Origin of the sequence: Pseudoalteromonas sp. Ps84H-4, assembly GCF_024124645.1 — a bacterium.
In the GTDB taxonomy this organism is placed as follows: domain Bacteria; phylum Pseudomonadota; class Gammaproteobacteria; order Enterobacterales; family Alteromonadaceae; genus Pseudoalteromonas; species Pseudoalteromonas lipolytica_C.
In genome coordinates this window covers 1-41,601 of sequence record NZ_JAMXSK010000030.1, presented here as the reverse complement: position 1 = coordinate 41,601, position 41,601 = coordinate 1, and the positions used below count along the sequence as shown (strand labels likewise).

The 41,601-nt window shown below is 41.7% G+C and carries 42 protein-coding genes and 2 tRNA genes; 17 read left to right on the top strand and 27 right to left on the bottom strand.

Features of this window, described 5'->3' with window-relative positions; genetic code table 11:
* Window positions 1–46 precede the first annotated feature (46 nt).
* The 12 genes from NH454_RS19835 to NH454_RS19780 all read right to left on the bottom strand — a co-directional run bounded on the left by NH454_RS19835 (window position 47) and on the right by NH454_RS19780 (window position 11,466).
* Window positions 47–122 (bottom strand) — tRNA-Lys (locus tag NH454_RS19835).
* 168 nt (window positions 123–290) lie between these two features.
* Window positions 291–1,049 (bottom strand): tol-pal system protein YbgF, encoded by a 759-nt coding sequence (gene ybgF, locus NH454_RS19830; RefSeq protein WP_135925058.1) that lies wholly within the window; start codon window positions 1,047–1,049, stop codon window positions 291–293.
* Between the two features lie 12 nt (window positions 1,050–1,061).
* Entirely contained in the window at window positions 1,062–1,604 is a 543-nt protein-coding gene (gene pal, locus NH454_RS19825; RefSeq protein ID WP_135925061.1) for a peptidoglycan-associated lipoprotein Pal, read from the bottom strand.
* Between the two features lie 34 nt (window positions 1,605–1,638).
* Window positions 1,639–2,997, bottom strand: coding sequence for a Tol-Pal system beta propeller repeat protein TolB (gene tolB, locus NH454_RS19820; RefSeq protein ID WP_135925063.1), 1,359 nt, complete (start codon window positions 2,995–2,997; stop codon window positions 1,639–1,641).
* A 9-nt stretch (window positions 2,998–3,006) separates the two neighbouring features.
* A complete protein-coding gene (tolA, locus tag NH454_RS19815) occupies window positions 3,007–3,945 on the bottom strand; it encodes a cell envelope integrity protein TolA (protein ID WP_135925066.1) in 939 nt (312 codons plus the stop codon).
* Window position 3,946: 1 nt separating this feature from the next.
* Window positions 3,947–4,372 (bottom strand): protein TolR, encoded by a 426-nt coding sequence (gene tolR, locus NH454_RS19810; protein WP_135925068.1) that lies wholly within the window; start codon window positions 4,370–4,372, stop codon window positions 3,947–3,949.
* Entirely contained in the window at window positions 4,359–5,063 is a 705-nt protein-coding gene (tolQ, locus tag NH454_RS19805; RefSeq protein ID WP_135925071.1) for a protein TolQ, read from the bottom strand. The genes tolR and tolQ overlap by 14 nt, the downstream gene beginning before the upstream one ends.
* Before the next feature lie 904 nt (window positions 5,064–5,967).
* Complete coding sequence (ruvB, locus tag NH454_RS19800) at window positions 5,968–6,972, bottom strand: Holliday junction branch migration DNA helicase RuvB (RefSeq protein ID WP_135925074.1); 1,005 nt, start codon at window positions 6,970–6,972, stop codon at window positions 5,968–5,970.
* A gap of 7 nt (window positions 6,973–6,979) precedes the next feature.
* Window positions 6,980–7,600 (bottom strand): Holliday junction branch migration protein RuvA, encoded by a 621-nt coding sequence (ruvA, locus tag NH454_RS19795; protein ID WP_135925076.1) that lies wholly within the window; start codon window positions 7,598–7,600, stop codon window positions 6,980–6,982.
* 1 nt (window position 7,601) lies between these two features.
* On the bottom strand, window positions 7,602–8,126 hold the full coding sequence (gene ruvC / locus NH454_RS19790; RefSeq protein WP_054561285.1) for a crossover junction endodeoxyribonuclease RuvC: 525 nt from the start codon (window positions 8,124–8,126) through the stop codon (window positions 7,602–7,604).
* 129 nt (window positions 8,127–8,255) lie between these two features.
* A complete protein-coding gene (locus tag NH454_RS19785) occupies window positions 8,256–10,757 on the bottom strand; it encodes an FtsX-like permease family protein (protein WP_253040053.1) in 2,502 nt (833 codons plus the stop codon).
* Window positions 10,747–11,466, bottom strand: coding sequence for an ABC transporter ATP-binding protein (locus tag NH454_RS19780; protein WP_135925082.1), 720 nt, complete (start codon window positions 11,464–11,466; stop codon window positions 10,747–10,749). The genes NH454_RS19785 and NH454_RS19780 overlap by 11 nt, the downstream gene beginning before the upstream one ends.
* On the opposite strand from NH454_RS19780, the gene NH454_RS19775 reads away from it, so the two are divergent.
* Together NH454_RS19775 and NH454_RS19770 are read left to right on the top strand one after the other, a co-directional pair.
* Window positions 11,467–12,084, top strand: a complete 618-nt coding sequence (locus tag NH454_RS19775; protein WP_253040052.1) for an arylesterase — start codon at window positions 11,467–11,469, stop codon at window positions 12,082–12,084.
* A 104-nt stretch (window positions 12,085–12,188) separates the two neighbouring features.
* Window positions 12,189–12,265, top strand: a tRNA-Pro gene (locus tag NH454_RS19770).
* A 27-nt stretch (window positions 12,266–12,292) separates the two neighbouring features.
* On the opposite strand, the gene NH454_RS19765 is transcribed toward NH454_RS19770, so the two are convergent.
* The 8 genes from NH454_RS19765 to lrp form a co-directional block, all read right to left on the bottom strand.
* Window positions 12,293–13,615 carry an AarF/ABC1/UbiB kinase family protein gene (locus tag NH454_RS19765; protein WP_253040050.1) on the bottom strand — a complete coding sequence of 441 codons (1,323 nt, stop codon included), beginning with the start codon at window positions 13,613–13,615 and terminating at the stop codon, window positions 12,293–12,295.
* Between the two features lie 170 nt (window positions 13,616–13,785).
* Entirely contained in the window at window positions 13,786–15,330 is a 1,545-nt protein-coding gene (locus tag NH454_RS19760) for an arylsulfatase (RefSeq protein ID WP_135925089.1), read from the bottom strand.
* A gap of 173 nt (window positions 15,331–15,503) precedes the next feature.
* Complete coding sequence (gene serS, locus NH454_RS19755) at window positions 15,504–16,808, bottom strand: serine--tRNA ligase (RefSeq protein ID WP_135925091.1); 1,305 nt, start codon at window positions 16,806–16,808, stop codon at window positions 15,504–15,506.
* Window positions 16,809–16,817: 9 nt separating this feature from the next.
* On the bottom strand, window positions 16,818–17,204 hold the full coding sequence (gene crcB, locus NH454_RS19750; RefSeq protein ID WP_253040048.1) for a fluoride efflux transporter CrcB: 387 nt from the start codon (window positions 17,202–17,204) through the stop codon (window positions 16,818–16,820).
* On the bottom strand, window positions 17,197–18,534 hold the full coding sequence (locus tag NH454_RS19745) for a replication-associated recombination protein A (RefSeq protein ID WP_253040046.1): 1,338 nt from the start codon (window positions 18,532–18,534) through the stop codon (window positions 17,197–17,199). The genes crcB and NH454_RS19745 overlap by 8 nt, the downstream gene beginning before the upstream one ends.
* A gap of 3 nt (window positions 18,535–18,537) precedes the next feature.
* A complete protein-coding gene (gene lolA / locus NH454_RS19740; protein WP_253040044.1) occupies window positions 18,538–19,164 on the bottom strand; it encodes an outer membrane lipoprotein chaperone LolA in 627 nt (208 codons plus the stop codon).
* Window positions 19,164–21,653 carry a DNA translocase FtsK 4TM domain-containing protein gene (locus NH454_RS19735; protein ID WP_253040042.1) on the bottom strand — a complete coding sequence of 830 codons (2,490 nt, stop codon included), beginning with the start codon at window positions 21,651–21,653 and terminating at the stop codon, window positions 19,164–19,166. The genes lolA and NH454_RS19735 overlap by 1 nt, the downstream gene beginning before the upstream one ends.
* Window positions 21,654–21,794: 141 nt before the next feature.
* Window positions 21,795–22,274 (bottom strand): leucine-responsive transcriptional regulator Lrp, encoded by a 480-nt coding sequence (lrp, locus tag NH454_RS19730; protein WP_063704651.1) that lies wholly within the window; start codon window positions 22,272–22,274, stop codon window positions 21,795–21,797.
* A 142-nt stretch (window positions 22,275–22,416) separates the two neighbouring features.
* Between lrp and ald the strand changes: the two genes are divergently transcribed.
* A complete protein-coding gene (gene ald, locus NH454_RS19725; RefSeq protein WP_135925100.1) occupies window positions 22,417–23,538 on the top strand; it encodes an alanine dehydrogenase in 1,122 nt (373 codons plus the stop codon).
* 94 nt (window positions 23,539–23,632) lie between these two features.
* On the opposite strand, the gene rluB is transcribed toward ald, so the two are convergent.
* The 4 genes from rluB to NH454_RS19705 form a co-directional block, all read right to left on the bottom strand.
* On the bottom strand, window positions 23,633–24,505 hold the full coding sequence (rluB, locus tag NH454_RS19720; RefSeq protein ID WP_253040040.1) for a 23S rRNA pseudouridine(2605) synthase RluB: 873 nt from the start codon (window positions 24,503–24,505) through the stop codon (window positions 23,633–23,635).
* Complete coding sequence (scpB, locus tag NH454_RS19715) at window positions 24,502–25,092, bottom strand: SMC-Scp complex subunit ScpB (RefSeq protein ID WP_135925105.1); 591 nt, start codon at window positions 25,090–25,092, stop codon at window positions 24,502–24,504. Before scpB ends, rluB begins: the two co-directional genes overlap by 4 nt.
* Window positions 25,093–25,222: 130 nt before the next feature.
* Complete coding sequence (locus NH454_RS19710; protein ID WP_135925107.1) at window positions 25,223–25,744, bottom strand: EF-hand domain-containing protein; 522 nt, start codon at window positions 25,742–25,744, stop codon at window positions 25,223–25,225.
* 206 nt (window positions 25,745–25,950) lie between these two features.
* Window positions 25,951–26,385, bottom strand: a complete 435-nt coding sequence (locus tag NH454_RS19705; RefSeq protein WP_135925109.1) for an exonuclease III — start codon at window positions 26,383–26,385, stop codon at window positions 25,951–25,953.
* Between the two features lie 246 nt (window positions 26,386–26,631).
* Here NH454_RS19705 and xthA point away from each other — a divergent pair, with 246 nt between their 5' ends.
* From xthA to NH454_RS19690, 3 genes are read left to right on the top strand one after another with little or no spacing between them, the layout of a single operon-like run.
* Window positions 26,632–27,441 (top strand): exodeoxyribonuclease III, encoded by an 810-nt coding sequence (gene xthA, locus NH454_RS19700; RefSeq protein ID WP_054552965.1) that lies wholly within the window; start codon window positions 26,632–26,634, stop codon window positions 27,439–27,441.
* Complete coding sequence (locus NH454_RS19695; protein WP_135925113.1) at window positions 27,438–28,088, top strand: energy-coupling factor ABC transporter permease; 651 nt, start codon at window positions 27,438–27,440, stop codon at window positions 28,086–28,088. The genes xthA and NH454_RS19695 overlap by 4 nt, the downstream gene beginning before the upstream one ends.
* On the top strand, window positions 28,085–28,882 hold the full coding sequence (locus NH454_RS19690; RefSeq protein ID WP_253040038.1) for a putative RNA methyltransferase: 798 nt from the start codon (window positions 28,085–28,087) through the stop codon (window positions 28,880–28,882). Before NH454_RS19695 ends, NH454_RS19690 begins: the two co-directional genes overlap by 4 nt.
* Here NH454_RS19690 and yfbV read toward each other — a convergent pair.
* Complete coding sequence (gene yfbV, locus NH454_RS19685; RefSeq protein ID WP_138557370.1) at window positions 28,879–29,325, bottom strand: terminus macrodomain insulation protein YfbV; 447 nt, start codon at window positions 29,323–29,325, stop codon at window positions 28,879–28,881. The genes NH454_RS19690 and yfbV overlap by 4 nt on opposite strands.
* Before the next feature lie 289 nt (window positions 29,326–29,614).
* Between yfbV and NH454_RS19680 the strand changes: the two genes are divergently transcribed.
* From NH454_RS19680 to NH454_RS19650, 7 genes are all read left to right on the top strand, one after another.
* Window positions 29,615–30,829: an acetate kinase gene (locus NH454_RS19680; protein ID WP_253040037.1), complete on the top strand. Its 1,215-nt coding sequence runs from the start codon at window positions 29,615–29,617 to the stop codon at window positions 30,827–30,829.
* Between the two features lie 4 nt (window positions 30,830–30,833).
* Window positions 30,834–32,990 carry a phosphate acetyltransferase gene (gene pta / locus NH454_RS19675; RefSeq protein WP_105180785.1) on the top strand — a complete coding sequence of 719 codons (2,157 nt, stop codon included), beginning with the start codon at window positions 30,834–30,836 and terminating at the stop codon, window positions 32,988–32,990.
* 209 nt (window positions 32,991–33,199) lie between these two features.
* The gene (locus NH454_RS19670; protein WP_253040036.1) at window positions 33,200–33,592 is read left to right on the top strand and encodes an ACT domain-containing protein; all 393 of its coding nucleotides are present in this window, start codon (window positions 33,200–33,202) and stop codon (window positions 33,590–33,592) included.
* A gap of 57 nt (window positions 33,593–33,649) precedes the next feature.
* Window positions 33,650–34,093: a PTS glucose transporter subunit IIA gene (locus tag NH454_RS19665; protein ID WP_235382508.1), complete on the top strand. Its 444-nt coding sequence runs from the start codon at window positions 33,650–33,652 to the stop codon at window positions 34,091–34,093.
* A gap of 5 nt (window positions 34,094–34,098) precedes the next feature.
* Window positions 34,099–34,443: an ArsC family reductase gene (locus NH454_RS19660; protein ID WP_199526709.1), complete on the top strand. Its 345-nt coding sequence runs from the start codon at window positions 34,099–34,101 to the stop codon at window positions 34,441–34,443.
* The gene (gene dapE, locus NH454_RS19655; RefSeq protein WP_199526710.1) at window positions 34,443–35,573 is read left to right on the top strand and encodes a succinyl-diaminopimelate desuccinylase; all 1,131 of its coding nucleotides are present in this window, start codon (window positions 34,443–34,445) and stop codon (window positions 35,571–35,573) included. The genes NH454_RS19660 and dapE overlap by 1 nt, the downstream gene beginning before the upstream one ends.
* Entirely contained in the window at window positions 35,570–36,271 is a 702-nt protein-coding gene (locus NH454_RS19650; protein ID WP_253040035.1) for a M15 family metallopeptidase, read from the top strand. The genes dapE and NH454_RS19650 overlap by 4 nt, the downstream gene beginning before the upstream one ends.
* Here the strand turns inward: NH454_RS19650 and NH454_RS19645 are convergent.
* Window positions 36,252–37,121, bottom strand: a complete 870-nt coding sequence (locus tag NH454_RS19645; protein ID WP_253040034.1) for a DMT family transporter — start codon at window positions 37,119–37,121, stop codon at window positions 36,252–36,254. The genes NH454_RS19650 and NH454_RS19645 overlap by 20 nt on opposite strands.
* A 137-nt stretch (window positions 37,122–37,258) precedes the next feature.
* Here NH454_RS19645 and NH454_RS19640 point away from each other — a divergent pair, with 137 nt between their 5' ends.
* From NH454_RS19640 to NH454_RS19625, 4 genes are read left to right on the top strand one after another with little or no spacing between them, the layout of a single operon-like run.
* Complete coding sequence (locus tag NH454_RS19640; protein WP_253040033.1) at window positions 37,259–38,623, top strand: adenine DNA methylase; 1,365 nt, start codon at window positions 37,259–37,261, stop codon at window positions 38,621–38,623.
* An 8-nt stretch (window positions 38,624–38,631) separates the two neighbouring features.
* A complete protein-coding gene (locus NH454_RS19635; RefSeq protein ID WP_054552954.1) occupies window positions 38,632–39,057 on the top strand; it encodes a YcfL family protein in 426 nt (141 codons plus the stop codon).
* 10 nt (window positions 39,058–39,067) lie between these two features.
* A complete protein-coding gene (gene lpoB / locus NH454_RS19630; protein ID WP_054552953.1) occupies window positions 39,068–39,679 on the top strand; it encodes a penicillin-binding protein activator LpoB in 612 nt (203 codons plus the stop codon).
* Between the two features lie 12 nt (window positions 39,680–39,691).
* Window positions 39,692–40,159 carry a glycine zipper 2TM domain-containing protein gene (locus NH454_RS19625; protein ID WP_063704626.1) on the top strand — a complete coding sequence of 156 codons (468 nt, stop codon included), beginning with the start codon at window positions 39,692–39,694 and terminating at the stop codon, window positions 40,157–40,159.
* A gap of 25 nt (window positions 40,160–40,184) precedes the next feature.
* Here NH454_RS19625 and NH454_RS19620 read toward each other — a convergent pair whose 3' ends face one another.
* The gene (locus NH454_RS19620) at window positions 40,185–41,402 is read right to left on the bottom strand and encodes a pyridoxal phosphate-dependent aminotransferase (protein WP_063704625.1); all 1,218 of its coding nucleotides are present in this window, start codon (window positions 41,400–41,402) and stop codon (window positions 40,185–40,187) included.
* Between the last annotated feature and the right edge of the window lie 199 nt (window positions 41,403–41,601).

Below are 41,601 nucleotides of genomic sequence, written 5' to 3'. Positions count from 1 at the left end.
AAGCTATACGTAAATCCGTCGATTAAAGATTACCATTCTAATAGAATGGTGGGTCATGATGGACTTGAACCATCGACCAATGGATTAAAAGTCCACTGCTCTACCAACTGAGCTAATGACCCGCTCTTTTTTCCGCAATTCGGCTGTTGTTACCAATCGCCTGCTGCGGGCGCTTATAATACTTATTTAAATGCTGAGTGCAACAGAAAATATCTCTTTTTTTAAGTTTTTATGTCTAGATGCCTAATTTTAGACCGCTTAAGTCAAAAAGCAGTCTAATCAGGTCAAATCTACATTTGCGACAGACGTTCTGTGGCTAATTTTGCAGCAGTCGTACTTGGGTACTGATTAATTAAATCATTAAAGGTTTTAAGTGCTTGCTCGCTTAAACCTTGATCAGCTAATAAGTTTCCTAACTTTAGCATCGCATCTGGGCGCTTGTTAGAATTAGGATACTCATTGACTACTTTTTTAAAGTGTTCAGTCGCACCCGCTTGATCATTTTGTATTGTTAACAACTGACCTAACCAATAATGTGCATTAGATGCATATACTGAATTAGGATAAGTCGTTAAGAATGTTTGAAACTCAGGAATCGCTTGCTCATAACGTTTATCTTTCATGATTAACGCTACAGCGCGCTCATAAGCCTCGTTTTCAGATAAGTCTGAACTAATCGCTTGCGTAGCCCCTACATCGGTATAGCTGTTTGTAGGTTGAGCTGGCGTAGCAGGTTGGCTATATGCTTGGCTTACACGATTCTCGATTTCTTGGTACAACTCGCGTTGGCGCTGAAGTACTTTTTCAAGCTTATAGCTTTGCTCTTCCGTAATACCACGAACTTGGCTTACTTCGTCTTGTAATATATTAAGCTGCTGCTGAAGCTCAGCTTGTAATAAATTACGTGACTTCATCATGTTTTCTAACGCGACTAAACGCTTCTCAATGCTCGATTGTGAGCTTGCAGCTTCTGAAACAGGAGCGGGAGCAGCCCATAACTGGGTGCTCCCGCTTAAGATCATTGCTGCCAAAATAATTTTCGGCTTCATAATGACTCTTTATTAGTAAACTAATACTGCGCGACGGTTTTTCGCGAACGCTTCTTCAGTGCGAGACTTAACCATTGGCTTTTCTTCACCATAGCTCACTACTGACATTTGGCTAGCAGAAACACCTAAGCTTTGTAAATATTTTTCTACTGCTTGACCACGGTGCTCACCTAACGCGATGTTGTACTCAGGTGTACCGCGCTCATCTGCGTGACCTTCGATTAGTACTTTAACTGATGGGTTTTGTACTAAGAATTCAGCGTGTGCTTGTAAAAGCTCAGCATATTTGCTTTGAATTTTTGCATTATCAAAACCGAAGTAAATGATTTGCTCTTGACGTAACGCTTCGTATTTTTGACGAAGTGCTTCTTCAGCTTGCTGCTCTGGAGTAAGTGTTGCAACTTCAACTGTATCATTGTTGTTTGATTGCTCAACCATACCTTGGTTAGATTGGTTTGCAGCACCTTCATCAAGATCAGAAGAAGAGCTACATGCTGCTAATGTCATCACTGGCACAGCAATTAGCAGGCCTTTTAAAGTTTTATTAAGTTGCATTTAATTGATTCCTATATTGAGTAAACCAGTAAAATTACTGTAAATAAGGCGACCAAGCCGGTGCCTTAACTTGTCCGTCTAGTACAGGCAAACGTGCTTTAAAGCGACCATCCATAGAAACTAACGCTAATACCTGTTTATTATTATGAAGCGTGCTATAGATAATCATCGAACCGTTTGGCGCGATACTTGGCGATTCATCTAGGCGTGTTCTCGTTAACACTTGGAACGCACCAGTAGCTAGCTCTTTTTTAGCAAGATGGTATCGACCGTTTGTTCGATTCACCATCACTAATTCTTTTCCGTCAGGTGAAATAGAACCTGCTAAATTCATATCACCATCAAACGTCATTCTTTTAGCTCTGCCTGTTTTTAAATTTAACTTATAAATCTGGGCATTACCACCCCTTTCAGACGTAAACACAATATCTTCACCATTTGGGAACCAAGAAGGCTCTGTATCGATGCTGCGGTGATTTGTTAGGCGTGTTTCTTTACGCGTAGCAAGGTCTAAAAGGTATACTTCGGTTGCACCATTGCGGTCTTTAGAAAGTACTAAAAGTAGCTTTTTACCATCTGGTGAAAACTGCGGTGCACCATTGATACCTTGATGGCTTGTGATTAACTCGCGCTTACCAGTGTAAAGATCTTGGATGTAAATTTGGCTTTGACGATTCTCAAAAGTTACATACGCAAGTTTAGTCCCATCTGGTGACCACGCTGGTGACATAAGAGGTTCTTTAGAGCGAAGTAGAACTTGTTCATTATAACCGTCGTAATCTGCAACAACGAGCTGATAAGGTTTTGGCTCATCATCACGCACGATAACGTAAGCAATTTTTGTTAAAAATGCGCCTTTTTCGCCAGTTAGTGCTTCGTAAACCACATCACTAATGCGGTGTGCATAACGGCGAAAACCGGTTTCAGAAATCACACTTTCACGGGCGTCTAAAATATGATCTTGGCTTTGCATTAATTTGCCATTAGCCATCATTTTTGTTTGTCCGCCAGTGATTTGCCCACGAATAACATCAATAAGTTCATATTTTACAAGGTAGCGGCCGCCTGGCTGTTGTTCTACTTGACCAACAAGCACAGCCTCAACGCCTTGGTTAACCCATGCGCCATAGTCAACATCAGCATCTTTGCCCGGTAACTGCGGCATGTTTGCTACATCGATTGGCTTAAACTTACCACTGCGCATTAAATCAGCTGCAATCACTTTATTTAATTCTTCAGGGATAGGACCAACACCTTGATATTTAAAAGGCACAACCGCAATTGGGCGAGCGCCATCGATACCATCGGTAATTACAATTTCTAAGGCAGCACTGGCAATGCCATGAAAGCCCAGTAATACAATAAAAAACGCAGTTTTTATCTGGTTAAACATATCATTCCTTTAAAATTTAGGTGCTATGGTTAAGTTTATATTTTTTAGTTGCTCAAATACGTCACGATCAGGTGATACTGGTAATGTATCTGCCATACGCACTGCACGCATTGCAGCTTCACACACTAAGGTATCACCACCAAGCGATTTTACTTGAGTCACGAGGCCATTAAAACCAAGACGTATATTAAGGCGACACTCTTTGCCTTTCATCTTCTCATCTTTTAAGAAGTTTTGCTGAATGCGTGCCATTATTAACGCTTTGTATTTTTCAACTTCGCCTAGAACTTGTTGCTGACGTACCTTGTTACGTGCAGCTTGCTCTGCTGCTAACTGTTCTTGCAGCATTTGTTCTTGTAAAGCTTGTTGACGCTTACGTTCAGCTTCTTCAGCTTTACGTTTACGCTCAGCTTCTGCTTCAGCTGCTTTACGCTTACGCTCTTCTTCCGCTTTCTTTAACGCTTCTTCTTCAGCTTTACGTTTATCAGCGGCTGCTTTTGCTGCAGCTTCAGCCTCTTGCTTTTGCTTTTCAGCTTGTTTGGCTTTTGCACGTTCTTTCTCTTGAATTTCGCGTGCTTTTTTCGCTTGTGCTTCAGCTTCTGCTTTTTCTTTTTCCTTAGCACGGCGCTGTTGCTCTAGCTTTTTAAGACGACGGTCTTCAGCTTCTCTTTGCTTACGCGCTTCATTAGCTCGACGCTCTAGCTCTTGAATACGTTTCGCTTCGGCTTGTTTTTTTGCTTCTTCTTGCTTTTTAAGCTCTGCAATTTTCTGCTCAACCTGTTGTTGATCAACGGTAACAGCAGACACAGCTTTTTCTGGTGCAGGTAACGCTGGATTAAGGTTTACTTCCATGACTTTAGGAGCTGGCATATGAAAGTTTGCACTCGCTACTAAAAAACCAACGATAGCAAGGTGCAAAATAACCGATTTTATTATTGATGCACGCATACTACTCCTCGAATGATTCAGTCATTAAACCAACAGACGGAACACCCGCGTTTTTCAAAAAGTCCATTAATAGCAATACTTCTTGATAAGAAACACGGCCAGAGCCTTTAATCATAACCGGAGTATCTGGATTTTTCTGCAGCTGTAGCTTTATAACCGCGGCCACATCAAGGGCCTCCATCGGCGCTTCAGGGTCAGTACCAATACTGACATAATATTTACCTTCGGCATCAATTGAAGCAATGATCGGTGGTGTATCTTTGGTATCAACAAGATCAGACTCTTCCATTTTCGGTAAGTCGACTTTTACACCATGGGTGATAAGTGGTGCTGTTGCCATAAATATGATTAGCAGTACTAACATTACATCAATGTAAGGTACTACGTTTATCTCCCCTACAGGGCGACGTTTCTTACGCTGATACATTCGCTTTAGCCTCTATTTGTGTAGCTGCTTGGCGGTGTAAAATATTAGCAAACTCTTCCATGAAGTTAATGTAATTACCTTCAAGCTTTTCTACTTTGTTTGCAAAACGGTTGTAAGCGATAACAGCTGGGATTGCCGCAAATAAGCCCATCGCTGTAGCGATGAGTGCTTCTGCAATACCCGGTGCAACCATTTGTAACGTAGCTTGCTTAACTTCGCCTAACGCGATAAACGCATTCATGATACCCCACACCGTACCAAATAGGCCGATATATGGGCTAATTGAACCTACTGTTGCTAAAAATGAAAGACTTGATTCTAGTTTTTCTACTTCGCGAGACAAAGCAACGCGCATAGAACGATGCGTTCCTTCCATCACAATACTTGCGCTTTGAATTGAATTTTTCTTATGACGAGCAAATTCTTTAAAACCTGCGACGAAAAGTGCCTCAACACCAGAAGCGCCTCCAGGACGGGCTGACACTTCATTATATAGTTTACTTAAATCAACGCCTGACCAAAACTTTTGCTCAAAACGCTTTGCGCCATTAAGTGCATCAGAAATCGCTTTTTTACGTTGAAAAATAATTGCCCATGACATTACCGACATACCGACTAATGCCAACATTACTAGCTGGACAAGTACACTGGCTTCTAGAATAAGATCTAAAAAGTTAAGCCCTGATCCCACGTTAAACTCCTAAAATAGATTTCTATATAATTTGTTATATTTTTTACATGCGCACTGTTTGACCATAAATGAGGCCAAAAGTTGTGCCTAGTGTATATAGTCAGTTATAAACTGACAACGCTCTTGCTGTGAATTAGCGGCAATTAACGGTAAAAAGCAAATTGCTTAGCTATTTTTTAGTCATATTAAGTTTCACTCGTCTTTTTGTGCATATTTTTACCTTAATAAAAAGTCATTACAAAAATCCTAAAAAGCTAATAAAACCTCAAAAAATAGCGCTTTTATTCAAAAAACACGCATAAACACCCAAAAGCAGTTTTGCAAATCTACTACAGAATACTTAAACTAATCCTGAATGAAGTTCATAAAATTTTTAAAACCCACTTTATTCATGAGCTTAAATATAAAAACACCAAAAAGTGAACAAAAAGCACACAACTTAAATTTTCACTCACATTAGTTTTTTTTATCTGAAAATAAAATTTTTCTAGTTTGAAGAAAAATCCTTCATTGCGTATTATTTACCTATACCGAGCTAGCAACCTCATGAAAGAGTCTTTCATTAAGCTCAGTTTTTTGCATTATGATGTTTCGTATTGCTCCAGGTTAATTTGCACAGGATAAAACCTCGTTCAAATTGACCATAGTTTCCAAGATTACTTCCTTCAACTTGTTGTTTGCCCGCATCCTTATGCGGGCTTTTTTTGCCTGAGCAAACGTCAACGAGAATACCTACAGCTAACTTAACAGCATGTGAATTACAGATGTTAAAATGATACTAAGCGGTAAGCGGTAAAACCTATCTGCTAATAAATAAAACCAAGTTACCTAAATTAAAAAAGCAGCCCTTTTGAGCTGCTCGAAACTTATAAATAAAAAACTTGTTACTAAGCTTTAGGTTTGATTATTTATCGGGTGTTAAACCAAAGTGAAGGTAGGCAATATCCGAGACAAGTCGTCCGCGTGGAGTGCGTTGAATAAAACCTTGCTGTATTAAGAAAGGCTCTATTACATCTTCTATGGTTTCTTTTTCTTCGCCTATGGCAGCAGCGAGGTTATCAAGACCAACGGGGCCACCCATAAATTTTTCGATAATAGCAAGCAAGTATTTACGGTCCATATAATCAAAGCCACTTTTATCAACATCAATCATATCGAGTGCTTGCTCAGCCACCGAAGCATTTACTTTACCGTCTGAGCGTACTTGGGTGTAATCACGCACACGGCGCAACAAACGATTTGCAATTCGAGGTGTACCACGCGAGCGCTTGGCTATTTCTGCCGCGCCTTCATCACACATGGTTAAATTTAAAAAGCTGGCAGAACGAGCAACAATTTTTGATAAGTCTTCAACAGAATAAAACTCTAAGCGCTGTACAATACCAAAACGGTCTCTTAGCGGTGAGGTGAGTGAGCCAGCACGAGTTGTTGCACCAATTAAAGTAAATGGCGGCAAATCAAGCTTGATTGAGCGTGCTGCGGGGCCCTCACCTATCATTATATCCAGCTGATAATCTTCCATCGCCGGATACAAAATCTCTTCGACTTGCGGGCTCAAGCGATGTATTTCGTCAATAAACAGTACGTCACCTTCTTCAAGGTTTGTTAAAAGTGCAGCAAGGTCCCCTGCCTTTTCGAGTACAGGGCCAGAGGTCGTTTTAATATTTACGTTAAGCTCGTTAGCAACAATGTTAGCAAGAGTCGTTTTACCAAGACCCGGTGGACCGAATATTAATAAGTGATCGAGTGCTTCACCACGGTGCCGTGCGGCCTCAATAAAAATTTCCATTTGTTGCTTAACATGCGGCTGGCCTGTGTAATCGTTAAGAAGCTTTGGCCGTATAGCACGGTCAACACTGTCTTCGTTACTTTGCTCAGATGCATCAATTAAGCGATCTGCTTCAATCATGGTTTACTCACAACATTGATTTTAGAGCTTCTTTAATTAGAACCTCGGTCGTCATATCTGGTTTATTAACTGCTTTAACCGCTTTTTGTGCTTGCGGTAATTTGTAACCTAACGCTTCAAGCGCTGAAACAGCATCATCGGCAGCATTATTTGCCACAAGTGTATTATTACTTGCAGGCTCAATAACCGCATTATCGCTAAATGGCGTAAATAAGTCATTACCCCAATTTTTAAGTCTGTCTTTCATTTCAAGCACTAAACGCTCAGCGGTTTTTTTACCAACCCCTGGCAGTTTAACCAAAGTGGTCGCATCTTCATTATTTACACACGTTACAAATTGCTGCGCCGACATTCCCGATAAAATGGCAAGACCAAGTTTAGGGCCAACACCATTGGCTTTTAATAGCTCTCTAAATAAAGCGCGTTCGGTTTTATTGTTAAAACCAAATAATAGCTGGGCATCTTCACGTACTACAAAGTGGGTATAAATAATCGCTTGCTCACCCACTGCCGGTAAATCATAAAAACAGGTCATTGGCATTTGTACTTCGTAGCCTACACCACTTACTTCAATAAGAATTTCTGGTGGCTGTTTTTCAACTAGTAAGCCATTTAATCGACCAATCATATTACTTCCTTAATCGTCCTCTTACGGTTTTGCTAGCGCTCCCCGCAAGTTTTATTAAATTTTGTTCTGAGTGAGCATGACAAATAGCAATAGCCAAGGCATCAGCAGCATCGGCTTGCGGAGTGCCCGGTAATTTTAATATATTTTTAACCATATGCTGTACTTGCGACTTATCGGCTCCACCATTACCTACAACTGCTTGCTTAATTTGTCGTGCCGAATACTCATAAACTGGCAGCTCAGCCATTGAAGCACCAACAATTGCTGCACCTCGGGCTTGGCCTAGTTTAAGTGCCGAGTCTGGATTATGTGCCATAAACACTTTTTCGATAGCAAAGCTATCTGGAGAGAATTGTTCTACCAACTGGCTAATACCTTGGTAAATCATTTTTAAGCGCACCGGAAAATCGTGATCGGCTAATTTAATGCAACCACTTCCTAAATAGGTAAACTTTGCACCTTGATGGGCAATCACACCATACCCTGTTAATCGTGAACCAGGATCAATTCCTAAAATAATCGCCAACTAACTGACCCGTCTATTATCATTATTATCTGCAGTTAATAATGCCAGAGCACTGTATAAATTACCAGTAACCAATTGCAATTCATAAAAAATGCCCGCAATTGCGAGCATTTTTCACACAGCTTTCTCTTATGCCAGCGAGCGCAATAAGCCTTGAGTATTTTTGCGCATTGTTCTGGCTATCATTAAATAACCCAAACATGCCACAAATAAGCCCCCTACCGCAGGGCCAATTAACCAAATATGCGGATGCAGTTTGCCTGCTAATTCAAACATCTGCCTTTGTACTATTAATAATGCAACATCACTAACAATGGCTGCGACTAAGCCTGCTGTGACCCCTAATAGTAAAAACTCATATAAGGTGGCGTTTTTAATTAAGCGACCTTTCGCGCCTAAGGTTCGCAAAATAACTATCTCTTGCATACGCTCGCCTAAACTTGCTTGTACTTGTGAAATAAGCACTAGAGCACCACAGGCAACAACAATTGCCAACACAAACCCTATCGCTAACGATACTTGCTCTATGGTTGAGCGGATTTGCTTTATAAAGCTTTCAACATCAATCACATTAACCGTTGGGTACTGGCGCATTAGCTCATTAAACTCGCGCTTTTTATCTGCTTTTACATTTACCGATGAAATATAAGTAGCAGGGAAACTCGCCAATACATCAGGACTTAGAATAATAAAGAAGTTCGGCTTTAATGTTGTCCAATTAACCTTGCGCACACTGGTGATTTTGGCATCAAACGATTGTGCACCAATCAAAAAGGTTAATGTGTCACCTAATTTAACATCAAGGCGTTCAAGCATAGACTCTTCAACTGAAGCTTCAGCGACAGAATCTTTTGTGAACCATGTGCCGTCAATAAGCTCATTTTGACTTGGTAAATCTTCACGCCAAGTTAGGTTTAGCTCACGACCAATACCTGAACGGGCTTCTTCATCTTTCTTTTCATTGTCTTCTTGTGAGACTTCACGAGCTACCAACTCGCCATTAACGGCGTTTACGCGGCCACGGACAACCGGATAAAAGTCAGAGGTTGGCATATCTCGCTCTGCTAAAAAGCTCGTAATTGGCTCTAGTTCTTGCTCTGTTATATTTACTAAAAATGAATTGGGCGCATCAACCGGTAATTGCGATTGCCAGTCAGAGATCATGTCGTTCTTAAGTACAATTAAAAACAGCAACAGTTTGATAGCCAAAGCAAAACTAATCAATTGCACAGCATTCACATTGGCGCGTTTTTGGATAGACGCAATCGCCAAAGACCAGCTATTACCAGGGCTTAAACCGAGCTTTCGACCGCCACCAAATATAACCTTTGATAAACCAAACAACACAGCAATTAAAAACGCTGTAGAGAGAAACAAAATAGCGCTTATTTTAATATTATTACTAAATAACCACATCAGTAAAAATACAGTAAGTGCCGACATAGCAAGGTGTATTTTACTGACCAATAAACGATCGCCTAAGTTTCGACGCAGTACGCGCAGCGGCGGAATATCAAATAAATCGAGTAATGGTTTAATCGAGAACATAATTGCACAAATTAAACCTGTGCTAATTGCAATAATCCACGGTTTAGCCGATGCACTAGGAAGTACTGAGCCCATGCTTTGTGCTAGATAATCTGTTGCAATGGCTTGCAATCCATAACCAATCAGCAAACCAACGATCACCGACATTGAACAAACAAGGCTCAAATGAAGTAAATATATTTTACGGATCATAGCACGGCTACCGCCGAGTGTTTTCATCATGGCAACAGGGTCGTATTGGCGTTCACAATAGCGCTTTGCCGATACCGCGATAGCCACAGCAGCTAATATAATGCCAAGTAATCCTGCCAATAATAAGTAGCTTTCGGCGCGGTTTAAGCTATTAGAAATAGGCGATTGGCGGTCTTTAACGCCATACCAACGCTGGTTTTCTTTCATTTGAGGTTTTAACCAGCTATAAAAATTTTCGATATCGCTTTCGTCCCCAGCATACAACTGGCGGTAAAACACTCGACTACCCGGCTGAATAACCTTAGTTTTTGCAATATCGTCTTCGTTAATTAAAATACGTTGGCTACTAGAAAACACATTAAACGGTGCATCGGGCTCTTCAGCTACAACATGACTGGCAACAAAAGTGGCGGCTCCTAACTCTACTTTATCGCCAACTTTAATATTAAGCGCATAGAACACCGACTCACTGAGCCAAACTTCACCGCGAGTTGGAATGTCTTCAGTTACCTGAGGCTCAGCAGTTAAGCTAGATTTTATCTTTAGCTCGCCTTTTAATGGATAAGTGTTTGATACCGCTTTAACCGAACCCAACTGCATTTCGTCACCAGCAAATAGCATGGTATCGAAATAGGTTATTTTTGCGGTGCGAATGTTATCTTGGGCGGCTTTATCTAAAAACTCAGCAGGTAAAGCATGGTTACTTGCTAAGACACGATCTGCAGCAATAAAGGCACTGCTTTTTTGCTCAATACTTTGACCGATACGGTCAGTAACCATAGATAAAGTTAAAACAGTCAGTACAGCTAAAGCTATGGCTGCACTGATCACTGTTAACTCACCGCGCTTAAACTCACGTGAAAACAGTTTTAGTGCTAATTTAGCCCACATTCGCTTGCACTCCTTCGCTTTCTTTTACTGTTACTAATTGCCCTGCTTCAATATGTAATATTTGCTGGCATTTTTGCGCAAGCTGCTCATCATGGGTTACTAAAATAAGTGTCGTACCGTGTTCTTGATTAAGTTCAAATAATAACGACTCAATGAGCTTACCGTTTTTACTATCAAGGTTGGCTGAAGGTTCATCGGCAAATAAAATTTTAGGTGTACCAATAAATGCACGAGCTATCGCTACACGTTGCTGCTCACCGCCCGACAATTGCGACGGGTAATGGCCAACACGATGACTTAGCCCTACTTTTTCAAGTAGCTCAAGTGCTTGTTGTTTAGCATTTTTGCTTCCTGCAAGTTCTGCCGGTAGCATCACGTTTTCTAGAGCTGTTAAACTTTGCACGAGCATGAAAGATTGAAATACAAAACCTACTTTCTCTGCGCGAAGTGCAGCACGTGCTTCCTCATCTAATTCGTGTAATGCAGCACCATCTAAATGAATACTGCCATTGGTTGATTGGTCAAGGCCGGCTAATAAACTTAATAAAGTAGACTTACCCGAACCAGATGTGCCCACTACCGCAACCGAATCTCCTGACTTGACATTAAAGCTGATGTCACTGAGGATGGTGAGGTCGCCCTCAACCGTGGTGACCGTTTTAGAAAGTCCTTTAACTTGAATAATGTTTAATTGAGAAAGCGCTGACATATGATGCATCCAATCCTACGTTTTATATTCGTTTTACTGTTAGTAATCAAACCACTTACGGCAGCAGCTGACAACACAATTTTAATTTTAGGTGACAGTTTAAGCGCCGCTTATGGCCTTAAACAAGAGCAAGGCTGGGTTAAATTGTTACAAGATAAGTACGATGAAAAAGACCAATCTGTATACCTAGTAAACGCCAGTATTAGCGGTGAAACCACAGGCGGTGCGTTAAGACGGCTCGATGCATTACTAACCGAGTTTGAACCTACGCACGTGCTTATAGAGCTTGGCGGAAATGACGGTTTACGCGGTTTTCCAATCAAGCGCTTACAAGCTAACCTACGTGATTTAATAGCAAAAAGCCAACAAACTGGGGCGAAAACCGCCGTAATGGAGGTACAGATCCCACCAAATTACGGCCCGCGTTATACCAAGCTTTTTACCGACAGCTTTAAAACCATTGCCAATGAAACAAATTCAGAATTAATGCCATTTTTTATGATCGATATTGCTGGCCAACCAGAGCTTATGCAAAACGATAACTTACACCCTAACGCCGATGCTCAACCATTAATACGCGACTTTATGTACAAAACGATCAACGATTGGCTAGATTAACCGCCAGCCTAATCACTTTATAATTAGAGCTGGACAATAAACAGCCAAACAAACCGCAGGTGTATTGATTTTTATAAAAAAAGCCGTACTATGGCTTGCAACGTCGGCATATAGCGCAGCTTGGTAGCGCACTGTCATGGGGTGTCAGGGGTCGCAGGTTCAAATCCTGCTATGCCGACCATTTTTCTACCCCCAAACTCCCGCACTATTATTTATCCCTCTGTGCTTCAAACTCCTTAAAAATACTGTTCACATTCACTTTTGCGCCTAGCTTTGCAGCGATTAAAAACAGGCCTGCTAGTTTTCTGTGTACGAACAGAGCATCTACGGGTGGTGCGTGCCAATGCTCTGAGGCGGTGCTCATTTTTAGGCCGAGCTCTTTAATGCGTTTTGGTAAGTCGCTATTTGCAAAATCATAATCACCTTGGTAACGCAGTGGCTCGCAGGCGAGGAGAAATATATCAACGACATTATCTATATATTCTTGAGCAAGCCCTTGTTGAAAATAGCCAATTTGCTGTGCTGCTGTTGCAACACCTGCTCTATCGTTAGTATTCGCGGCAGATAATAACTGGTAGTAACCAGCACTAATATGCTGAGGTAGTTCGCGGGTTGCACCAAAATCTAAAAGTACTAAGCGTTGATTGTCAATTTGATATTGATAATTGGCAAAGTTTGGATCTGTTTGAACTAGTTTAAAGCTAAATAGCTCCTGTAAAAATAAGCTTAGTAACTGCTGAGCTGCTTTATTACGTATCGTTTGCTCTGCAGTTGCAAGTGCTTCTAGCTCTTGTCCTTCAACAAAACTCATGACTAATACTTGAGAAGAGCTCAGCGAATCTACAATATTTGGAATCAGGTAGTTTTCATCACCCTTTAAACACTCGCTGTAGCATTTTAAATACTTGGCTTCTAATTCATAGTCTGCTTCGTTTATAAGTTGTTGTTTTGCTTCATCGATAAGAGGCTGTATTTCTACCTCTTTGGGTAATAAGCCACTGAGCTTAAGAAGGTAAGCTAAGTTATCAACATCACTGGCGATGCCTTTTGCAATACCTGGGTATTGCACTTTTACTGCTAACTTTTCGCCCGATTCACGGTAGGCAATATGCACTTGCCCTATTGATGCCGCAGCAAATGGCCTAAGTTCAAAATGCGATAATTGTTCTAGCCACGCATCGCCCCAGTGCTCTCGCATCACTTTGACTAGTTGCTTTTGCGGCATAGCTGTCGCTTCTGCACGCAGCCTTGCTAAAATTGCAGATAGCTCAGGAGTGAGTAATTCACCGCTATCCATAGATAACAGCTGGCCCAATTTCATTGCAGCCCCACGCAGGTTTGCAAGCTGCTCTGCAAAGCGCTGAATATTTTTAGGCTGTAACAATAACCCTTGTCGTGATGTTTGCTTGCCAGCCGCCCATGCTTTTGTGCCTTCAAACAACATATTACCCGCCACTTTACTAGCTAAAGAGCCAAGCCGAACAGCGCGTGAAAACCGTGATGTTGGCACAGACTTTTGTTTATTACTCATAATGTTTCACACTATTAACTTAATGCTTTGAATACGTTGATTGCTCGGTTTTAGATCCACTTTAGCTTTTACAATCTTTTGCCCATTAGCATAAAACTAAAAAAGCCGCATGGTTTCCCGATGCGGCTATTTATTTAGATTAACAACTTAATAAATCGTTTTATTGAGTGTTACTGCTTACCAGACATCAACTGTTCCATCAGTTGGCTAAAGTCAAAGCTCGCTGCTTTTTGCAGTGGTGGATATTCAGTCAATGACTTAATGTGTTCACCAAGTAGATGTTGCACAGGCTCATTTAGCCATTGCTTAGCTTGCACAATGTCTGAACGGTCTGTTAAGCCATCAAAGCTTTCAAACGGGTCCATACGTAAGTTATAGATGATCGGGAACTTTTGCTTCTCATACTGAGCGTAATAGTTTTCGCTCGTTTCAAAATGAAGTTTCCACTGCTTATAACGCACAGCCTTGATGCTTGATTCGTAATAATAAAGGAAACTATCACGCGCACTTTCGTCTGTTTTACCTAACCAATAATCTAAGTTATTTACGCCATCAATCGGTTGCTTATGCTCTTTAAGGGCTTTTTTCGCGATATTTGGTTCACCCGCTGCTGCTGCAAGGGTTGTGTAAATATCCATATGCGATTGAATACCCGTTAGTATCGTATTTGCAGGGACTTTACCTGGCCAACGAACAATCATAGGAACGCGTACGCCGCCTTCGTAAGTTGTCATCTTTTCACCACGGAAAGGTGTTGTACCGCCGTGTAATCGAGCGCTGTGCTCAGGACCATTATCTGTTGAGTAAATAACGATAGTGTTATCAAGTACACCCATATCATCTAGCGCAGCCATTAACTCACCCACTTGCTGGTCATGTTCAATTAGGCCACTGCCGTATAAATCATGCTCTGTGGTGTACTCTTCAGCTAAATAACGACTTTCGTCACTTAAACGCGTATACATGTGCATACGACTTGGGTTAAACCAAACAAAGAAAGGTTTATCAGCTTTTTTTGCACGCTTGATAAAATCTAGGCTAGCAGCCATAAACTCTTTATCTACGTTTTTCATACGTTCGCGAGAAAGCTGGCCGGTATCTTCAATTTTTTGTTTACCTACTTTACCAAAACGTGGATCAACCGTTTTATCATCTACATTAGTTGCGTAAGTATGTAAAACACCTCGCGTACCATACTTTTTGAAAAATTCAGGGTCTTTTGGATAATCACGTTGCTCGAATTCTTCTTGCGTATTTAAGTGATATAAGTTTCCAAAAAATTCATCAAAACCATGAACGGTTGGTAAGTGCTCGTTGCGATCACCTAAGTGGTTTTTACCAAATTGACCTGTAGCGTAACCTTGCTCTTTAAGAACCTCAGCAAGGGTATAAGAGCCCGCTTTTAAACCAAGCTCTGCGCCTGGTCTGCCAACAGTTGTCATGCCACTACGGATTGGGTACTGGCCGGTAATAAGGGCAGCGCGACCAGCAGTACATGATGGTTGTGCATAGTGATCGGTAAACATTGCACCTTCATGGGCAAGTTTATCAATATTTGGGGTTTTATAACCCATTGTACCTAGGCCATATGCACTGACGTTTTGCCAGCCTACATCATCGGGGAATATTATGAGGATATTGGGCTTATCTTTAGCAAAAGCGACAGAGCTTGCTAAATACAAAGCAGCAGATGCTACGGCGAGTAGTTTTTTCATAACAGCAGTCCTTCGTGTATTGTAATAAAATACTATGTGATTTAGTTTTAAAACTGATAGTACCTATTTTTAGTTTACTAAACATACTGCTTACCGCAATTAATTATTATCAAAAAATAAAAAAAACCGCATGGTTTCCCAATGCGGTTTCATAAAATGACTAAAAATTAAGCCTATTTAATTACTTCTAAGCCACCCATGTATGGACGTAATACTTTTGGCACGATAACTGAGCCGTCTGCTTGTTGGTAGTTTTCTAAGATTGCTACAAGGGTACGACCAACCGCTAAACCTGAACCGTTTAGTGTGTGAAGTAGCTCTGGTTTTTTCTCGCCTTGACGACGGAAACGCGCTTGCATACGACGTGCTTGGAAATCAACCATGTTTGAACATGATGAGATTTCGCGATAGGTGTTTTGTGCAGGTAACCAAACTTCTAAATCGTAAGTTTTTGCAGCACCAAAGCCCATATCACCTGTACATAAAATCACTTTACGGTATGGCAGCTCTAATGCTTGTAAGATTTGTTCAGCGTGACCTGTTAGCTCTTCTAGTGCTTGCATTGAATCTTCTGGTTTTACTAGTTGTACTAATTCAACTTTGTCGAACTGGTGCTGACGAATAAGACCACGGGTATCACGGCCATAGCTACCCGCTTCACTACGGAAACATGGTGTATGTGCTGTTAAACGAATTGGTAAGTCGCTTTCGTCGTAAATTTCGTCACGAGCACTGTTAGTAAGCGGCACTTCCGCTGTAGGAATTAAGCTGAAACCTGGTTGTTGTTGACCGTCGTCATCCACTAAACCTAAAGTGTGGAATAAGTCACCAGCAAACTTAGGTAATTGGCTTGTGCCGTATAAGCTTGCGCTATTTACTAGGTAAGGCACATACATTTCTGTATAGCCATTTTGCTCTGTGTGCGTATCAAGCATAAACTGCGTAAGAGCACGGTGCATACGTGCAACTTGACCGCGCATAACGGTAAAACGTGCACCACTGATTTTAACGCCCATTTCAAAGTCTAGGCCGTTAACATCTTGACCAACATCAACGTGATCTTTTACTTCAAAGTCGTATGACTTAGGCGTACCCCATGTTGAAATCTCAACGTTTTGATCTTCGTCTTCACCAACAGGTACTGATTCATCAGGTAAGTTTGGAATAGCAAGTGCAATTTGCTTAAGCTCTTCTAACACTGCATCTTGCTCTGCTTTAACGCTGTCTAGTTGGTCGCCAAGATTACTAACTGAATCAAGCAGCTGTTGTGCTTTTTCGTGCTCGCCTTTCGCTTTTGCTTGGCCGATAGCTTTGGAACTTGCATTACGCTCGCTTTGAAGTTCTTGCGTTTTTACTTGTAATGTTTTGCGTTTTTCTTCAAGAGCAGTCACTGCTGCAATATCAAGCTCGAAACCACGCGTTGCTAAACGTGCAGCCGCTTGTTCAATATCTTGACGTAAATATTTAGAATCTAACATGTTCGATTTTTAACCTTTTTGCATTACCAGCTGAAGGCCCAGCCAAGCCATAAATATACACACCACCACGTTTAAGGTGATATTGAGGGCCATTTTAAAAAAGTGACCTTGTTGCAATAGCAACAACGAATCCATTGAGAATGTTGAAAAGGTGGTCAATGCACCTAAAAAGCCAATACCAATTAAGGTTTTAGCTGGGCTAACAGCGATTATTTCTTTTTCAATCAAGCCGTACAAAATGCCCATTAACAATGAACCAAGAATATTAACTGTCAACGTGCCAAAAGGGAATCCCCTACCGAGCAGTTTTAGCATGGTTTCGCTAAGAAAATAGCGTAAACATGCTCCCGATGCACCACCTAGCGCAATCATCATGTAAAGTTGCAAACTATTCATAACGTTTAATATCACTTTGCTCGTTGCGCTGAGTTAAATAGTCCAGCTTTTGTTTGATTTTTTGTTCAAGTCCACGTTCGGTTGGGAAGTAATACTGGCGATCATTAATTGCTTCAGGGAAGTACTTTTCGCCAGCCGCAAATGCACCTTCTTCATTGTGAGCATAACGATATTCAGCGCCATAACCTAAATCTTTCATTAAACTTGTTGGTGCATTGCGTAAATGCTCTGGCACAGGATAACTCGGCTCATTTTTAGCGTCTTGCAGCGCTTGATTAAACGCCATATACACAGCGTTACTTTTCGGAGCACTGGCTAAATAAATGGTGGCTTGTGCAATAGCGCGCTCACCTTCACTTGGGCCAACACGTTGAAAAATATCCCACGCATTGAGTGCGACTTCCATTGCTCGCGGGTCGGCATTGCCAATATCTTCTGTAGCAATCGCTAATAAGCGCCTAGCTACATAAAGTGGGTCGCCGCCACCGGCTAAAATACGGCAATACCAATATAAAGCGCCATCAGGTGAACTTCCTCGTACTGACTTATGAAACGCTGAAATCAAGTCGTAGAGCTCATCGCCACCTTTGTCGTATTTGGCTAAGTGAGTTGGCAGTACTTGGCTTAAAACATGTTGATCAACAAGGTATTTGCCCTGTTGCTCCGTGGTTAAATCAACGGCTTGTTCTAACAAGTTAAGTACTTTTCGCGCATCGCCATCACTTGCTTGGCAAAGCGCCTGTTTGGCGTTATCGGCAATGTCTATGTGTTTTTGGCTAAGCTCTACGTCTTCACGCAAGGCGCGCTCAATCACGGTAAATAAATCGGTTTGCTCAAGTGCTTTTAGAACATACACACGGGCACGAGACAATATCGCGTTATTGAGTGCAAATGATGGGTTTTCGGTGGTTGCGCCAACAAAAATAAAGGTGCCATCTTCGATATGTGGTAAGAATGCATCTTGCTGAGATTTATTAAAGCGGTGCACTTCGTCTACAAATAATAAAGTGCGTTGTCCTCGCCCAGCAAGGTTTGCTTTCGCTTCGCTTACTGCCTCACGAATATCCTTCACGCCTGCTGTAACAGCCGACATTTGAATAAGGCTTGCATCGGCATGGTTAGCAATAATTTGCGCTAATGTAGTTTTACCAACGCCTGGCGGCCCCCACAAAATAAGACTGTGGCATCGGCCTGCAAGAATCGCTTGGTAAAGAGGTTTATCGGGGCTCAATAGGTGCTGCTGACCTATGTAGTCATTCAGTGTTTCAGGTCGCATGCGCGCCGCAAGTGGGCGCACATCAGGGCCAAAATTAAATCCGAGGTTACTCAAGCCTTAATCACCTTGGCTTTGGTCGTCAACTTCCACGCCCTCAGGAATGGTAAATTCAAATGTTTGAGCTGCAAGCGCTTCGTTTACTTTGGCATCTTTAAAGGTGAATAAAGATTGCTGACCAGAGGTGTCTAATACAGTTAGTGATGCAAGACCTTGCTCTTTAGCATTAAAGCTAATATCTAACTTTTCAACTTGGCTCTCAACGCCTTTGTTTGGCGTGACACTAAAGCCTGCATCAGTTGCCACAACTTGGTATTTTGCCCACTGCTCAGGATCTTTTGAGGTCAACAATACAAACGGTGTTGAATCAATTAGGCTGTGGGTATTCATAATGGTTACTTGTTCAGCAAAGCTGTCGAAGTAATACGTTTTGTCGCCATTAGATACAAACAAGGTGTCATCTGGGCTTTGTTGTTGCCAGCGGATCATCATAGGCTGTTGAAGGGCAATGTTCCCCTCACCTTGCATGATAGCTTCACCTTGAGAATCGGTCACCTGCTGTGAAAACTCTGCTTTAAAACTTTTAATTGCAGCCAGTTGTTGTTGCAACGCTTCGCTGTCGTCTGCAAAACTTTGACCGCTTAATAAACAACCCATAATTAGGGCTAGGTATTTAATTTTTTTCATTAATTTGCTCCACCATTTGGCACTAAGACTTCGCGAGCACCGTTATGACCCGGTGCGCTAACAATGCCTGATGTTTCCATTTGTTCAACTAAGCGAGCTGCGCGGTTATAACCTACGCGAAGCTTACGCTGTACACTCGATACCGACACTTTGCCGGTTTCAATTACAAATGATACTGCTTCATCGTAAAGCGGATCTGACTCTTCATCACCGTCTTCACTGGTTTCTCCAGGTAGTAAAATTTCTTCTGTGGCATCACCACTTAAAATTTCATCTATATAATTTGGTTTACCACGTTTTTTCCAATCATCTACAACCGCGTGAACTTCGTGGTCGTCTACAAACGCGCCATGTACACGCACTGGCACACTGGTACCCGGCGGTAAGTAAAGCATGTCACCCATACCCAGTAAGTTTTCGGCACCTTGCTGATCTAAAATGGTACGCGAGTCAATTTTACTTGAAACTTGGAACGCCATACGCGTTGGAATATTCGCTTTAATTAAACCTGTAATAACGTCAACCGATGGGCGCTGTGTTGCTAGCACTAAATGAATACCTGCAGCACGAGCTTTTTGTGCAATACGAGCAATCAGCTCTTCCACTTTTTTACCCACGATCATCATCATGTCGGCAAATTCGTCTATCACCACCACAATACTTGGCAATTTACCAAGCTCTTCAGGGCCATCGGCCATGCCATCTGTGTCTTTAAAAAGTGGGTCTAAAATAGGGTGACCCGCTTCTTTCGCATCAAGCACTTTTTGGTTGTAACCTTTTAAGTTACGCACCCCAAGCGCCGACATTAGCTTATAACGACGTTCCATTTCACCTACACACCAACGCAATGCATTGGCTGCTTCTTTCATGTCGGTAACAACTTCACATAATAAATGTGGGATGCCTTCGTACACCGAAAGTTCAAGCATTTTCGGGTCAATCATGATCATACGAACATCATCAGGGCCCGATTTGTACAGTAAGCTTAATATCATTACATTAACGCCCACTGACTTACCTGAACCTGTGGTACCTGCAACGAGTAAATGCGGCATTTTGCCAAGGTCAGCACATACTGGCTCACCAGCAATGTCTTTGCCTAACACCATGGTGAGTGGTGATGGGTTTGATTCAAATTTAGGTGCGTTAATAACTTCACTTAGACGCACGATTTCACGGTGTTTGTTAGGTAGCTCTAAACCAACATAGGTTTTACCCGGAATAACCTCTACAACACGAACACTCACAGCAGACAGTGAACGCGCTAAATCTTTAGCAAGGCCAGTGATTTTAGCTACTTTAATACCCGGCGCTAAATCAAGCTCAAAACGCGTTACTACCGGACCTGGGTACACACCCACAACTGCAGCTTGAATGTTAAAATCAAGTAATTTGGTTTCAACTAGACGCGAAATACCATCAAGCTCTTCTTGCGATAATGGGTTTTTCGCTTTATCTGGGCGGTCTAATAAATCAAGTGATGGTAACGGGTTTGTAGGCGGCTGCTCATCTAGTAAGGCTTCAAACTTTTCTTTTGCCGTTGGCGGTGGCTGGTACGCAGGTTTTGCCTTAGGCATTGGGCGCGCAGGCGACACAACCGTTGTTACAGGTTTTTCTGGCTCAACGACCGGGCTTTGATCAAGCGCATTAAGTGCCGATACAGTATCGAATGATTCGTCATCAAGCGCACTAAAGCCAATTTCTTGGTCAAGAATATCGTCAAGCTCATCAAAACCTTCAAATTCATCATCACTATTGCTTGGCTGTTTTTTCTGTGTTTGTGATGGCTTTGTTGCTGGCTCGTCTATGTCATCGAAACCTATAGCTGGGTTGCTATCTTGCTGTTCAAAGTTAGCGTCAGGCTCGGCTGACGTTGGTTTAACCGCTTCTCTTTCGCGATTTAACCATGCAGAAAACTGCGCGCGTAAGAAGTAGAATATTTTCATCACCCACTTACCAACAAAGTCAACAAACTGAACCCAAGAAACTCCAGTTAGTAGCGTTAGGCCGGCAAAAAAGAAACACAACAATAAAATAGAGGTGCCAGTGAAATTAAAAGTTGGCATCATGGCTGTGGCAATCACATCACCTACTACCCCGCCCGATGAAAAATTATATATGTCATCAAAATTGATGCTACTAATTGCCGTGGCTGAGGTAATGAATAATGCAAAGCCAATGACTCTTAGAGCAAGCGTGGTGTAGTCAAGCTGTAAAATACGATGAGGTTGTTTAAACAGTAAATAGCCAAACAGCTGAATGGCTACCGGCACAAGATAAGCTAGCCAGCCAAAACTAAGCAAAAGGATATCCGCAATCCATGCACCTGCGGTGCCGGTAATATTCTTAACATTAACAAATTCACCGGTTTGCGACCAAGAAGGATCGGCTGGATCAAAACTGATTAATGCACATAAAATAAATACTGCTGCAAAGGTACTAATAATTAGCCCCGTTTCTAACAGTCTTTGAACACCATTTAGGCGCATAGCTCCCTATTCCTTATTATTCTTTACTCATCGATTAGCAGTGAAATACCTTAGCAGGAAATGCCGTTTGATGCACTTTATCTTAACCTTGATGGACTGATAATGAACAAGTTTTTGTTACTCAATGTGTATTTTAACAGTTTAGGCAATATATGGGCGAATAATGACCCCTTGCTCACCTTTTACTTCTTCCATTACCACATAGGTCCGGCTTTCACTGACATTAGGTAGTTTTAGTAGAATATCCCCTAAAACATTTCGATATTCCGACATGTCGTTTACCCGCGTTTTTAATAGAAAGTCGAAATTACCTGATACTAAATGGCATTCAATAATTTCATCGTGCTTTTTAACTGCAGCGTTAAATTCTTCAAATACATCGGGTGATGTTTTAGTGATAGTCACTTCTACATAAACCGACAAACCTTGCCCGAGTTTTGCTGGATCTACCACGGCTTTATAACCGAGTATGTACCCTTCCCTTTCGAGCTTTTTTACCCGCTCTAAACAGGGTGTTGCACTTAGGCCTACACGCCTTGCCAGCTCTACGTTAGAGATCCGACCATCGAGCTGTAATTCCATTAAAATTTTACGGTCAATTCGGTCGAGTAATTGGTGCATAAGACAAACCAGAGTTTTAAACTGTTAAAATTAATTTTTTAGATTATATCACTAGAATCCAACTTAAAAAAGGTGAGACACACTGGCATGTCATGAATATAATAGTCAAAAATTTTATCCCGTTCTATTAAGGCGAAAAACTATGATTATTGGTGTACCTAAAGAAATTAAAAACCATGAATACCGTGTAGGTATGGTTCCTGCGAGTGTTCGTGAACTAGTAAACCATGGCCACCAAGTGTTTGTTGAAACTGATGCAGGTATGGGCATTGGCTTCACTAACGAAGATTATGTTGCAGCTGGTGCTGAAATTTTACCAACCGCTGCTGACGTTTTTGCTAAAGCTGAAATGATCGTTAAAGTAAAAGAGCCTCAAGCTGTTGAGCGTGCAATGTTACGCGAAGACCAAATTCTATTTACTTACCTTCACTTAGCACCGGATCTTCCACAAACTGAAGACCTAGTTAAAAGCGGCGCAATCTGTATCGCTTACGAAACTGTAACTGACGCTCGTGGCGGTTTACCTCTTCTTGCTCCTATGAGTGAAGTTGCTGGTCGTATGTCTATCCAAGCTGGTGCACAAGCGCTTGAAAAATCAAACCACGGCCGTGGTATGTTACTGGGTGGTGTACCTGGTGTTGAGCCAGCAAAAGTTGTTGTTATCGGTGGCGGCATGGTTGGTCGTAGCGCAGCGCAAATGGCAGTTGGCCTGGGTGCTGACGTTGTTGTTCTTGACCGTAACATCGACGTATTACGTGCATTAGACGCACAGTTCGGTAACAAAGTTAAAGCTATTTACTCTACTGCTGACGCACTAGAAAAACACGTATTAGAAGCTGATCTTGTGATCGGTGGCGTACTAATCCCAGGTGCAGCAGCGCCTAAACTAGTGACAGCTGAGCACATCAAAGCAATGAAGCCTGGTTCTGCTATCGTTGACGTTGCGATCGACCAAGGTGGTTGTATCGCTACTTCTAAAGCAACAACTCACGCAGATCCTACTTACATCGTTGATGACGTTGTTCACTACTGTGTTGCTAACATGCCAGGTGCTGTACCACGTACTTCTACGTTTGCACTTAACAACGCAACATTACCGTATATCATCAACCTTGCTAACAAAGGCTATAAGAAAGCGCTTCTTGATGATGCACATTTCTTAAAAGGCTTAAACGTGATCAAAGGCCAAGTTACTTATAAAGAAGTAGCTGAAGCTTTCAACATGGAATATGTTGACCCACGTACAGCGGTTGAAAATGCTTAATTAGCATTGTGAAACAAAAAAAGCAGCGAATCGCTGCTTTTTTTATGCCTGTTTGCAAATAAATCAGTTTATCTGCAAACAATGATATTACTGATTAACGACGCTTAGTTTGTTTAGCGCGTTGATTGTACTTTTTAACCGCCTTACGGATTTGGTTAATTTTAGCACGCTTGTCTTTACGTTTTTCAGGAATAGCCGACAACTTAGTTTGTGTTTCGCGACCTAACTGTACAGTTTTACGTAAATAGTTAACGGTATCTAAATCAAGCTCAGCCCAACCACCTTGTGGTAAACGCTTATCAAGCTCTAACTTACCGTAACGAATACGAATAAGACGAGAAACTTCTACATCTTGCGATTGCCATAAACGACGAACTTCGCGGTTACGACCTTCTGTTAAAGTGACATTGAACCAACGGTTGATACCTTCACCACCCATAGGTTTGATGTTTAAGAATTTTGCAGGACCATCTTCAAGCTCAACGCCTTTTGTTAAAGTGCGTAGCGTTTCGTTAGTCACTTCACCAAACACACGAGCTGAGTACTCACGCTCTACTTCGTAGCTTGGGTGCATTAAACGGTTAGCAAGTTCACCATCGTTAGTAAACAACATTAAACCTGCAGTGTTGATATCTAATCGACCCACTGCAATCCAACGTTCGCCATCAACACGTGGTAAACGATCAAATACCGTACGACGGCCTTCTGGGTCTTTACGTGTACATAACTCACCTTCGGGTTTGTTATACATAAGCACACGACAAATACGCTCAGCTTTGTCTTCAATTTTCACAACGTGACCATCAACACGGATTACATCGCTTGCCTCTACACGATCACCTAAACGGGCAACTTTACCGTTAACACTTACGCGGTTGGCATCAATGTATTTTTCCATTTCACGACGTGAACCCACACCAGCACGGGCTAATACTTTTTGTAACTTTTCAGTTTCTAAATTACTCATTCAGATAGTTCTCTCACAGAAGGATCGCTCAATAACTGGTTGATTTTACTTTCCTGAAGCTCAGGTAGTGGTGGTAATTCATCTAAACCAGCTAATGAAAAATAGTCTAAGAAAGCAGCAGTGGTGGCGTACAAGGCAGGACGCCCCGGCACTTCTTTGTGGCCAACAACTCTTATCCACTCTCTTTCTAATAATGTTTTAATTATCCCTGAGCCAACTGTAACCCCCCGTACTTGTTCAATCTCACCACGGGTTATGGGTTGTCTATAGGCAATCAAGGATAAAGTTTCTAATAGTGCTCTTGAGTATTTCGGTGCTCGCTCTTGCCATAAATTTGCAAGCCAAGGTGCTAAACTTGCACATGCTTGAAACCGATAACCGCTGCCAACGGCAACAAGCTTAATGCCTCGAGTTTGATAATGCGTTTGAATTTGGTCAATTGCATTATTTATGCGTGGCATAGATACGCTTAAATCAGCTAATACTGTCTCTTTTAAATGACGCTTAGACACGGGCTTTCCGGCAACAAAAATCGCGGCTTCTATGATTTCGACTAATTGTTCATCACTGATACGTTTTGCGGCCATTGCAACTAAAGGTCATTTTTACTCACTAACGCTCTATTATGACAGAAGTCGACCAAGGTTGGAAAAAATATTATAAAAAAGCCAGCGTAAAACACTGGCTTTAGGGGTATTTAATAGCTGCTTTATAAAATTAGCTCTTGTTAAGCATCTCTAACGCGTCGTCTTCGGCAACTTCACTGCCATATTTATTAATGTAACTAATAAACTCATTGCGGCTTACACGTTTATCTTTGTTGCTATCCATATAGCCAAAGTGATTTGCAATGTCGTCGTCATCCGCTTCTTCAATAGAAATATAGCCATTTTTATCGTTATCTAACGATTTAAAGTCATTTTCGATTGGGTCAAATTTAGCGATTTCAGCTTTAAATGCTGATTCAGATACCTCACTATCAGTTGCCACCTTGCCTGTATTTAACTGCATGTAAGCATTAAATTCAGTACGGCTGATTTGCTCATCCATATTGGTATCGATATTTGAAAAGTGCTCCCAAATAGCATCGTCGTCAGCTTCTACTTTAGAGATATAACCGTCGTTGTCATTATCTAGGCTGCCAAAATCGCTGTCGATTTTTGCTAAAGAGTTACTCGCAGAACAGGCTGATAGGCTTAATGCTGCTAAAATTGTTGATGCTAAAGTTAACTTTTTCATAAGACATTTCCTTGTAGTCGATTAGATTCACTTCGATTGTTACAAGTTGAATGCCAAAATGCCTTATTGGCTAAAATCAAGCACTTACAACCTAGTTAAGTTAAGGTTAAACCTATGATTTAGCAAGCTTTTCATTAATTACTGTAATTTTTTCATAAAAAAAGCGCTCTAAAAAGCGCTTTTTCAATCTAACTGTAATGTTGCTATTAGATAGCTGCGTTTTGGTAACGCTTAACGAAATCTGTTACTGCTTCGCCATTACATTTTAAAGTATTTAAGTTACCAATTTTTTCACGCACAGGTGTTAAACCTTTTTTAAGTGCAGTGATACAAAGTTGAGTCTCTTTTTGCTCATTTTTAGCAAACACTTCAACAGCAGCCTTTGTTGCAGCTTCTTGTGATTGTGCTTTTTTAGCAATTTCACGGATGTCAGTACCGTTACATAAAATGCTCTTTGAAAAACGTGACATTGAAATGCCATGCTTTGCTGCTTCTTTACGTGCAGCGGTAAACCCTTCGTTCGCACTTAAGCTACATAACTTTGATTCAATACGGTTATCAGCTGAAAAGTAGTGCGGGTTGCTTGCTAATGAGCCAAATGAGATACATGCAAGAGAAAGCATCACTAATTGTTTTTTCATGGTTTACCTTTAAATAGTACATAATATGAACGGGTGATTTGCGCGCATTATATAACCAAAAATAAGTAGATCAACTGAATTATTTATTTAATTTAATTATTAATACTGAGTTAACAATGTTTTTAAAATAAGCAGCAATTGATCAACATTTATTCAATTTGATTTTCGTAATTTGCTCATGAATAAGCCCTATTTTGATGGTAGAATTGCGCTAAACGAATAAACAAAAATTCAGATAGGTAATCCATGAAGGTAATCTCATTTAACATTAACGGCCTGCGCGCCCGTTTACACCAGTTGCAAGCGGTGATTGATAAACATCAACCAGACATCATTGGCTTACAAGAAATCAAAGTGCATGATGAAGCCTTCCCGCTTGAGGATGTACAAAAAATGGGTTATCACGTTTATTTCCATGGTCAAAAAGCGCATTACGGCGTGGCAATGCTATGTAAGCAAGAACCTAAATCGGTTGTAAAAGGTTTTGCAACCGATACAGATGAATCACAACGTCGTATGATCAGCGTAACAGTGACTCAAGAAAATGGTCGCGATCTTACTGTGATGAATGGCTACTTCCCACAAGGCGATAATATTGCCCATGAAACCAAGTTCCCATATAAGCGTCAATTCTATAAAGATCTAATGACTCACTTAGAAGATAATCACACGCCAGAGCAAGATGTTATTGTGATGGGCGACATTAATATTTCACCGACCGATCTCGACATTGGTATTGGAGAGCCTAACCGTAAACGCTGGTTAAAAACGGGTAAATGTTCTTTTCAACCAGAAGAGCGTGAATGGCTAAGCACGTTATTAAACTGGGGCTTTAAAGATACCTTCCGTGAACTATACCCAGAAAAAACCGAACAATATTCGTGGTTTGATTACCGCTCAAAAGGTTTTGATGACAACCGCGGTTTACGTATTGATGTGATTTTAGCAACCCCAGCGCTTGCTGAGCGTTGTGTTGAGTCAGGTATCGATTACGAATTACGTGGTATCGAAAAACCATCTGATCATGCGCCAATTTGGTCAACATTTAACGCATGATAGAGACGATGCAATGGCAGCTCCCTTTGTGGAGCTGTGTGGCTTTAGTGCTTTGGCTAAGCTTTGATAAGCAAAGCGCATCCCAATTATTGGCAACACCAATAAGACAAGTGGGTGTGCTCGCGTGTGCTTTAGTACTTGCAATATTATGGCGCATTAAAGCGGGAATATTGCCGGGCCTCGAATTGCATATATTAGGGGTCACCGCAGTGACCCTGATTTTAGGTTGGCGACTGGCTATTTTTGCAAGCAGCCTTGCAAGTCTACTGCTGGTGTTAGTCGCTCAGTTACCACTGCCCTTATTGCCTGTGCATTTACTATTTACGGCATTTATACCTATCACGCTGAGTTACTTGTGTTTTGTACTTTGCTATAGCTATTTACCAAGACACTTTTTTATTTATATCTTTTTATGCGCATTTTTAACCGCGGCTGTTATCGCTTGTATCAAAATACTTACCAGTGGTGTGTTTTATTACTTATTGGGTGATTACAGTTTTATTGAGATTTCAGAAAACTATCTCATTCTATGTGCCATAATTTGGTTTCCTGAAGCAATGCTCAATGGCATGGCTATTACCTTGTTGATCACCTATCGCCCGCACTGGGTTAAAACCTTTTATGATAAGGACTATTTAGACTCATGAGTCTTCACTATCACTGCCCGCTTTGCAAACTTGAACTTACGCTAACCGATAAAACTTACCGCTGTGACAACAACCATAGTTTTGATATCGCTAAAGAGGGTTATGTCAATTTACTACCCGTGCAAAATAAAAAGTCGAAACAACCGGGTGATAACCTTGAAATGGTGCAAGCACGCCGAGCTTTTTTAAGTGCGGGGCACTACCTTTTTTTACAGCAAGCTTTAGCTGAGTTAGTGGCATCACTTAAACCAAATACAGTAATTGATTTAGGATGTGGCGAAGGCTTTTATACCCAAGCAATAGCAGCGCAATCGAGTGCCGAAGTATATGGTGTTGATATTTCGAAGCCGGCGGTAAAATACGCGGCTAAGCGTTATGAAAATGCAAATTTTAGTGTTGCCTCGATTAGCCAAGCCCCTTTTGCTGACGCATCTGCCGATGTGCTTGTCAGTGTATTTGCCCCCTTATTTGCACAAGAACTTGCTCGACTTGCCAAATCGCAAGGCAGTCTAATTGTCGCAAGCCCAGGACCTTGGCATCTTAAAGAATTAAAAGCGTTTATTTATGCGGATGTAAAACCACATACAGAGATAGAGCCACCAGCAGGATTTAGTAAAGAGTCAATAAACTTACTAGAGCAACAGGTGCTATTACCTGTTGATGAGATTAAACATTTAATTATGATGACGCCGTTTGCTTGGAAGTTTCGCCCAGAGCATTGGCAGCAGATAGAGCGACAAGGCCCACAAAAAGTAACGTTATCGTTTTATGTGAGCCAGTTTATTCGTGATTAAAAGTGTTCTTTTGTGAACGCTTTATCCATCTTTTCGAACATATCTTTTAAAAGTTGAGCTAAATCTGTGTAGCATGGTTTTTCAGTTGTGAGTTGTGACTGATAGCCATGTGCCTTCATTTTACTATGCAGCTCGGTATACCAACTTAACATAGCTGGTTCTAAACGGGTTTGAGCGCGACGACCTAACCACAGCAAGCCTTGAAAAGGTAACGACAGAAAAAATAAAGCGATAGTAATAGCTTGAGGGAAGTAATCACTACCTAAATAGTTTACTTGCATGAACACTGTGAACATAGCCAGAATAGGCATGACTGTAATCGCCAAGTCAGTGGCTTTGATCACTCTGAATTCAGCAAACATTGGAGCTAGCTCTTGTCGCATTGGCCATTTTTTCGCGTACTGACGACCTGTTTGCACTTGTGACATGACACCTTTTTGCATCATCACTCCTCGGGTTTTCATACTGTTTCACAACTGAGTGTAACACACTCCCGGATACAATCCCTGCAAAACCTGTCCTCGTTTTTATAACAATTTATGTCATTGACACTAACGTTAATAGTCTAAATGAGATAAAATGTTATCGGCTTAAGTCAACGAGACTTTAGTATAATTACAGCCCACCTTTGTTAAGTGTAGCAACAAAATACTTATTTACTATACTGGCAAAGAATTCTAATTATCAAGCCTTAATATACACTGACTGATATCGTACTTTTAGGACCTAGCTATGCCAACGCCCCTTTACCCACCACACCATGTTTTAGTACTGAACTGTGGTAGTTCAAGTTTAAAATTTGCCATTTTAGATGCCACCACTTCTGACGAAGTTATTTCAGGTTTAGCTGAGCGCCTTGGCTCACACACGCCTTCAATCAAATATAAATATAATGGTGAAAAAAAGCTGATTGAACTTGCTAAAGGTCAAGCCCACGATGCAGCGATTGCTGAATTGGTTAAGCTAGTCAATAACTTAGGTCTTGCAGATAATTTAATCGCTGTAGGTCATCGTGTGGTGCACGGTGGCGAGCATTTCACTGAATCTGTACTTATCGACGATGATGTACTTGCAGCTATTGAAAAAACAGCGGCACTTGCACCACTTCATAACCCAGCAAACTTATTGGGTATTCGCACTGCAAAGCAAGCGTTCTCAGCGCTGCCACAAATTGCCGTGTTTGATACTGCGTTTCACCAAACCATGCCTAATATTGCTTACTTATACGCTTTGCCTTACTCACTATATAAAGAGCATGGCGTAAGACGCTATGGTTTTCATGGTACCAGTCATTATTACGTTGCTGGTGAAGCAGCAAAATTATTAGGCAAAGAGCGTGAGCAAACCAATGTGATCAGTGCGCATTTAGGTAATGGTTGTTCAGTGTGTGCGATTAAAGATGGTAAGAGCGTTGATACCAGCATGGGTCTGACACCTCTTGAAGGCTTAGTGATGGGCACGCGCAGTGGTAGCATCGACCCGGGTTTATTCACGTTTTTAACTCAGCAACTTAATTATTCAGTGCAAGAAATTGATGACTTACTTAATAAGCAAAGTGGCCTGTTAGGTATTAGTGAATTATCAAATGACTGTCGCACTATTGAAGAAGCCGCTGTTGAAGGTCACCCGCAAGCAAACCTTGCACTCGATATTTTCTGCTACCGTTTAGCAAAACAAATCGCCGCATTCTTAGTGCCTGTACAACGCCTTGATGCACTTATTTTCACCGGTGGTATCGGTGAAAACTCAGATATCATTCGTGACAAAGTGATCACCCAATTAGGCTTTTTAGGCCTTGAGTGTGACGAAGCTGCAAACTTAGCGGCACGTTTTGGTAAAGAAGGCTTAATCTCAAAAGGCCAAGCACATGCTAAAGCGTTTGTGATCCCGACCAACGAAGAATGGGTTATTGCTAACGATGCAGCCCGCATTGCAAAGGAGGGTTAAGTAAATGGCACGTAGAATTATGTTGATCCCTATTTCAACTGGGGTTGGTTTAACATCTGTTTCTGTTGGTCTAGTGCGTGCGCTTGAGCAAAAGGCGCTTAAAGTAAACTTTTTCAAACCAATTGCACAGCCGCGTTCTGGCGATACAGGCCCTGAAAAGTCGACACAAATTGTCACCCATGGCTCACCAATTAATCCGCCTACTCCCTTCGATTTGAGCTATGCAGAACAAATGATTGGTGATGGTAAAGGCGACGACTTACTTGAAGAAATCGTCGAGCGCTTTGAAAACACCATTAAAGAAGATGAAATTGCAATTATCGAAGGTATGGTGCCAACACGTCGTCAGCCTTACGCAGGCCGTGTAAACCGTGAAATCGCGCAAACTCTGGGTGCTGATATTGTTTTTGTTTTAACGCCTAGTAACGATAGCAACGACCAAATTGAAGACCGTTTAGAAATCGCCTCAGGCAACTATGGCGGTGTTAACCACCCTCGCGTGTTAGGCTGTATTTTCAATAAAGTTAATGCACCTTTAGATGACGAAGGTCGTGCCCGTGCTGACCTTGTTGAAGCCCATGAGCCTGAACAACTTGAAAACGAATTAAACCGTTTAGCATCGCTGCCTATTTTCAGAAAGCACCCATTTAAATTATTAGGTTCAATCCCGTGGGATTTCGACCTAGTAGCGCCGCGTGTGCGTGATTTATGTGAATACTTAAAGGCCGAAGTTATTAACGAAGGCGACATGGCTCACCGTCGTTTACGTCGCGTTACTTTCTGTGCCCGTACCGTATCGAATATTTTAAGCCACTTTACCCCAGGTGCATTACTGGTCACTCCGGGCGATCGCTCTGATGTATTAGTTGCCGCTTGTTTATCGGCTATGAATGGCACCAAGCTTGGGGCTATTTTATTAACCGGTGGCTTTAAGCCGGAAGATCGCATCATGAAATTATGCGAACAAGCGATGGATACCGGCCTGCCAATTCTTGCAACACAAGAAGATACGTGGCGCACGTCTTTATTACTGCACAACTTCAATATGGAAGTACCGTGTGATGATGATCAGCGTATCGATAAAGTAAAAGATCACAACGCCAGCCACATTGACTCTGATTGGTTAGACAGCCTAGCGCAAAGTGTTGGGCGTACTCGTAAAATGTCTCCGCCAGCGTTTCGTTTCTTACTAACAGACAAAGCTCGTCAAGCGAATAAAACCGTTGTTTTACCAGAAGGTAATGAGCCACGCACAATTAAAGCTGCGGCAATTTGTGGCCAACGTGGCATTGCAAAAACAATCTTACTTGGTGACAAAGAAGAGATTTTACGTATTGCTGAGCAACAAGGTGTTGAGCTTAACGATAACGTAACTATTGTTGAGCCAGCGGATGTGATCAACGATTACGTTGCGCCTATGGTTGAAATTCGTAAAAACAAAGGCTTAACAGAAGTGGTTGCCCAAGAGCAATTACTTGATAACGTGGTGCTTGGCACTATGATGCTTGAACAAGGTAAAGTAGATGGTCTAGTGTCGGGTGCGGTTAACACCACAGCGAATACGATTCGCCCACCGCTACAGTTAATTAAAACTGCACCGGGTTCATCGTTGGTATCGTCAGTGTTCTTTATGTTGTTACCTGATCAAGTTCTGGTTTACGGTGACTGTGCTATCAACCCTGACCCAACAGCAGAGCAACTGGCCGATATCGCGATCCAGTCAGCTGATTCAGCGGCTGCGTTTGGTATTGAACCTCGTGTTGCAATGATCAGCTACAGTACGGGTACTTCGGGTTCAGGTGCTGACGTAGAAAAAGTGCGTGAAGCCACTAAACTTGCCCAGCAAAAGCGCCCTGATTTAGTGATTGATGGTCCGCTTCAGTACGACGCTGCAATTATGGAAAACGTAGCAATTAAGAAAGCACCAGACAGCCCGGTTGCAGGTAAAGCAACGGTGTTTGTATTCCCAGATTTAAATACCGGTAATACAACCTATAAAGCCGTTCAACGGAGTGCCGATTTAATTAGTATTGGCCCAATGCTACAAGGTATGCGTAAGCCGGTAAATGACTTGAGTCGTGGTGCATTAGTAGACGATATTGTTTACACCATTGCCCTTACAGCGATTCAAGCTAAGCAAGTTGAAAGCTTAGAAAATTAACCCTTCAAAATTTAGGCTAATTTATAAAACCCTTATAAATTAGCCTATTACCTTCTTTATACTGACCTATTCCCATATTTATCCACAGAATCTGTGGACAACCTCAACAGCGATATTGAGTAAAACCTCAGCAATCAAAATTATTGCGCTTTATCTTAACTTTGTTTACCTATACTATAAATTCAAAGGCTTCAAAGATAGGATCGCAGATGTCAAAACAAACGTTACAACTTCATAGTGAAGAACTTACCATTCATAGTTTAGATGTCGATGCAACGATTGACCCTGCCTTACTCCAACAAGCTATTTTCTTTATTGCAAAAACCGCCGATGAGCTATCAATTGTATGCCCAAGTTCCTTTTCAATAGACAGTTTAGATCAAGAAACTGATTGGCTAGCACTTGAAGTGATTGGCCCTCTTGGCTTTTCTTTAACGGGTATTATGGCGAACATTTCTGGTGTGCTTGCTAAAGCGTCAATTTCGATTTTTGCTTTATCAACGTACGATACCGATTATGTCTTGGTGAAAAAGCAAAGCATGGCAAAAGCCATTACAGCACTTAGAAAAGACGGTTACCATGTGATAGGTGACGTTAAATAAGCCATGAGTATCGACGTTCAATATTTGCCTGAGCGCAGCCTAAGAAAAGCGCGTTGTATGGCAATCAAAAGCCCTTTTACAGGTCGTGTTAAAAGTATGGCTGAGCACCCAGAGCCTTTTTTTAGGTATGCCACCGTTGGTCCTGGGATTTGTGTAGAACTAACGAGCCACAATATTATCGCTCCTTTCGATGGCACACTATTACAAGTTAAAAATGCAGGAAAAGAATATATTTTACAGGCCAAAAATGGTTTGAAAATATTATTAAATTTATCGTTTTCATCTATAGAAGAGCATATTAGCCACACCAACATTGCTAAGCTAAATGGCAGTAAAATTAGCCAAGGTGAGCGATTAGCCTATTTTGACCTACGCGAGCTAAGCAGCCCTATGCTAGGCACAGTTTGCGTGCTCAACAGCCATAATCTTGGCCCCCTTTATTATTCACTATCTCAGGTCATTGCTGGGGTAGATACTTTACTCACTGTAACTAAAAAGTAGAATTTATGACTATCATGTATGGTATCAGCAATTGCGATACAATTAAAAAAGCGAAAAAATATTTATCTGATAATAATCAAGAGTTTACTTTCCATGATTACCGTAAAGACGGCATCAGTGCAGAGCTAGTTAATGAATTTGCAGCGCATATTGATTGGCAAGATTTAGTTAATAAACGCGGCACAACTTATCGCCAGTTATCTGATGAACAAAAACAAAATCTCGATAAAGAATCAGCATTAGCATTATTAGTTGAGCAACCTGCGATGATCAAGCGCCCGGTACTTGTGCATAATGGCCAATACCACTTAGGTTTTAAAGCAGCTCAATACGATGAGATTTTTGCCTAATGACTCACGCTGTTATTGAACTTGCTCAAGCACTTATCCAGCGTGAATCAGTGACCCCTGAAGATGCTGGTTGCCAAGCGTTAATGAACGAGCGCCTTGAAAAACTTGGCTTTAATATTGAATCACTGTTTTTCACTGATACCTTAAATACCTGGGCTCGCAAAGGAAACACATCACCGCATTTTTGTTTTGCTGGTCACACAGATGTTGTACCAACAGGTCCTGAAAAAAATTGGCAGCACCCGCCTTTTTCGGCACTGGTAAAAGACGGCATGCTACACGGACGCGGTGCAGCCGATATGAAAGGCTCCTTAGCAGCTATGGTTGTTGCCACTGAGCGCTTTATTGCAAAACACCCAGATCATAAAGGGTCTATCTCATTTTTAATTACATCAGATGAAGAAGGCCCGTTTATCAACGGCACAACCCGTGTTATTGATACCCTTGAAGCCCGTGGTGAGAAGATTGATTTATGCTTAGTTGGCGAACCATCGTCGCGAGATAAACTGGGTGATGTAGTAAAAAATGGTCGTCGCGGCTCATTAACAGGCTTTTTAACCGTTAAAGGTGTACAAGGTCACGTTGCTTATCCACATTTAGCACAAAACCCAATTCACTTAGCTGCACCGGCGTTAACTGAACTTAGCCAAACCGAGTGGGATCAGGGTAACGAGTTTTTCCCTGCAACAAGCTTTCAAGTTTCAAATATAAATGGTGGCACCGGAGCTGGCAATGTGATCCCAGGCGAGCTCGACATTCAATTCAACTTTCGCTTTAGTACCGAAGTAACCTATCAACAGCTACAACAAAGAGTTGTTGATATTGTTGAAAAACATAACCTTGATTATGAACTAAGTTGGATTGTTAATGGACTACCGTTTTTAACCGATCACGGTCCGTTAGTTGATGCTACAGTTCACGCTATTAAGCAGGTAACCGGACGCGACACAGCGCTTGAAACCACCGGTGGTACATCTGATGGCCGTTTTATTGCGCAAACAGGTGCCAAAGTTATTGAGCTGGGCCCTCGTAATGAAACCATTCATAAAGTAAACGAATGTGTTAGCACAGATGATTTAATTCAGCTTGCAGATATTTATGAAATCATTTTAGAGCAACTGCTTACATGAACCAAACCGAGCTTAAAAAATGCGCCACAGGGTTAAGTAGCTCACATTTAGTTGGGCTACAAAACCACCGCTTGCATGGTGATATTGTCGATGACTTTTTAGCCCTTCAACAAGGCGCGAAAGAAGCAGGTATTGATTTGGCGATAGCCTCAAGCTTTCGCGATTTTCATCGTCAAAGTGCTATTTGGAATGCTAAATTTCAGGGTCTTCGCCCAGTTTATACTCTTGAGCAAAAAACGGTAGACTTACAACGTTTAACTGATACTGAAAAGTGTCACGCGATTATGCTTTACTCTGCACTACCGGGGGCAAGCAGGCATCACTTTGGTACCGACCTCGACATCTACGATACCCGCCCTATTGACGATGATTACCAGCTGCAATTAACACCTGATGAGTATTCAACCACAGGACCATTTACTAAGCTTGCGGTATGGCTTGATAATAACCTTGAAAAGTATGGTTTTTATCGCCCCTATCAAGAATATAAAGGCGGGGTTGCCCCTGAGCCTTGGCATATTAGCCATATCAGAGCTTCAGCAAAGATGATGCAGTATTTGTCAGTTGAAACATTACAGCAATGTATTGAACAAAGTGAGCTTAGCGGCAAACAAGCGATTTTAGCTGAACTTAACACGCTTTATGAACGCTACGTATTAAATATCAATGCCCCTAAATCTAAAGACTGCGCTTTTTAGCCATTAAAAACACCAAAACAGCGCCAAGAATTAAGGCGCTGGCTATTATTAAACGCGTTGTCAGTTGCTCATCTAAAAATAGCCCCCCCGCTATTGTAGCAAGCACTGGGACTGTTAGTTGTACCACACCCGCTTGGCTACTTTTTAGTTTTGGTAGTGCAACATACCAAATACTGTAACCGACTCCTGATGCAAGTGCTCCTGAGGCTACAGCTAAGCAAATCCCTGTAGCTGAGACTGCTTGCCAATCTAAAGCAGCTACAAGGACTAAAATTGGCACAAGTATTAAACTTCTTAAAAAGTTAAAACTAGTTGCTTGCAGCGGTGATCTGCATGATTTTCCACGAATGCTATAAATTCCCCACGCTACGCCACTTATTGCCATAAGCATAGCGGGTAAAAAAGAGGGCACTGTTGCAGAGGGCAACATTAAATAAATAAAGCCAGCAAAGGCTACAAACAACGCCCCCCACTGCACTTTACTAAGCGGCTCTTTGTTAAAAACACTGTGGCCTATCATAGTCAGTTGCACCGCAGAAAATAAAATAAGTGCGCCCGTGCCGGTATTTAAATCAACGTAGGCAACTGAAAAGCAGAGCGCGTAAACAAATAAACTAAGCGCACTAATATTGTTACCTTTATCGGTTAAAGGTTTAGCTGTTGGCGATTTTGTTCGCCTTAGCTTTATTTGCCATAAAAGTAAGCCAAGCAACATAAACGCCCCACTGGCTAAGCGAATAGCAGTAAAACTTAACGGATCAATATCACCACTTTGTAATGCCATTCGGCACAGCAAAGAGTTAGCTGCAAACGCACAAAGTGCAATCAAGGTATACAGTATGGTGCTCAACAAATGAGTTATCCTTTTGGTTTTAAAAAAGATAAGACCTAAAATTAGACAATTAACTTACGATTTTTTACATAATTTATCATAGAAGGTTAAGCCGCGTATGCTAATCTGAGTACATTGTTTAAAAGGAGTGTTCAGTGCATCGACGTTTATTTATTGGAGCTGCTCTACTGTTATCTGGTTGCAGTACCATAGGTATTACTGATCTATTCCAAGATTATGCGACGCAGCTAAGACCTGTGCGCCAAGCTGTTTCTCAAAATAACATAGCAAGTGCGCAGCAACTTTTGCCAAGTAATAGCCGCGGCCATAGTAACTATTTATTGAATCAGCTTGAAACAGCCCGTCTTGAATTTTTGGCTAAACAAAATTCTCAGGCTAATGAGACCTTTGAAGCTGTTTATCAAAATATGGAAAAAAAACGTCAAGCAGCCAAAGTGCAACTGAGCGCAGGCCTTGAACAAACAAACTCATTATTAACCAATGACTCAGTGATTGGTTATGAGCCTGCAGCCTATGAAATGACCATGCTGCATAGCTACAAAGCACTGAGTTATGTATTTGATAAACAACTTGAATCTGCATTAGTTGAAGTTAGACGTGCAAATAAAGTGCAAGAAGATGCGCTAAAAGACAACCAAGCTGTACTTGATCAACAAGCAGAACAGGCAGCCGAAGGCTACCCTGATATGGCCGAGCTAATTGGTAATGTCAAAAATGGCTTTCAAAATGCCTTTACGTTTTATTTGTCTGGCCTACTTTATGAGGCAGATAAACAGTTTGATGATGCCTATATCGACTATAAGAAAGCACTCGAAATAAATAGCGAAAATAGCTACTTACAGCAAACAGTGTTACGCCTTGCCAAAAAACAAGGGTTTGATCAGGACTTTGAAGAATTTAGCAAACGCTTTGGCAAGCTAAAGCAGACGCAAGCAAACACGGGACAAGTTATTGTAATTGCAGAGCAAGGGTTAATACCAGCAAGGCAAGAGTTTCATTTACGATTACCCATTTATACCTCCCGGGGTGATGCACGCTTTTACAGTATTGCCATGCCAGTTTATCGCGATGCGCCCTATGCGGGCAGTAATAAAACAGTGACTCTTGATGGCGAAAATTTGCCACTGACGCCCATTGTTAGGCTTGAAGCACTGGCAGCAAAAACTTTGAAAGATCAAAGTGCTGGCAGAATAACCCGTCAAGTAATGCGTTTGGTAGCAAAAGAAAAGATGCGCGCAGAATTGGCAAGAAGCGGCGGCGATGTCGGTAATATTTTAGCGAATATTTATAACATAGCATCAGAGCAAGCTGATACGCGAAGCTGGTCGACTTTACCAAGTCAACTGAGTATTGCACAGCACGCGATGTCAGCAGGTCAGCACGCTTTAAGCGTGCCGGGACATGGCGAAATAGACTTTACGGTTAGTAAGCAAGGGTTAACCTTGATTTTCCTAACCTCTATAAATAACTACTACGACACACATGTTGTACAACTCTAGGAGCAATGATGAAATACTTAGTGCCACTATTAACCATTTTACTTGTTGCGGCTTGCTCCTCACGCCCTACCACTTCTGGCATTGGTGTTGAGCAGGCATCACAACAGTATAACCAACAACTGATTGTTAATAACCCTGAACTTGGCAAGAAATTAGCCATTACAGATGTAAAAACACGCCAAACAAATGGCTTAACCGATGTTGTTGTGACACTGGCAAGCCAGTATAAAAAGTCTCAATACTTACAATATCAATTTACTTGGTATGACGCTGATGGCTTTGTTATTCGCGGCAACCATTCACCTTGGCAACCCATTACATTATTTGGATTTGCTAAGACCCAATTACCGGGCCTAGCCCCGACAGCAAATGCTGTCACCTTCTCGCTTGCAGTGCGTGAAGTGTCAACAGAAGCACAAGAATTTGAAGATTAAGGATACTACAATGAAATTACTTTCTGTTAAGTCGGCTGCGGCCGTTGCAATGACAAGCGCTTTGTTGCTGTCTGGTTGTGCTAATAAAGCCGTTGTTAGCTATGGTGATGCGCAAGCTGTTGAAACCACAGATATCAATTTTGGCTCAACGGATCTACAAAAAGTAGCAAGCCAAATGACAGACTCGTTACTTGCTTCACCTGTGGTTGGCACCATGACAGCAAATACTCGCCCTATCGTGTTTGTTGAGCGTATTAAAAACAAAACGAGCGAGCACATTGATACTGAATCAATCACCGATTCGATCTCAACACAGTTATTACGCAGTGGTAAGTTCCGCTTTGTTGATATGACCCGTGTTGAAGCTGTGCGCGAACAACTTAATTTCCAAAACGTCGATCCACTTGTCGATCCAAATACCGCTATCGCTTTTGGCCAGCAAGTTGGTGCGCAATATATGTTATACGGCAACTTATCGAGCATTGTTAAATCAAATGCTGACAAGGCTGATGTGTATTACAAATTCACCATGCGTTTAATGGATTTAAAAAGCGGCCTAGTTGAATGGGCTGATGAAACTGAAATCCGCAAAACACGTGAGAAATCAACCTTTGGCTGGTAGTCAGGAGGGGTTATGAAATACCTAGTAGCAATCCTAGCAAGCTGTTTATTACTGAGCTCGCCTAGTTATGCTGACTATCAGCGTAACAAAGCAGTACCAGTACAACAGGTGTTATTTGGCTCAGTACAATCAGTACGAACCATTACCGAACAAGAACTGGTCAGAGACAGAACCAATGGCTGGGAAACCTTTGGTGGTGCGCTTATTGGCGGTGTTATCGGTAATCAGTTTGGTGGCGGCAGTGGCCGCACTGTAGCAACCATTTTAGGTTCGATGATTGGTGGCTCTGTTGCTCACAACCGCCAACAAAACAGTCGCGTCATACAATATCAGCTCGTTGAATTGATGATCAAAGTAGAAAGCGGCGAACAGTTTATGGTTGTGCAAGACAAAGACAACCAAATGCTGTTCAACCAAGGTGATAAAGTACGTTTGGTGTACCTCACCGATAACACGGTGCGTGTTGATAAAGCTTATTAAAAAAGCGAGCCTCGGCTCGCTTTTTTTAACTTTGTCGATAATCAGCGAAGAATCGCTGCATCTTACTCATGGCTTCTGTTAAATCATCTTTGTTTGGTAAAAATACCAATCTGAAATGATCAGGATCAGGCCAATTAAATGCGCGACCATGCACTAATAAGATTTTCTCAGCTTTGAGTAAGTCTAAAATCATGCGCTCATCGTTTTTAATATTAAAGTGCGCCGTATCCACCTTCGCAAATGCGTAAAGTGCCCCTTTAGGCTTCTTACAGCTAATACCATCAATGGCATTTAAACCACGCCATGCAATATCACGCTGAACGTACAGCCGACCACCTGGGTTTATCAAGTTATCGATTGACTGCACACCGCCTAAAGCTTGTTGAATAGCATACTGAGCAGGCACATTGGCACATAAGCGCATGGATGCCAGCATATCTAGGCCACGACTTAAATCTTCCATCATGCTAGTACGACCGCTTAACACCATCCAGCCCATACGCAATCCTGCCGCGCGGTACGTTTTTGCTAGGCCATTAAAGGTGATAATTGGCACATCATCACACAGCGCACCAATCGAGCTGTGGCTGACACCGTCATACAAGATTTTCTCGTAAATCTCATCGCTCAGTAACAATAACTTGTGCTCACGAGCAATATTGATAAGTTCCATCAACAGATCATCGCTATACACCGCACCGGTTGGGTTATTCGGATTTATAAGCACCAACGCTTTAGTCTTTGACGTGATCTTCGATTTAATATCAGCAATATCAGGAAACCAATCTTGTTCTTCATCACATAGATAATGCACAGGGTTACCCCCTGCTAATTTAACCGAAGCTGTCCATAGCGGATAATCCGGTGCAGGAATAAGCACTTCGTCGTCATTATCAAGTAATGCTTGTGTGGTCATTTGAATTAATTCGCTGACCCCATTGCCAATATAAATATTATCGACATCAAGATTAAATAAACCTCGTTGCTGATAGTGTTGATAGACAGCCACACGGGCTGAGTAGAGGCCTTTAGAGTCACAGTAGCCTTGGGCTGAATATAAGTTACGAATGATATCTTTGTGCATATCTTCAGGCATATCAAAGCCAAAGGCAGCAGGATTGCCAATGTTTAGCTTTAATACTTTTTGCCCTTCGTCTTCCATTTTTCGAGCTTGTGCAAGCACAGGCCCACGTATGTCATAACAGACACCGTCTAGTTTGTGACTCTTTTTGATTTGTGACATGGTTACCTCTACTAATTAGCCTTAAGACTAACCCAGTACGGGGCCACCACGCCAGAGGATTTTTGCGGTTATCGCGAATTCAAGTCCGAAGTGCACCACTCGCTAAATTAGGCTGCTTTGCGTAATTCATCGAATATTACCGCTGGTTGCCTAAACCCTAGACATTTTCTCGGCCTCGCATTGAGCGCCTTTTCTATGT

Coding starts and splice junctions, on each gene's coding strand:
- pal (WP_135925061.1), bottom strand. CDS start 1,604: ATGCAACTTAATAAAACTTTAAAAGGCCTGCTAATTGCTGTGCCAGTG.
- NH454_RS19680 (WP_253040037.1), top strand. CDS start 29,615: ATGCCAACGCCCCTTTACCCACCACACCATGTTTTAGTACTGAACTGT.
- ybgF (WP_135925058.1), bottom strand. CDS start 1,049: ATGAAGCCGAAAATTATTTTGGCAGCAATGATCTTAAGCGGGAGCACC.
- NH454_RS19625 (WP_063704626.1), top strand. CDS start 39,692: ATGAAATACCTAGTAGCAATCCTAGCAAGCTGTTTATTACTGAGCTCG.
- NH454_RS19765 (WP_253040050.1), bottom strand. CDS start 13,615: ATGAGTAATAAACAAAAGTCTGTGCCAACATCACGGTTTTCACGCGCT.
- lpoB (WP_054552953.1), top strand. CDS start 39,068: ATGAAATTACTTTCTGTTAAGTCGGCTGCGGCCGTTGCAATGACAAGC.
- NH454_RS19695 (WP_135925113.1), top strand. CDS start 27,438: ATGATAGAGACGATGCAATGGCAGCTCCCTTTGTGGAGCTGTGTGGCT.
- NH454_RS19670 (WP_253040036.1), top strand. CDS start 33,200: ATGTCAAAACAAACGTTACAACTTCATAGTGAAGAACTTACCATTCAT.
- NH454_RS19780 (WP_135925082.1), bottom strand. CDS start 11,466: ATGTCAGCGCTTTCTCAATTAAACATTATTCAAGTTAAAGGACTTTCT.
- tolB (WP_135925063.1), bottom strand. CDS start 2,997: ATGTTTAACCAGATAAAAACTGCGTTTTTTATTGTATTACTGGGCTTT.
- pta (WP_105180785.1), top strand. CDS start 30,834: ATGGCACGTAGAATTATGTTGATCCCTATTTCAACTGGGGTTGGTTTA.
- NH454_RS19710 (WP_135925107.1), bottom strand. CDS start 25,744: ATGAAAAAGTTAACTTTAGCATCAACAATTTTAGCAGCATTAAGCCTA.
- yfbV (WP_138557370.1), bottom strand. CDS start 29,325: ATGCAAAAAGGTGTCATGTCACAAGTGCAAACAGGTCGTCAGTACGCG.
- NH454_RS19650 (WP_253040035.1), top strand. CDS start 35,570: ATGAACCAAACCGAGCTTAAAAAATGCGCCACAGGGTTAAGTAGCTCA.
- NH454_RS19760 (WP_135925089.1), bottom strand. CDS start 15,330: ATGAAAAAACTACTCGCCGTAGCATCTGCTGCTTTGTATTTAGCAAGC.
- NH454_RS19690 (WP_253040038.1), top strand. CDS start 28,085: ATGAGTCTTCACTATCACTGCCCGCTTTGCAAACTTGAACTTACGCTA.
- NH454_RS19635 (WP_054552954.1), top strand. CDS start 38,632: ATGAAATACTTAGTGCCACTATTAACCATTTTACTTGTTGCGGCTTGC.
- NH454_RS19665 (WP_235382508.1), top strand. CDS start 33,650: ATGGCAATCAAAAGCCCTTTTACAGGTCGTGTTAAAAGTATGGCTGAG.
- tolR (WP_135925068.1), bottom strand. CDS start 4,372: ATGTATCAGCGTAAGAAACGTCGCCCTGTAGGGGAGATAAACGTAGTA.
- serS (WP_135925091.1), bottom strand. CDS start 16,808: ATGTTAGATTCTAAATATTTACGTCAAGATATTGAACAAGCGGCTGCA.
- scpB (WP_135925105.1), bottom strand. CDS start 25,092: ATGGCCGCAAAACGTATCAGTGATGAACAATTAGTCGAAATCATAGAA.
- tolA (WP_135925066.1), bottom strand. CDS start 3,945: ATGCGTGCATCAATAATAAAATCGGTTATTTTGCACCTTGCTATCGTT.
- dapE (WP_199526710.1), top strand. CDS start 34,443: ATGACTCACGCTGTTATTGAACTTGCTCAAGCACTTATCCAGCGTGAA.
- ald (WP_135925100.1), top strand. CDS start 22,417: ATGATTATTGGTGTACCTAAAGAAATTAAAAACCATGAATACCGTGTA.
- lrp (WP_063704651.1), bottom strand. CDS start 22,274: ATGCACCAATTACTCGACCGAATTGACCGTAAAATTTTAATGGAATTA.
- NH454_RS19775 (WP_253040052.1), top strand. CDS start 11,467: ATGATGCATCCAATCCTACGTTTTATATTCGTTTTACTGTTAGTAATC.
- rluB (WP_253040040.1), bottom strand. CDS start 24,505: ATGAGTAATTTAGAAACTGAAAAGTTACAAAAAGTATTAGCCCGTGCT.
- ruvA (WP_135925076.1), bottom strand. CDS start 7,600: ATGATTGGTCGATTAAATGGCTTACTAGTTGAAAAACAGCCACCAGAA.
- NH454_RS19785 (WP_253040053.1), bottom strand. CDS start 10,757: ATGTGGGCTAAATTAGCACTAAAACTGTTTTCACGTGAGTTTAAGCGC.
- xthA (WP_054552965.1), top strand. CDS start 26,632: ATGAAGGTAATCTCATTTAACATTAACGGCCTGCGCGCCCGTTTACAC.
- crcB (WP_253040048.1), bottom strand. CDS start 17,204: ATGAATAGTTTGCAACTTTACATGATGATTGCGCTAGGTGGTGCATCG.
- ruvB (WP_135925074.1), bottom strand. CDS start 6,972: ATGATTGAAGCAGATCGCTTAATTGATGCATCTGAGCAAAGTAACGAA.
- NH454_RS19620 (WP_063704625.1), bottom strand. CDS start 41,402: ATGTCACAAATCAAAAAGAGTCACAAACTAGACGGTGTCTGTTATGAC.
- NH454_RS19735 (WP_253040042.1), bottom strand. CDS start 21,653: ATGCGCCTAAATGGTGTTCAAAGACTGTTAGAAACGGGGCTAATTATT.
- NH454_RS19705 (WP_135925109.1), bottom strand. CDS start 26,385: ATGAAAAAACAATTAGTGATGCTTTCTCTTGCATGTATCTCATTTGGC.
- lolA (WP_253040044.1), bottom strand. CDS start 19,164: ATGAAAAAAATTAAATACCTAGCCCTAATTATGGGTTGTTTATTAAGC.
- NH454_RS19660 (WP_199526709.1), top strand. CDS start 34,099: ATGACTATCATGTATGGTATCAGCAATTGCGATACAATTAAAAAAGCG.